Origin of the sequence: Variovorax brevis (assembly GCF_030317105.1) — a bacterium.
Lineage (GTDB): Bacteria > Pseudomonadota > Gammaproteobacteria > Burkholderiales > Burkholderiaceae_C > Variovorax > Variovorax brevis.
The window spans coordinates 788,292-834,789 of the sequence record NZ_JASZYG010000003.1; the positions used below are offsets into that span (position 1 = coordinate 788,292).

The window sequence follows — 46,498 nt, forward strand, 5'->3', positions numbered from 1 at the left end:
TTGACCAGCGACACGGCGTTGATCGGTTCGACGGATGCGGATTCTGATGCGGGTACGGACGGAGTGCTCAATGAGAAATCTTGTTTATGTTCGCGCGTGTGCGCATTTGAAAGGATCAGGGAGACTCTGATCAAGTCCTCGCGAGGCCGCGCGCCTCGGCTCGGGATCGGATGCAAGGCGCAAACCACAGCCATAGCCTACGCTATGGCGAGGATTTGCAACGCCGCAGACGGCCCGAGCAGAGGATGCGCGGTCCGCGGGGGGCTTGATCGGAGTCTCCTTGGCGCAGAAAAGCAAAAAGCCGCCATGACGGCGGCTTTTTCCAGGAAGGCCAGAAGCGAATTACTTCGCTGCTGCAGCCTTGCCTGGCAGCTTTTCCTTGATACGTGCCGAACGTCCGCTGCGGTCACGCAGGTAGTAAAGCTTGGCGCGGCGCACATCGCCACGACGCTTGACTTCGATGCCGGCGATCAGGGGGCTGTAGGTTTGGAAGGTACGTTCCACGCCTTCGCCGCTGGAGATCTTGCGAACCGTGAAGCCGCTGTTGAGGCCGCGATTGCGCTTGGCGATCACGACGCCTTCGTAGGCCTGCACGCGCTTGCGGGTGCCTTCGACGACGCTGACGCTGACGATGACGGTGTCGCCGGGGGCGAATTCAGGAATGGTCTTGCCCAGACGAGCAATTTCTTCCTGTTCGAGAGTTTGGATGAGGTTCATGTTTTCCTGCCAGTCGATCATGTCCGCGCTGCACTAAAGGCGATGACAAAGGCATCGCGGCCGGCCAGAGGATCGGGGAGCCAAAGATTATAGCTTTTTTTTGAGACTTGCCTCATCGGCCTTGCCAAGCTTGCCTGCGGCGCGGGCGGCGTCGACCAGTTCGGGGCGCTTTTGCTGCGAAATCGACAGGCGCTGGTCGCGGCGCCAGCGGTCGATCAGGGCGTGGTTGCCGGACATCAGCGGCGCCGGCACCCCCATGCCGTTCCACGATTCGGGACGGGTGTAGTGCGGGCAATCGAGCAGCCCATCGAGCGCCGGATTGAAGCTGTCCTGCACATGGCTCGCCTCATCGCCGAGCACGCCCGGTTGCAAGCGCGCGACGGCATCCAGCAAGGCCATCGCCGGGATCTCACCACCGGACAGGACGAAGTCGCCAAGGCTCATTTGGTGCGTGACACGCGTGTCGATGAAGCGCTGGTCAATGCCTTCGTAGCGGCCGCATACGAGCACCGCGCCCTGACTGGCGGACCAGTGTTCGACCGTCTCATGGCGCAGTGCCTCGCCTGTCGGCGAAAACAGGATGACCGGCGCGGATTCGCCGCGCGCCGCGAGAGCGGCATCAAGACAGGCCGACAGCGGCTCCGCCATCATCACCATGCCGGGACCGCCGCCGAAGGGGCGATCGTCCACGCGCCGGTAGTTGCCTTCGGCGTAGTCGCGCGGACTCCACAGCACCACCTCGACCTGTTTGGACTCGTAGGCGCGCCGCGTCACGCCGCTCGCAAGGAAGGGCGTAAAGAGTTCAGGAAAGAGCGTGATGACGTCGAAGCGCATGGCACGAGGCCGGGCCTGCGCCCGCGTCAGTAGTCGGCCTGCCAGTCGACCGTGATGGTGCGGCCGGCCAGATCCACCTTGTCGACGAAGGCCGAGACGAAGGGAATCATGCGTTCGACGGGCTTGCCCTCTTGCATGTCATCGAGCACCAGCGTGGTTTGCGGGCCGGTGGCCAGCAGTTCGCGCACGGTGCCGAGCGTCACCCCTTCGCGGTTGACGACCGCCAAGCCGATGAGGTCGACCCAGTAGTACTCGTCTTCGGCGGCGGAGGGAAAGCTCGAGCGGGGCACGAACACGCGCGCACCGCGCAGCAACTCGGCCGCGTTGCGGTCGGGCACGTCGGGGGAGTTCGCCACGATGCAGTCGGAATGCTCCTTGGCTTCCGTGATCTTCAGGCGAAAAGCGCTCGTTGCCGTCGAACCGGGAGGCCGAAGGAACCAGCGTTTGGAAGAAAAAAGCGCCTCGGGCTGGGCGCTGTGGGGCAGGACCTTGAACCAGCCCTTGATGCCCCAGGCATCCGCAATGCGCCCCACTTCAATCGCGTCCGCCGGCAATTCGGCGGCTTCGAGGGCAGGCAGCATCGCGTGTGCAGGGCTTGCTCAGGCGGCAGCCTTGGGGGCGGCAGCAGCGGCTTGCTTGATGAGGCGGGTGACCGTGGGCGAGGCTTGCGCGCCAACGCTCTTCCAGTACGTCAGACGGTCCTGGGCGATACGGATGCTTTCTTCGTTTTCCTTGGCGGTCGGGTTGTAGAAGCCCAGGCGTTCGATGAAACGGCCATCGCGGCGAACGCGCTTGTCCGACACGACGATGTTGAAAAACGGACGGCCCTTGGAGCCGCCGCGGGAGAGTCGAATGACGACCATGATTTATCCTTCGGGTGGTGCTGATGGACCTTGTTGCCACGCCAAAGTGCGCACCAACCCATTCAGCATTTTCTTTCAGCGTTGAGACACGCGACATGGCCACCCGGCCAGCGACACGCTGAATAGCCCACGATTATAGCCCGACGGCTCGATTTCATGACCAAGTTCACCATTCGCCCCAGCCGCGACGACGATGTCGACGCCATTTCGGCCATCTACGCCCACCACGTTTTGCACGGCACGGGCACCTTCGAAACCGAGCCGCCCACGGCGGCGGACATGGCCACGCGCCGTGCCGACGTGCTCTCCAAGAACCTCCCCTACCTCGTGGCCGAGCGCGAGGGGCAGTTGCTGGGCTTTGCCTATTGCAACTGGTTCAAGCCGCGTCCGGCTTACCGTTTCTCGGCCGAAGACTCGATCTACATGGACGAGGCCGCGCGTGGCCAAGGCCTTGGCGTGCAATTGCTGGCCGCCCTCGAGCAGGCGGCGGAAGCCGTCGGCGTGCGCAAGCTGATCGCCGTGATCGGCGATTCGGCCAACCTGGGTTCCGTCGGCGTGCATCGCAAACAGGGCTTCAGCCACGTCGGCGTCATCAAGGACTGCGGCTGGAAGTTCGGCGAATGGCGCGACATCGTGCTGATGGAGAAGGTGCTCGGCGAAGGCAGCACGACGCGCCCCGAATGAAAAACAAGACACTCGCAGCCTGGCTCGCTTTCTTGGGTGGCCCGTTGGGGCTGCATCGCTTCTACCTGCGCGGGCCCCGAGACCTCCTGGGCTGGCTCCTTCCCATCCCGACACTGCTCGGCCTCTACGGCGTGCACCGCGCGCGCACCTATGGCCTGGACGACGGCCTGAGCTGGGTGCTGATTCCCTTCGTCGGATTCACCATTGCTGGCTGTGCATTGATGGCCATCATCTACGGCCTGACGACGCCGGAAAAATGGAACGCGCGCTTCAACCCGCGAGCGCCAGCAGATTCGGCTGCCGGCAAGACGGGCTGGCTCACCATCGGCGCTGTGGTCGTCTCGCTGCTGATCGGCAGCACCGTGCTGATGGCCAGCATCGCGTTCAGTTTCCAGCGCTACTTCGAACACCAGATCGAAGAAGGCCGGAAGATTTCTCAATAACCGCGCGGGCGCGGCTCAGAAAATCTGGAGACTCACCCAGTAGGCGATGGCCGCGACAAACGCCGACGCTGGAATCGTGAAGATCCAGGCCCAGACGATGTTGCCCGCCACGCCCCAGCGCACCGCGCTGGCGCGCTGCGCAGCACCCACGCCCACGATAGCGCCAGTGATGGTGTGGGTCGTCGACACCGGGATGCCCAGTCCTGTTGCAAGGAACAGCGTCAAGGCGCCACCCGTTTCAGCGCAGAACCCGCCCACGGGCTTGAGCTTGGTGATCTTCTGGCCCATGGTCTTGACGATCCGCCATCCGCCGAACATGGTCCCCAGGGCGATGGCCGTGTAGCAACTCACGATGGTCCACGTCGGCGGTGCTTCGGCGGTGGCCGATGCGTAGCCGGTCGCGATCAGCAGCATCCAGATGATGCCGATGGTCTTTTGCGCATCGTTGCCGCCGTGGCCCAGGCTGTAGGCGCCGGCCGAGACCAACTGCAAGCGTCGAAACCAGCGGTCGACCCGGGAAGGCGTCGCGCGCCGGAAAATCCACGCCACCGCGACCATCATCAGCGCGCCGAGCAGAAAGCCAAGCAGGGGCGACACGAAAATGAATGCCACGGTCTTCAAGATGCCCGAAGCCAGCAGCGCGCTCGAGCCCGCCTTGGCCATCACGGAACCCACGATGCCGCCAATGAGCGCGTGCGACGAACTGCTGGGAATGCCGTAGTACCACGTCACCAGGTTCCACGTGATGGCGCCGATGAGCGCGCCGAACACCACGTGCACGTCAACCACGCCCGGTTGGACGATGCCCTTGCCGACGGTCGCCGCCACGCTGAGGTGGAACACCCCGATGGCGATCAGGTTGAAAAAAGCTGCAAACAAAACGGCGTGCGCCGGCTTGAGCACGCCCGTTGAAACGACTGTGGCAATGGAATTTGCCGCATCGTGGAAGCCGTTCATGAAGTCGAACGCTATCGCCAAGGCGACAAGCAAGACCACCACCCACAGGCTGACCTGAACCGTATCCATGGGGCGAGGCTCAGGAGTTTTCGAGGACGATGCCCTCGATCACGTTTGCCACGTCCTCGCACTTGTCCGTGATGGTTTCGAGCAGTTCGTAGATCGCCTTGAGCTTGATGACTTCGCGCACGTCCGGCTCCTCGCGAAACAGCTTGCTCATGGCGCTTCGCATGACGCGGTCGGCGTCGGATTCCAGCCGGTCAATTTCCTCGCAAGCCTTGAGCGTCGCTTCGGCGATGGCCGGATCGGTGATCTTGCTCAGGTACTTGACCGCGTCTTTCACGCGCTCGCAGCACTTGACGCTCAGCATCGTCAGTCGCGTGATCTCGTCGGTCATGTGGCGCACGTCATAGAGCGCCATGGTTTCGGCCGAGTCCTGGATCAGGTCGGCCACGTCGTCCATCGTGTTGATGAGCTTGTGGATCTGCTCGCGGTCGATCGGCGTGATGAAGGTCTTGTGCAGCACGCGGTTGACTTCATGCGTCACGCGGTCGGCCGCGCGCTCGGCGTTGTCGACGTCGCGGTTGTATTGCTCACGCAAATGCAGGTCGTTGTAGTTGGCGACCAGTTGTTCAAATGCACGCGCCGCCTCGACGATGCGCTCGGCGTGCTGGTTGAACATTTCGAAAAAATTGCCCTCGCGGGGCAGCAGCTTGCCGAACATGGCGGTGTTCCCTTAGTCGGTATTCTTGACGCCGTGATGACGCCTTTCTGAACCCGTAAGTGTAATTGGCCGGGTTCAGAAGGTGTCCGAAACGCCTTCAGAGGCGTTCGATGGCCTGTCCGGCGACGCCGGCAAGTTGCTCTGGCGGCACCAGGTGAGGCGCAATTTCCGCCAGTGGCACCAGCACGAATGCGCGTTGATGCATGCGTGGATGCGGCAGGGTCAGCGTGGGCGTATCCATCACTTCGTTGCCATGGATGAGCAGATCCAGATCGAGCGTGCGCGGCGCGTTCTTGTAGGAGCGCTCACGGCCGGCGCGAAGCTCCAGCGCCTGCAACAGGGCCAGGAGGTCCAACGGTGCCAGCCCGGTTTCGATCGCGACCACGGCGTTGATGAAATCAGGCCCCGTCGCGTCCACGGGCGCCGTCCGGTAAAGCGACGAATTCGCCAGCACGCGGCTTTGGGGCAATTCGGCGAGCGCGGCCATCGCGTCTTCGACGGTCCTGCGCGCATCGCCCAGGTTGCCGCCGATCGCGACGTAGGCCGTAGCGGTCATTCGCCGCTGGCCGCTGCGCCGCCTTCTCCGCCGCCACCCGCGCCGCGGGGCTTGCGGCGGCGACGGCGCTTGCGGGGCGCGGTGTCTGCGCCGCCGCCCCCATGATCGGCATTGCCTTCGTTCGCGGGTTCGGCGCCTTCAACGGCCGTTTCGCGCGGCGTGGACCGGGGCGTCGGTGCGCGGCTGTGCACGCGCTTGCCCTTTTCACGCTGCTCGTCGCGCACCTGGTCCATCAGGTCCTGGCGGCGGGCGTCGTCGGCGGTGGAAAACTCCTGCCACCACTCGGCAATCGCCTCGTTCACCTCGCCCACATCGGCGCGAAGGCGCATGAAGTCGAAGGCGGCGCGAAAGCGCGCCTGCTCCACCAGGCTGTAGGGCGTCGCACCGCTGCGCTTGTCGAAGCGCGGCTGCATCATCCAGATCTCGCGCATGTCAGCGGCCAGCTTGCCGCGGCCCGACACGTCGCCGATGCGCGCGTTGAACACGTCGTCAATGGCGTCCTGCAAGGCCGGGAACGGCGGCTGTCCGCGCTGTCCGTGGCGCCCTTCGATGCGCTGCGCCCAACCTTCGCGCACGTCGCTCCAGAGCACACAGGCCAAAAGGAAACTCGGCGCCACCGGCTTGCCTTCGCCGACGCGGCGGTCGGTGTCCTGCAACGCGGCCTTCACGAAAGGCAGTTCGGCGCGGTCGACGACGACGTCCAGCAGAGGGTAAATGCCCTTGGAAAGGCCCAGGAAACGCAACTGCTCGACCGTGGCAATGGAATGGCCCGTCTGCAGCAGCTTGAGCATTTCGTCGAACAAGCGGCTTTGCGGCACATCCGCCAACAGCTTGCTCGAATCCACGAGCGGCGAAGCCGTCTTGGGTTCGAGCTTGAAGCCCAGCCCCGCGAGCTTCGCGGAAAAGCGGATGGCGCGAATGATGCGCACCGGGTCCTCGCGATAACGCGTCGCCGGGTCGCCGATCATGCGCAGGGTGAGCTTCTTCGCGTCCTTGATGCCATTGTGATAGTCGACCACGATCTGGTTCGCCGGGTCGTAGTACATGGCGTTGACGGTGAAGTCGCGCCGCGCGGCGTCTTCGTCCTGCGGGCCCCACACGTTGTCGCGCAGCACACGCCCGCTGGCGTCCACCGCATGCTTCATGGCCGCGAGTTCGCCCTTGCTGGTGCGCTCGTTGCCCGACACCTGCTCGGCGGCGGTGTTGTCCATGTAGGCGCGGAAGGTCGAGACCTCGATCACCTCATGCTCGCGGCCACGCCCATACACCACGTGGACGATGCGAAAGCGCCGCCCAATGATGAAAGCGCGGCGAAACAGCGACTTGACCTGTTCCGGCGTCGCGTTGGTGGCCACGTCGAAGTCCTTGGGACGCAGGCCCAGCAGCAGGTCACGAACCGCACCGCCGACCACGTAGGCCTCGAAGCCGGCCCCCTGAAGCGTCGTCACGACATTGCGGGCCCGCTCGTCCACCAGCGCCGGATCGATGCCATGCTCGCTGGCCGGCACCTCACGGCGCTTGCCGAAGCGCGACTTGCCACTGGCGGCGCCGGAGGTCTTGCCCAGCAGTTTGTCGATGAATTTCTTGATCATTGGATTTGTTCGGCGAGCCAGGCCCGCTCATTCATTTTCGAGCATCGAGCGGATCAGCGGGATGGTGATCGCCCTTTGCGTCTGCAACGCGTAGCCGTCGAGCTGCACGAGCAGTTCCATCAGGCTTCCAAGGTCCCGGCTGAAGCGGTGGAGCATGTAGTCCAGCACGTCATCGGAGAGCATGAGGCCGCGCGCATCGGCGGCCTGGCGCAGCACGGAACGCCGCTGCGCCTCGGTGAGAACCTGCAAGTGGAACACATGGCCCCAGCCGAGGCGCGTTCGAAGGTCTTCGCGCAGGGTCAGGTCGGCAGGCGGCAGCGCGCCGGCCGCGACGACGCCACGCTGCAGGCTCTGAGCATTGACGAACCAGGTGAACGCCGCGTGCTGCTGCACGGCGGTGTAGGTTTCCACGTCGTCCAGCAGGATGGCTGCCCATGCATCGTCGAACTCGGGTGGCTCCTGCAGGCCGGCATGCAGCCAGCCCACCTGCGCGCCCTGCTCGCGCAGGGCGGTGCGCACGGATTCGAGCAGATGCGTCTTGCCGCTGCCGCTTTCACCCCAAAGATAGGTGGGCACAGGCGAATGCAGGCTGGCACCGCGGGTGCCGCCGATCCAGAGCTGGAGGTGTCGGAGGGCCGCCTCGTTGGGGCCTGCAAAGAAGCCATCGAGCGTCGGACCCGTGGTCAAGCCGATGTCGAGCGCGAGCTGCTTCATGCGAAAGGGGTTCCTGAGTGGGCCTTCCCGGCCCTTAAAATCGTGAAGAATTCTATCGGCCCGGCCACACGGCCCCCGGCGCACCTGTTGCGCACACACCGAATCCCTCCTCTTACTCCCCTATTGGACGCCATGACTTCCGCTTCTTCCACCCCGCTCAGCTACAAGGATGCAGGCGTCGACATCGACGCGGGAGACGCGCTCGTCGACCGCATCAAGCCCCTGGCCAAGAAGACGATGCGCGAAGGCGTGCTTGCCGGCATCGGCGGCTTCGGCGCCTTGTTCGAAGTGCCCAAGCGCTACAAGGAACCCGTGCTCGTGTCGGGCACCGACGGCGTGGGCACCAAGCTCAAGCTCGCTTTCGAATGGAGCATGCACGACACCGTCGGCATCGACCTGGTCGCCATGAGCGTGAACGACGTGCTGGTGCAAGGCGCCGAGCCGCTGTTCTTCCTGGACTACTTCGCATGCGGCAAGCTCGATGTCGACACGGCCGCTGCGGTGGTCGGCGGCATTGCCCGCGGCTGCGAACTCAGCGGTTGCGCATTGATCGGCGGCGAAACGGCGGAGATGCCCGGCATGTACCCGGCCGGCGAATACGACCTGGCCGGCTTTGCGGTCGGCGCTGTCGAGAAGTCGAAGATCCTCACCGGTCAGAACGTCAAGCCCGGCGATGTGGTGCTCGGCCTGGCGTCGAGCGGCGTGCATTCCAATGGCTTCAGCCTCGTGCGCAAGGTGATCGAGCGCGCCGGCAGCGACCTGCCCGCCACGCTCGACGGCAAGCCTTTCCGCGAAGCGGTGATGGCGCCCACGCGCCTTTATGTGAAGCCGGTGCTCGAAGCCCTGGCCGCGCATCCGATCAAGGCGCTGGCGCACATCACCGGCGGCGGCCTGCTCGAAAACATTCCGCGCGTGCTGCCCGAAGGCACGGCCGCCCATCTGCGCAAGGGCAGCTGGCCGCAAACCGAACTCTTTGCGTGGCTGCAAAAGGTGGCAGGCATCGACGACATCGAGATGAACCGCACTTTCAACAACGGCATCGGGATGGTGGTGGTGATTGATCCTGCCGGCGCCAGGGCCTGCGCCGACACCCTGCGTGCCGCCGGCGAGAGCGTCTTTGAAATCGGGACGATCGGCGAGCGCGGCAACGGTGCCGCAGTCGTCGTCGGCTGATCCGGAAGTCCGCACACTCGATGGAGAACCCGCCAAAGCTCCCGACCTACACACGCTCGAGCAACGTGGTGCTGGCCAGCTATGCGCTGATGGCCATCGGACTGGTCACGGTGCTGCTGGCGCATCTGCTGACAGGGCTGCTCGCGGCCTGCGTCGCGTTTCTTCTGGTGCGCTGGTTTGCCCGCCGCCTCGCGGGTTGGCTGGGCGGCTTGGGTGGCACGCCGGAGCGATGGCGCATGGTCGCCAATGTCGTGGCAGTGACCATCGTCGTGCTGTCGCCGATTGCCATCCTGACCGGCACCCTGTCCCAGTCGCGCGAGGTCATGCTCGACGCGCCGGCGCAATACCGCGAACTGCTCAACTACACGGCGCGCACTGTGCTCGAACTGCGCTCCAAGCTGTCGCCGGAGATCGCCGCCTATCTGCCCGATGGCGCCGCGGACCTGCAGCGTATCGTTGCCAGGTACCTGACCGGGCAGGCGGGTTCGCTGGCGCAGGCCGGCCGCGCGTGGCTCAACGCCCTGCTCTTTGCCTATGTGGGCCTGATCGTGGGCGCGCTGGCTGCCGCCACGCATCGCCAGCAGTCGTCGCGCCCACTGGCGCAGGCGCTGCACGCGCGCATCGTGCTGTTCGGCGACGCGTTCCGCCAGATCGTCGCGGCCCAGTTCTGGATCGCGGCTTTCAACACCGCGCTCACCGCCGTCTTCCTGCTGTTCGTGCTGCCGATCTGGAAGACGGAACTGCCCTACACGCCTGCCTTGATCACGCTCACCTTTCTCGCCGGACTCGTTCCGATCGTGGGCAACCTCGTGTGCAACGGCGTGATCACCGTGGTGGGTGTTTCGGTGTCGCCCGTGGTTGGCGTGGCCTGCCTGGCGTTCCTGATCGCCATCCACAAGGCCGAATACCTCATCAATGCGAAGGTCGTCGGCGCCCGCACGCAGATGGCCGTGTGGGAACTGCTGGCCGTCATGTTCGTGGCCGAGGCGGTGTTCGGGCCGGCAGGGCTGGTGGCCGCGCCGCTGTTCTATGCCTACCTCAAGAAAGAACTGCAAGCTGTCGGGCTGGTGTAGGCCCTGAATGTCCTGATCTGACCGGTTCTGGTCTCAAGACGCGCGGATCCATCGCGTGCGGCCCAAGGAAAATTGACGTATGGTCAAGAACTTCCAGAAGGAGCCCCACGAATGAAAAGCTGTCTGATTGTGATCGATGCGCAGGAGTCTTTTCGCCATCGCCCGTATTTCACTCCCCGCGACCTGCCCGCTTACGTCGAGGCACAAAACGCCCTGATCGCGGGCTGCGCCGCGGCCGGCGTGCCGATCGTGCGGGTCTTTCACGTGGATGGTCCGGCGGTCGCAAGCAATTCCTTCGCGGTCGAATCCGGGCATGTGCGCCCGCTCAGCGAGTTGACGCCCTTCGAAGCGGTTGCCACCTTCCAGAAGCGGCGCCACAGCGCATTGGTGGGCACGGGGCTGGACGTGTGGCTCACGCAACACGGCATCGGGCGACTCATCGTGAGCGGCATCCGCACCGAACAATGCTGCGAGACCACCACGCGCCACGCCAGCGACCTGGGCTGGGCCATCGACTTCGTCACCGAAGCAACCCTGACCTTCGACATGACGCAACCGGACGGCACGCCGCTCGCGGCCAACGACATCAAGGCGCGGACGGCGACCGTCCTGAGCGGGCGCTTTGCAACCATTTCGAGCGTGGACGAAGCCCTCGCGCGCATCGTCCCTCCGGTGGCGGCATGACATCGCCGGCGCGTCCACTGCGGGTGCTGATCCTCGCGTTCGACGGGGTGGAAGCGCTGGACTTTGCAGGCCCCTTCGAAGTCTTCACGACGGCGAGCCGGGTGCATGCGCGCCGTCACCCTGGCGAAGCGCCACTGTTCGACGTGAAGCGGTGGCTGACGTAGCGGCAACCGGCGCTCCGGTGATGGCTCGCGCCGGCCTGAGACTGCTGCCGGACCACACGCTCGCCGACGCGCCGCAAGCCGATGTTTTGATCGTGCCCGGCGGCGTGGTGGACGCGCCGATGCAAAGCGCCGCCGTCCTCTCATGGATCGCAGCGCAGGCGCGGTCGGCGCAGATCACGGCGTCGGTCTGCACGGGCGCTTTCCTTCTGGCAGCGAGCCGTGTGCTGCGCGATCAACGTGTGACGACGCACTGGGAAGACGTGGCCGACCTGAGATCACAGTTTCCCGAACTCGACGTCGTCGACGACGTGCGGTGGGTCGACAACGGCCGCACCGTCACGTCCGCCGGCATCAGCGCAGGCATCGACATGAGCCTGCATCTGGTGTCGCGCCTTGCAGGCCACGAATTGGCGCAGCGCACCGCGCGCCAGATGGACTTCACATGGACGATGAATCCCGTCGCCCTGTCCGCGTAGTCTTCGCGCTGCTCGACGACAGCCTCGTGCTCGATTGGGCCGGGCCGGCGGAGGCCTTGCGCATCGCCAACCAACTGTTGCTCGCAGGCGGACAGCCCGAGCGCTTCGTGCTGGAGTTCTGCAGCCCGCGCGCCGCGTCCGTCACCTCGGTCGGCGTCAAGCTCAGCGGTTTGGCGCCTTTGCCTGCTGACTTGGCCATGGGACCTGCCTGGATCGTGCTCGTCGGACAGCCGGGTCGCACGATCCGCGTCGACAGCGCCGAGGCCCGGGAACTCATTCATTGGCTTCGCGGCCTTCGCTTCAGCCGTGGACAGCTGGAACTGGTCACCATTTGCGCTGGCGCCCTGCTTGCAGCGCATGCCGGCGCGCTGGCCGGCCGTCGCGCGACGACGCATCACCATCATCTGCAAGAGTTGCGACAGGTCGAGCCGCGTTGCGACGTGGTGGCCAATCGCGTGTTCGTGCCCGATGCGCCGGTCTACAGCAGTGCCGGGGTCACCACGGGCATCGACCTGGTGCTGCATCGCATTGCCCAGACCTGCGATGAAGCACTCGCAGCGAAGGTCGCGCAAACGATGGTGGTGGCGCAGCGACGCGGCCCGAACGACCCCGAACTGTCGCCCTTCCTGGCCTATCGCAATCACCTGCACGCCGCCCTGCATCGCGTGCAGGACGCCGTCAGCGAGCAACCGCAAGCCGAGTGGAGCGTGCCGCGCATGGCCGACGTGGGCCACACCTCGCCGCGCCACCTGACGCGCCTGTTCGTCGAACACGCCGGTGTCGCGCCATTGACCTATCTGCGGCGCCTGCGGCTGGCCAGTGCACAGGTGGCACTTCAATCCGGCGCCAGCGTCACCCGCGCTGCCGAGCTTTCCGGCTTTGGTTCCGACATGCAACTGCGCCGCGCTTGGCGCACCTTCGGACTGCCCGGCTCGCCTTCCGGCGAGAAGGCCACGCGTCAATAGGGACGCATAGAGCTATAGGTATCCGCAGAAACGCAAGACGTGCCCGTCCGGTTCGCGGATGGCGAACTCGCGCAAGCCCCAAGGCTGCGACACCAAGGGCTCGATGACCTTCACGCCGCGCTTCACATACGCTGCATAGAGCCCGTCCACGTCGTTCCCGACGTGAATCACGATCTCGCCCTTCCACGCGCGGCTGCCGCTGGTCGCCATGTCGGTACCGCATTGCCACAAGCGGATGTAGACCGGATCGCCATGACTGCGGTCGTCGCCCTTCTTCACGCGCGCATAGCTTGGCGGCTCGCCGGCGATGAAGTCGATCTCGAAGCCCAGCACGTCCCGAAAATAACGCGCGGCACGCGCGGCGTCCGCCACCGGCAGCACCGGCTGCACCCCGTGAAACTGGTGCAGCGTGCCCAGATCGGGTGCTTTGGGCGCGGTGGTGGGATCCATCGCGCGCGACGCTAGTTGGAGGCGCGGCGCAAGGCGACGCAGCGTTCGGCAATGGCGTCGATGTCCAGCGCATCTTCGGCGCGCGCGAGATAGGTTTCCAGGTCGCGCACGGCGTAGGCCAGATTGCCCTGTTCCGCATGCGCCAGCCCACGGTCGCGGTATTCGTTCCAGGCGTCCGGCAGCAAGGCAATGAGCCGGTCTTGCACGGCAATCGCGCGCTGCCAGTCTTCTTGCGTCTGGTGGATTTCCTTCAGGTTGCGCAGCATGCGCGAAATGATTTCGCGCGGCGTCGCAGGCTGGAGGTACAGGCCCAGCGGCACATCAAACTCGCCGACCAGCCCGTTGCCGCGCTTGTAGGGCTCCAGCCGCTCGCTGAGTTCTTCGCGCGACAAAGAACGTCCCGTGAAAGGATCGATCACGACCTGCCCTTTGGGCAAGGTCACCTTCAGCATGAAGTGCCCCGGAAAACCGACGCCGCGCGCGTGCAGGTTCAGCCCGTGGGCCAGTTCCAGCCACAGCACCGCCAGCGAAATGGGAATGCCGCGGCGCGTGCGCAGCACCGCATTCAGATAGCTGTTGTCAGGATCGTAGTAATCGTTGACGTTGCCGCCGAAACTCAGGTCATGAAAGAAGAACTGGTTGAGCGCGCGAAGTCGCTGCAAGGGCGCCGCATCGGCCGGAAGCCGGCGCTTGAGTCGCGCAAGAAGCTGATCGACATCGCCCAGCACCTGCTGCACGTCCAATTCAGGGTATTCGTCCTGCGCAATGCTCGCAGCCGCCTCGAGCAGCGGAAAGTGTTCGTCGCTGCTGACGAGTGTTCGGAAGTATTCGAGGGCCGTGGGGGCCGAAATGCTCAGGGACATGTGTCTTTGTAGTGGACGCTTCAGGGAGCGTCAAGACGCGAAGCGATTCACCGCCGAACAAAGGCACGCAACTTGAGTCCCGTGGCAAGAAGCACCACAAAATACAACACCCCCGCGCCCACGATCATGCCCGCCATGAGCCCGATGCGCACCATGGGTTCGGCCCGTAGCGCGACCCAGTTGAAGTGCTGCGCACCCCAATAGAGAAAGCCCCCCATCACCAGCGCGGCAGCGACAATCCGCGCGCCGAACAGGAGCCAGCCCGGCTCCGGCTTGAAGGTGCCCATGCGGATCAGGCCCACGAGCAGCCACAGCGAATTGACGAGCGCGCCGATGCCAATCGACAGCGTCAGCGCCGCGTGCTGCAGGTGCGGCACCAGGAAGAAGTTCAAGACCTGCGTGAAGATCAGCACCCCGATGGCGATGCGCATGGGCGTTCGCATGTCGTGGCGCGCGTAATACCCGGGCGCAAGCACCTTGATGGCCACGATGCCGAACAAGCCGACGCCGTAGCCCACGAGCGCAGAGGTGGTGCGCTGGACATCCACGTCCTGGTAGTGGCCATAGTGAAACAGCACGGCGACGAGCGGCCCGGAGAACACCAGCAGGGCCACGGCGCAAGGCACGGAAAGAAGCGACACGATGCGCAGACCCCAATCCAGCATCGCCGAATAGCGTGCTTCGTCCCCGGAGGCGCGCGCGCCGGCCAGTTGCGGCATGAGCACGACGCCCAGCGCCACGCCCAGCATGGCCGTCGGAAACTCCATCAGGCGATCGGCATTGGTCACCCACGTCACGCTGCCGGGCGCCAGGTGCGAGGCGATTTGCGTGTTGATGAGCAGCGAGATCTGCGCCACGCTCACCCCCAGCAGCGCCGGGAGCATCAGCCGCATGACCTTGCGCGTCGTCGGGTCGTTCCACGCCGCGCGAATCGCGCCGAAGCTCGCGCCGATGCGCGGCAACAGCCCGATGCGGCGCAACGATGGCAATTGCAGCGCCAATTGCAGGACACCGCCCACCATCACCCCGATGCATTGCGCATAAATCGGCTCGATGCCGTGCGCGCGAAACCAGGGCGCGCCGATGACGATCGAGGAAATCAGGCAGATGTTGAGCAGCACCGGCGAAGCCGCCGGAATCGCGAACTGGCGCCAGGTGTTGAGAATGCCGCCCGCCAGCGCCACCAGCGACATGAAGCCGATGTAGGGAAACATCCAGCGCGTCATGACCACGGCCGCGTCGAAGCCGTGGGTCGTCTGCTTGAGGCCGCTGGCCATGGCCAGCACCATCAGCGGCGCGGCGACGACCCCGGCGATGCACAGCACCACCAGCGCCCAGGTGAGCAGCGTGGCGACATGGTCGACCAGTTCCTTGGCGCCGGCGTCACCCTGCTCGGCCTTGCGCGCCGCCAGCACCGGCACGAAGGCCTGGCTGAAGGCACCCTCGCCGAAAACCCGACGGAAAAGGTTGGGAATGCGAAAAGCGACGTTGAACGCGTCGGTCAACGCGCTGACGCCGAATACCGACGCCATCAGCACGTCACGAATGAGGCCGGTGATGCGCGAAGCGAGCGTCAGCAGGGAAACGGTGGAGGCGGATTTGAACAGGGACACAGCGCGGGAAGTGTAGGTGCTGCCCGCCCCACCCCTTTTTCCGAGCGATCCAGCAGTGCAGAACATTCGACGCGTTCTCCAGCCCTTCGGCGTGTTTTCGCACGGCAAGCGCAGCGAAGCCCGTTCGTGAAACACCGCGGAACCGGCTTCGCCGGGCCGCTGGTGTTGCCCCCGGCAGGGGGTTGGAGGAGCGGCACGAAGTGCCGCGGAGCCTGGGGGCGAGCCCGTTTTCCCGGGGCGGGCTATAATCTTTGGCTTTGCTGCATCATCCCCAGACACAAGGAAACCTTAAGTCATGGCATCTACCAAGCCCAAGAAAAAGAACCCGCGCCTCGCGTCGGGCCGCAAGCGCGTCCGTCAGGACGTCAAGCTCAACGCTGCGAACACCTCGCTGCGTTCCAAATACCGTACCGCTGTCAAGAACGTCGAAAAGGCTGTTCTGGCTGGCGACAAGACCAAGGCTGCCGAACTCTTCGCCAAGGCGCAGAGCATCGTCGACACCGTCGCCGACAAGGGCATCTTCCACAAGAACAAGGCAGCTCGCGACAAGAGCCGCCTGTCTGCCAAGGTCAAGGCCCTGGCAACCGCCGCCGCCTGAGGCCTATCAGGCAAACAGCCCGGACCGCCCGTCGGTCCGCCGTTTGATCGGGGTGCGCTGCAGCAAAAAAAGAAAAACCGCCTTCGGGCGGTTTTTTCTTGGGCGATCGAAAAGTCTCCGATCGCATTTTCCTGAAAGCGATCAGCTTGGATCGAACTTGACCTTGTCCAGCGCCGTCTGGGCGCACTGCTCGTCCAGGTGTCCGCCCGGCGCGCCGCCCACGCCCACGGCGCCGATGACTTCATTGCCAGACTTGATCGGCAAGCCGCCGCCCAGCAGCAGGAAGCCCGGCAGGTTGACCAGGTTCGCGGCGCCGGGGTTCTTTTGGGCGCCTTCCATCATGGCCTTCGTGGGGCTCTTGGCCGAAGCCGAGGTCCACGCCTTGCGCTCGCTGGACGCCAGCGTGTGCGGGCCGGCGTTGTCGGCGCGCTGCACGGCCAGCACGACGCCGGCGCGATCGACGACGGTCGCGGCAACGGCGTAGCCATTGGCGGCACAAGCGGCCACGGCACCGGCGGCGACCTGGTTGGCTGCTTCGAGCGACAGGCTCTTCTGGGTGTTGACGGTTGCGGCTTGGGCATGGACGCCGACGGCGGCAAGGGCGAGCGAGGCGGCAACGAAACGGGGGCTGAAACGCATTGGGATCTCCAGAGTGTCTGAGTAGTGATGCGGGGCCTGATCGCCACCGCTGCACGCACTGTAGAAACGGCGAGCCGCCGGGTAAATTCGTACGGCTACGCGCGGCGCTCCGTAGTTCTACGAGGTCAGCCGCTTACGCAGCCGCGTCGACGAGATCGGCGTAGTGCCGGATCATCTGCGCCAGCGAATCGCATTCGAGCTTGGCGAAGACGTTGGCGCGATGGCTTTCAACGGTGCGCGGTGACAGCTGCAGCGACTTCGCAATCTCCTTGTTGGTCAAGCCCTGCACGATGAGGGCCAGCACTTCGCGTTCACGTTCAGACAACTGGGCGAATCGCGCACGCGCCACCTGATCCGTCTTGCCGCGCTCACGCGACCTCACGTGGTTCTGCACGGCCAGCCGCAGGGCTTCGAGAAGGTCCTCATCGTTCACCGGCTTCTCGAGGAATTCGGCTGCGCCCGCCTTGAAGGCACGACGGCACATCTCGACCGTTGCGTGCCCCGTCAGCATCAGGATGGGCTGGTCCACGCCCTGGGCGATGAGCGTGTCGAGCAGGCTGAGCCCGCTCACGCCCGGCATGCGCACGTCCAGTACGATCGCGCCGATGCCGCTGCGGTCGAAACCCGTTACGAACTCCAGCGGGTCGCTCCACGTCTGCACACGCAAGCCGATGGTGCCGATGAGCAGCGCCAGGCTTTCGCGAACGGCCGCGTCGTCGTCGATCAGGTGAATCAGCGGTGATTGCGGAGCGTTCATCGTCATGCCGAATGCACGGGTTGAGGAAGGGTCAGGGTGAAGCAGGCGCCGCCCGCCTGCGCGGGCGCCACGGTGAGTGTGCCGCTCATTTCCTGCGCGAGGGTTTCGCACAAGCTCAGGCCCAAGCCCAGTCCGTGCTCGCGCGTGCTGAAGAACGGCTCGAAGATGCGCGACATCGTCTCGGGCGGAATGCCGGGGCCGTTGTCGCACACCTGGACCTGGCAGCGGCCCTCGCCCGCGGCCCCATACAGCACGGAAATGCGCCGCCCGCCCGCGCCGTGTTGCGCCAGGGCCTGCATCGCATTGACCAGCAGGTTGTGAACGATCTGCTCCACAGCCACTGGGTCGCCCTGGGCCCGCAGGCTCTGGGCGCTGTGCGCACTGCCCAAGGGACTCAGCGTCGCTGCAATGCCATGCCGGGCGAATTCGGGTTCCAGCAGATGCAGCGCGCGCTGCAGGACGTCGGCGAGCACCAAGGCCTGGCTCCGTCCCTCGGCCGTCGGTCGCTCGATCACCCGCCGCAAGCGGCCCACGACGTCGGCCGCACGGCGCGCCTGGTCGACGGCATTGCCCATGGCGGTGCGCGCCGTTGCCAAGTCTTCCGCGGAGGCATCGTCGAGCAGCCGACGCGCCGCCTGCGTGTTGGCGAGCACCGCCGTCAGCGGCTGGTTCAGTTCGTGCGCCATGCCGGCGGCGAGTTCGCCCAGGGCGTTGAGGCGCGCGACCTGGCCGAATCGCACCATCTCCTCCGCACGGCGCCGTTCGGTGCGCTGGCGCTGCCATGCGCGCAATCCGGCCAGCACGACGGCCACGCCCACGATCCAGGCCGTCATCGGGCCCCAGGGCAATTCACGCAGGCGCACGTCGCGGTCGGCGGCCACGTCGAAATCCTGGCTTGCCGAGGCCAGATGCTTGCGGAATGCAAAGTGCCACCAGCCGCCTGCAGCGCTGCCGGGTTGCACCAGGTATTCGCGCTCGCCCAGGTGCAGCGCCAGTCGCACCGGGCTGGTCTTGGGGTCCATCGGCCAGTCGCTCCACGGCACGGTGCTGGCCAGATCGACTTCGAGCGCGTAGCTCACCGGCTGCGCGGCCATCACCAGCCAGTAGCGACCTTTTGTCAGGTCGATCGGCCCCAACTGCGCCCGGCGGGCAGCAAGCGATTGCGCCTCCGCCGACGCCAGCCGGGCATCCGGCCACGCCTGCGAGGCGTCACGCCGCACGACGGCCAGGATGGAGGGGTAGACGCTGCTCAGGCGCGATTCCGCTTCGCGCCGGTCTTCGCTGCTGCCCAAAAGCGCCAGCGTCGCCAGCACGGCGTCGTACTGCACGACCTGCTGGCTGAGCAGCCGGTGCGCGATGCGCGCCTGCGTGTCGAAGTCGTCTTGCAACTGGCGCAGGCCGTCGCGCGCGAGCCAGAAGGCGCCGCCTGCGCTGAGCAGCAACCATGCGAGAAGCCAGGCGCCAATCGAGCGCAACCGATGTTTCATATCGGCGGGGATTGTGCGGTGTTTGCGGCGCAGTTCGCGGCGCCGGCGCCAGGGATCAGCGCTTGGGCGCCTGCGCGGCGGCTTTTTCCAGCGCGTCGGGCACCAAGCAGGCTTCGGCGAACTGAAGGTCGTTGTCGCGCGCAAAGTGAACGACGAAATCCCAGGCCATCGGCTCGTAGTTGCGCAATTCGTGGTTCACGACGACGCATTTGATGCCGTTGATGACCGTCGGCACGCACCAGGGCGAATAGCTCAGGTGGCTGCCCGGGGTCGCGCCACCCGGGCGGAACGAGCACATGACGCCCGCCAGTCGCTCGGCCCAGTCGCTTGGCCGGAAGGTGCGGCCGTCGCTCGTGATGCCCTGGATGAAGATTTCTTTGGCGTTGGGGGAGACCATGGATGGGAGACGTCCGCTGCAATTGCTGCGGCGCACAAGGATTCTACCTTTGGGCCGCGTTTTGCCGCCCGGCAGGGGGCATTGCAGTGATGCGCAATCCTCAATGAACGCGGTCACACACGGCGCCTAGAATTCGCTTCCTTTCCAAATCGCTCCCCTACCCGGAGAAACGCATGAGCTCCAACGCCCAGCCCACGTCGCCCCACGTCATGAACACCTACGGCCGCCTGCCGATCGCGCTGTCGCACGGCCAAGGGTGCCGAGTGTGGGACACCAACGGCAAGGCGTACCTGGACGGCCTCGGCGGAATCGCCGTCAACACGCTCGGCCACAACCACCCCGAACTGGTGCCGGCGCTGCAGGACCAGATCACCAAGCTGATCCACAGCTCCAACTACTACCACGTGACAGGGCAGGAACAGCTCGCGACCAAGCTCACCGAGCTGTCGGGCCTGACGAACGCGTTTTTCTGCTGCACCGGCCTGGAAGCCAACGAAGCGGCGCTGAAGCTGGCGCGCAAGTTCGGCCACGACAAGGGCATCGAGCGTCCTGAAATCGTGGTCTACGAAGCCGCTTTTCATGGCCGCAGCATTGCCACGCTGTCCGCCACCGGCAACCCGAAGGTGCAAAAGGGCTTCGAGCCGCTGGTGGAAGGTTTTATTCGCGTGCCGCTCAACGACATCGATGCGCTCAAGAAGGCCACCGAAGGCAACCCCAACGTGGTCGCCGTGTTCTTCGAGACCATCCAGGGCGAAGGCGGCATCAACCCGATGCGTTGGGACTACCTGCGGCAAGTGCGCGCGCTGTGCGACGAGCGCGACTGGCTGATGATGATCGACGAAGTGCAATGCGGCATGGGCCGCACCGGCAAGTGGTTTGCGCACCAGTGGGCCGGCATCAAGCCGGACGTGATGCCGCTGGCCAAGGGCCTGGGCTCGGGCGTGCCGGTAGGCGCGGTGGTCGCTGGCCCTCGCGCCGCGAACATCTTCGGGCCGGGCAACCACGGCACGACCTTCGGCGGCAATCCGCTTGCGATGCGCGCCGGCATCGAGACGATCCGCATCATGGAAGAGCACAAGCTGCTGGACAACGCGGCCACGATCGGCGCGCACCTCAAGGAATCGCTGGAGCGCGAATTTGCTGGCCTGTCGGGCGTCAAGGAAGTGCGGGGTCAGGGCCTGATGCTGGGCATCGAACTCGACCGTCCCTGCGGCATCATCCTCAACCAGGCCTGCGATGCCGGCCTGCTGCTGAGCGTGACGGCCGACAGCGTGATCCGCCTGGTGCCGCCGCTGATCCTCAACAAGGCCGAGGCCGACGAGATTGTTTCGATCCTCGTGCCGATCGTGAAGGCCTTTCTTGCAGAATCGAAGACATGAGCAACGCACCCGCCCTCCAGCATTACCTGCAATTCGCCGATTTTTCGGCTGACGAGTACGCGCACCTGTTTGCCCGCGCGGCACTCATCAAGAAGAAGTTCAAGGCCTACGAGCGACACCAGCCTTTGGTTGACCGTACGCTGGCCATGATCTTCGAGAAGGCCTCGACCCGCACGCGCGTGAGCTTCGAGGCCGGCATGTATCAGCTGGGCGGCAGCGTGGTGCACCTCACCACCGGCGACAGCCAGTTGGGCCGCGCCGAGCCCATCCAGGACAGCGCCAAGGTCATCAGCCGCATGGTCGACCTGGTGATGATCCGCACTTTCGAGCAAACCAAGATCGAAGCCTTCGCGGCGCATTCGCGCGTGCCGGTCATCAACGGCCTGACGAACGAGTTCCACCCCTGCCAGATCTTGGCGGACATCTTCACCTACATCGAGCACCGCGGCTCGATCAAGGGCAAGACGGTGGCGTGGGTGGGCGACGGCAACAACATGGCCAACACCTGGCTGCAGGCCAGCGAGATCCTGGGCTTCAAGGTGCATGTGAGCACGCCCAGCGGGTACGAGGTCGACCAGTCGGTGGCGGGCATCCGGTCTGGTGAAAGCTACAAGGTCTTCAAGGACCCGATGGAGGCCTGCCGCGACGCTGATCTGGTGACCACGGACGTGTGGACCAGCATGGGCTACGAGGCCGAGAACGAGGCGCGCCGCAAGGCTTTTGCGGACTGGTGCGTGGATGAAGAGATGATGCGTGCCGCGCAGCCTGATGCGCTGTTCATGCATTGCCTGCCTGCGCATCGCGGTGAGGAGGTTCAGGCGGAAGTCATTGACGGGCCGCAGTCGGTGGTTTGGGACGAGGCGGAGAACCGGATGCATGTGCAGAAGGCGCTGATGGAGTACCTGTTACTGGGGCGGGTGGAGTAGTCGGGTCCGCTTTCAGGCGAACACGATCGGGCTTTCTGGCTTGGACTCCCGGGCCGCTCAGATCATTGACGAAGCGCTCGCGCTGACGCCTGACGAGTGCGCGGCGGTCGTCGCGCTGCTTGACACCTTGGGCGGTGAAGATGACGCCACCATCGCAAGGGCTTGGGCGGACGAGATTCGGCAGCGCAAGGAAGCGTTGCGGTCCGGAGCGGCGAAGCCCGTTCCCTGGTCCGAAGTGCGGGCTCGCTTGATTTCCCTGTGATGCTTTTCTCTGGCATGGAAATCGTTTTGATTGCCCACCCAGTCCCGCCGCTCAAAAGCGCGTCCCGATGGTCACATACAGCCGTGGCGTCAACGTCATGTCCGACGTGGTTTGCGTGAGTCCGGCCTGCGGGTCGGCATAGCTCTTCTCGCGAACGAAATGCACGTTGCCGATGTTGTAGACGCCGATTCGCCAATACCCCAGCTTCGTGATCACGGAGCCCACATACAGGTCCAGCATCGCTCGCGCCTTGTCCCGCCCTGTGATGCCGGGCGAGGTGTTGAAGTCGGCCGGGCCGGTCAAGGTCAGCGTTCCGCCACCGAACAGGCCGCCCGTGTTGCGAATGGGCCTCGCCACATTGATCGTCGCCAGATAGCGCGCCTGCCCCGGAATGCGCTGCCCGACGTTGATCCCGCTGGTCATGCGCGACTGCAGCAGGCTGGCATTGGCCGCCAGCGTCCAGTCGTCAGCAAGACCCAGCCAGGTGAGCCCGCTCTTGACGTCGGCTTCCAGCCCCCAGACGAGCGCATCGCCGACGTTTTGCCGCTGGTCCACCCAGCGGTTGCCAACAAGCGCCGTGGTGGTCGCAATCGCGTCCGACACTTGCCGCACAAAGAGGTTCAGGCCACCCATGCCCTGCGAACCCAGCTTGGTGTCCATGCCCGTGTCCAGCGTCCAACTGGTTTCAGGCTGCAGGAAGGGATTGCCGACCACGTCCGGATTGGTGATGCTGTTGCTGCCCTGGCTGGGAATGCGCCGGTCGATGAGGTCCCAGATGCTCGGGTTGCGCGTGATGCGCGCCAGGTTGACGCGCATCTGCGTGTCTTCGCCCAGGGGCGTTCGAACGTGCAGCGAGGGTTGCAGCCAGCGCTGGCGCTGGTCGGTCAAGAGCGTGGCGTCGCTGCTTTCAATGTGGCTTTCCTCGCCGCGAAGTCCCGCGGTGAGCGTGGTGTTGCCCGGCAACTCCCATTCGTTCTGCCCCCACAGCACCTGCCGCGTGATGCGGGCCCCCAGATCGAGCACGGTGTCCGGCGCGCGGCTCACGTTGGACAGGCTGTTGACGCTCAGGCTTCGGCGGTCGACCAGGGCGCCGACGCTCCACAGCAGTGGACTTTTCGTGCCCGTCAGCTTGGTGCTGAGCGACCCGTAGGTTTCGTCGCGCTTGTCCAGCAGCCCGTAGACGCTGTTCACCGGCCCGAAGCCATAGTCCTGGCGCACGTCGCCCAAGCGATCCACGGTGTCCCGGGCATTGCTGTCCGACAAGGTCGTCTCCAGCTTGGCGCCCTCGAAACGATGCGTCCAGTCGATGGCGCCCTGCAGGTAGCGACGATCGTAGCGGTGGGCTTCCCCACTTTGAAGGGCGTAAGACCCCAGGCTGTCGTGCCCGCTTCCCACGCTGCGGTAGTTGCCCGAAAAGTCGGCTTGGCTCAGGTTGGCGCGCAATGTCAACTGGTCCGACGCGCCCACGTGCCCGCTGATGCGAGGTATGAGGGTGTCATCCCTGCGTCGATAGCGGCCCGACGCATCGACCTCGGAGGTCACGCCACTGGGGTCCGAGCTTGTTCGATGCGTGTCCGCGCCCAGGATGTAGCCAATGCTCGACGCGGCAACGAAGTAGGCCCAGGGTTGCGATGCAAGCGACGCATCGGCATCGGCAGGCTTGCTGCCAATGGGACCGCTTCTGGAGAAGAAGGCCTGCGCCGCATCGCTGCCCCACACATGGTTGTCGGTGAGGCGGATGTTGGTCTCACGCTGCACAGTCGCCTGCCGCAGCACGATGTTGATCGTGCCGCCGGTGGCGCCAGAGAACTCGGCCGACGGCGCACGCACGACCTCGATGCGTTCGATCAACTCCGAAGGAAGCTGATCCATCGGCAGTTGCGACTTGGCACTCGCCACCCGCTGGCCGTCGATCAGCAACTGCGTTGCGCCGCGGTCCATGCCGCGCATGCGGATCTCCACGCTCCCGTCCGCCGTCGGCGTGACCTGCACGCCCGGCAATGCACGCAGCACGTCGGCCACGGAAAAGGCACCGAGTTGCTCGATGTCCTTGCGATCGACGACGACCATCGAGCCTGCCGCGAAAAAGCGTTGCTCGATGGAACGCCGAGCCGTGACGTTGATGGTTTCGAGTTGCGGCGCATCGCTGGCCGCCGCGCCGGGGTTGTCCGGCATCGACTGGGCATGAAGCGTCAATGCATGGGTCAGAATTGCTGTTACCGCTGCACGTCTGGCAGGACCGCGGGCACGCGCGACGGCGTGGGTGGTGAGCGCAAGGCGCATGAAATCGATCTCCCTTATCTTTGCGCCGATTCTGTTGGGTCGATCCTTAAGGCAAGCCAAAGACGCGCGCCGCCGTGGCTTTTGCGCACGTCGCAGCGTTCAAAATCCCCCAATGCACATCCTCCTGATCGAAGACGACCTGGACCTCGGCCGCGCCTTGCAAGCCGCGCTCAAGGTCGAAGGGCTGACAAGTGAATGGCGTCGCCGCGCGGCCGATGCGCCCACGAGCATCGACGCCGCGATGGTGGACTGCGTGCTCCTCGACCTCACCCTGCCTGACGGCAGCGGCTTCGACCTGCTGGCCCGCTGGCGCCGCAACGGCGTGCAGGTGCCGATCATCGTGATCACCGCGCGCGCCGCCGTGGAAGACCGCTTGGCGGGGCTCGATGGCGGCGCGGACGACTTCGTCATCAAGCCTTTTGCGACCGCAGAGTTGATGTCGCGCATCCGCGCCGTGCTGCGACGCAGCGCGCGGCAGGCGAGCGACTGCTGGACGCTGGGCGACTTGCTGATCGAGCCGCGCCGGCACGCGGCGCAACTCGACGGGCAGCCTCTGGCGCTGTCGCAACGCGAGTTCCAACTCCTGCTGGAGCTGGCGCGCGAGCCCGGCGCCGTGGTCGCCAAGGGCCTGATATCGCAACGCCTCGATCCGCTGGGCGATCCTGTGGACTTCGCGTCAATCGAAGTGCACGTGTCCAACCTGCGCCGCAAGATCGGCGCGGAACGCATCCGCACCGTTCGCGGCGTGGGCTATTTGCTGGTGGCATGAGCGACAAGTCGATCCTGCGCGGCTGGTTCGAGCGCGCCACACAGCCTTCGCTCGTCCAGCGCAGCGTCGTGTCGATCCTCGTCGGCTTCTTGCTGATCTGGGCCGTCCTGCTGGCGTACCTCCTTTTCGAAGTGAAAAGCATCAACGTGCGTGAAGGCGGATTGCAGAAGTTCGCGCAAGCGTTGGAGGCGTCGCTCGCCGACGTGCACACCGATGCCGAAGGCGCGGCCTTCACCGCGGCGACGGCAACCTGGGTCAACATTCGCCGCCGCGAAATCAATCGTCTGCCCGGCGTGATCGAATTCGAACTGCTCGATGCCGACGGCAGGCGCATCTACGCCACGGCAGCCTTGCAAGATAGTGGGCCACTACCCAAGCCCGACAACCCAGCGCAGGCTATCCAGGTCAACGCCGCGCCCTACCGCCTCGTGGAAGCCGTGACGCCGCGATGGACCTTGCGCATTGCCGAACCCACGCGAACCGACCAGGCCTTCCTGGCCTACAACGCGCGCTTTCTCCTGCCCTACCTGCTGTTGGCGTTGCCCATCGTGCTGCTGGCCATCTGGCTGCCGATCCGGCGCGGGCTGCGGCCCTTGCAGACGTTGGCCTCGCGAATCGCCGCACGCGACGCGAACGACCTGAGCCCCGTGGGTGTCGAGGCGCGCTATCGCGAACTCAAGCCGCTCGTGGGTGCGCTCGACGACTTGCTGCAGCGCCTGCGACTGAAAGTCGAACGAGAACGCGCCTTCGTTCAGGATGCGGCACACGAGATCCGCACGCCCCTGGCCGTGATCAATGCGCAGGCGCACGTGCTCGCGCACGCCGCCAATGAAGCTGAGCGCACGCAGGCCGAGGCGCAGTTGAATCTCGCCATTGCGCGCACCTCGCACATGGCGCAACAGTTGCTCGAACTGGCGGCGCTCGACGAAGCGTCGCCGCCCACCACGCGCACCACCGATGTGGCCGGCTGGCTGCGCGACGCGCTGGCGCATCCCGCGCAAGAAGCGATGGACAAAGGCATGGAGCTCTCGCTCGACGCAGCGGACAGCCTGACGCGCAGCATCGACATCACGGCCATGACGTCCATTGTGCACAACTTGGTCGATAACGCCGTTCGCTATGGGTCACGCGGCAACACGGTCGCCGTGGCACTGCATGAACAGGGGCACGATCTCGTGCTCTCGGTGCAAGACGACGGCGCCGGCATTGCACCGTCGCAGCACGCGCGCGTGTTCGAACGCTTCTACCGTGGCACGGACCATGAGGCCAGCGGATCGGGCCTCGGCCTGGCAATCGTCCGGCAGGCCGCGTTGCGCATGGGCGGGCACGTCGACATCGTGGAAGGGCTGAACGGGCGCGGTGTAGGCTTCCGCGTTCGAATTCCGCCTGCCCGTTGATCTCTTGCCATGTCTTCTTCCCTTTCGCCCTGCCAGCAATGCGGCGCCTGCTGCGCCAGCTATCGCGTTGACTTCAGCATCCACGAGTCCGAAGAAATGGGCGGGCGGGTGCCCGCCGGCCTCGCGGTGGAAGTGACCAACACGATCTGCCGCATGCGGGGCACGGACCATGCGCAGCCGCGCTGCGCTGCGCTCGGCGGCAAGATCGGCGTCTCGGTTTCCTGCGGCATTTACGAGTGGCGCCCCAACCCCTGCCACGAACTGGAAGCAGGCAGCTTCGGCTGCGAGCGCGCCCGGGTCCGGCACGGATTGCCCCCGCTGGACGACGGCGTGTTTCGCTCTCCCTCTCCCGCCGGGAGAGGGTCGGGGTGAGGGCACCGGGCGGTTGATTGCCCGGCAGGGTCTCCATCGTCATGCGCCCCCTTCCCCACCTCACCCCCCAAGCGAGAAGCGCCAACCGCCAGACATTTTTCGATTCGTTTCCGTTGGAAATAACCGACACCACGACGCCCCGCACGGCGCTACCTTTGCGCCATGGATTCACTTCGTCTTTGGGACATCTCCCCGCCGGTGCATGAAGGGGCGCCCGTCTTTCCGGGCGACACGCACTACAGCCAGCGCTGGGCCGCCACGATCGGGCCGGGATGCCCGGTCAACGTCAGCGAGATCACGCTTTCGCCACACGTCGGCGCGCATGCCGATGCACCGCTGCACTACGACGCGGAAGGCGCCACCATCGGCGCCGTCAGCCTCGTGCCTTTCCTGGGCCGCTGCCGCGTCATCCACGCCATCGAGTGCGGGCCGCTCGTGGAATGGCGGCACATCGAACACGCCCTGGATGACCTGCCGCCGCGCGTGCTGGTCCGCACCTACCGGACGGCGCCGGTCGATCGCTGGGATCCGCAACTCGCCGCCTATGCGCCGCAAACAATTGAAAAGCTCGCCGAGCGCGGCGTGCAACTCGTTGGCATCGACACCGCGAGCATCGACCCGGCCGACAGCAAGTCGCTCGAAAGCCACCAGGTCATTCGCCGCCTGGGCCTGCGCGTGCTCGAAAACCTCGTGCTCGACGACGTGCCCGAAGGCGACTACGAACTCATTGCCCTGCCGCTGAAGCTGACAACTGCCGACGCCTCCCCCGTTCGCGCCGTCCTCCGAGAACTATGACCTCCCCCAGGCGGCGCGCACTTCGTGTCGCTCCGCCAACCCCCTCGCCGGGGGCAACACCAGCGGTCCGGCAAAGCCGGTCCCACGGTGTTTCACTGAAGTAGAACTGGCCTCGTTCGCCATGACCGTTGAAGTAAAGCTTGATATGAACCTCGAAGACTGCAAGCGCCTCGATGCGCAAGACCCGCTGCGCACGTTGCGCGACCAATTCACCATCCCCGCCGGCGTCATCTACCTGGACGGCAATTCGCTGGGCGTGATGCCCAAGGCCGCGCCCGCCCGCGTCGCCGAAGTGGTGACCGGCGAATGGGGCGAAGGGCTCATCCGCTCCTGGAACACTGCCGGCTGGTTCGACTTGCCGCAGCGCCTGGGCGACAAGGTGGCGCGCCTCATCGGCGCCGCGCCGGGCGAAGTGGTGTGCACCGACAGCACCTCGATCAACCTCTACAAGGTGCTGTTCGCCGCACTCTCTCAAGCCAAGGCCGACCCGAAGCGCCGCGTCGTCATCAGCGAGCGCAGCAACTTTCCGACCGACCTTTACATCGCCGAATCGCTGTGCAAGGAACACGGCATGACGCTGCAACTCATCGAAGAGAGCGAACTGCCGGCGGTGCTCACGCCGGAAGTCGCGGTGCTGATGCTCACACACGTCAACTACCGCACCGGCGCAATGCACGACATGGCGGCCATCACTGATGCCGCGCATGCGGCCGGCGTGCTCACCGTGTGGGATCTGGCGCACAGCGCTGGCGCGGTGCCCGTGTCGCTCAACGAAGCCAACGCGGATTTCGCCATCGGGTGCGGGTACAAGTACCTCAACGGCGGCCCCGGCGCGCCGGCTTTCGCGTGGGTCCACACGCGCCACGCCGGCCAGTTTCAACAGCCGCTGTCGGGTTGGTGGGGCCACGCCGCGCCCTTCGAATTCACGCCGCATTACCGCCCTGCCCCCGGCATCGCGCGCTATCTCTGCGGCACCCAACCCATCGTGAGCCTGGCCGCGCTCGAATGCGGCCTCGACACGGTGCTCGCCGCCGATCCGCATGGCGGCATGGACGCATTGCGCACCAAGTCGCTCGCCCTCACCGACGCCTTCATCGACCTGACCGAGGCGCGCTGCCCCGGCCGCTTCAAGCTTGTCACGCCGCGCGACCACGCACGTCGCGGCTCGCAGGTGTGCCTGGCGATGACGAAGCAGGAAACGCCCACGCAGGCCTATGCCATCGTGCAGGCGCTCATCGCGCGCGGCGTCATCGGCGACTACCGCGCCGGCGATTCGCAGATGCCCGACATCCTGCGCTTCGGCTTCACGCCGCTCTATCTCGGCTTTGAAGACGTCTGGAATTCCGTCGAGCACATCGTGCAGGTGCTCGAAAGCGAGGAATGGAAGCGCCCCGAGTTCAACCAGAAAAATGCCGTGACCTGAGAGCGCAGGAAATGAGCACCGAAAAAATCGTCCACGAAGAAAAGGCCCAGCTGGACTTCAGCGAGTCCATGAGCTACGGCGACTACCTGCACCTTGACGAAATCCTGAGCGCACAGCATCCGCTGTCGCCGGCGCATGACGAGATGCTTTTCATCGTGCAGCACCAGACCAGTGAGCTGTGGATGAAGCTCATGCTGCACGAGTTGACCGCCGCCACGCGCTGCGTCGCGCAGGAGCAGTTGCCCGACGCCTTCAAGATGCTGGCCCGCGTCACGCGGATCATGGAGCAGTTGGTCGGCGCCTGGACCGTCCTGTCGACCATGACGCCGCCCGAATACAGCGCAATGCGGCCGTACCTGGCGAGCTCCAGCGGATTCCAGAGCGCGCAATACCGCTGCATCGAGTTCGCGCTGGGCAACAAGAACGCCGCCATGCTCAAGCCCCACGAGCATCGCCCGGACCTGCTGGCGCGCGTTGACGCAGCCTACCGCTCGCGCTCGCTCTACGACGAATCGCTGCGCCTGCTGGCGCGCCGCGGCTTGCCCGTGCCCGCCAGCCACCTGGAGCGGGACTGGAGCTTGCCCTACGTCGCCAGCGACGAGGTCGAAGCCGCATGGCTCGTCGCTTACCGCGACCCGCACAAGTACTGGGACGTCTACCAGCTCGGCGAAAAGCTCACCGACATCGAGGACGCTTTTCGCCTCTGGCGCTTTCGCCACGTGACGACCGTCGAGCGCATCATCGGGTTCAAACGTGGCACAGGCGGCACGGGCGGCGTAAGCTATCTTCGCAAGATGCTCGACGTGGTGCTGTTTCCGGAAATCTGGAAACTGCGCACCGACCTGTAGTTCCACTGTCGGGCACAAGAAGGAGGAGACTTGCATGGCTGATTTCTTTTCGCCCGACGAACTCGCCCAGCTGCGCGAGCACGGCATCGTGATCTTTGCCGATCGCGTGATCTTCGACGCCAGGCCGCCCATGTCCCCCGGGGCACTGGCCGAGGTGGAGGCGGCCTGCGCCGGCCCCGTGCCGCCGCAGCTTGTCGCGCTGTGGCAGCAGACCGCCGGCGGCGCCCTGGACTACGACCTCACGCTGCGCATGAACGGCAGCGAGGAAGCCGTCAACTGGAGCGAGCTCTTCAGCGACAGCAGCGATGGTTTCTACGACCTGACGGGCTGGATCAACTTCGAACGATCGAGTGCCGCCAAGGCCAATGGCGAAGACACTCCGCCCCAACTGATGACGCTGCCCTTTGGCGGCTTCGAGGACAGCGACCGCATCTACACCGTCACCAAGCCCGGCACGCAGTTCGGCAGCATCCTTGCGTGGAAGCGAGGCATGCCCGCCACGTGGCCGCACGCCATGCACGAGGACGGCCTGGCCACCATCGCCACCGACCTGAAAGGCGCCCTCGCCGCGCTGCACCTGAGCGAAGACCCGCTGGAGCCCGCTGGCGACTATTTCACCGGACAGGCGCTCATGGACTACGTGGACGAACGCCACGGCGACCACGGGCTGGACCTGGACCTGTGCGACAAGCTGATCGCCTTCTATCGCCGCGCGCTGATCGACTGGCGAACGCCGCTGGCCAATGGCGAGCTTGCGCGAGCACCGCTCACGGCGCAGATTGCGTTGCGCCATGCCATTGCCACCGACGACCCTGCGCTGGTCGACGAGCTGGCTGCCGCGGGCGTGAGCTTCGACGCACCCTTGCACGGGACGGCCATTGCGACGGATCTGGCGCTGGCGCATGGTGCCTATGCGGCGGCAGCGGCGCTGGTCGATGCCGGCGCGCCCGTCAGTGCCGATGCCATGGATTGCATCGAAGGCGCCATATCGCCCGAACTCACGCTGCAGTTGCTCGCCAAGGGCGCCCAGCCGACGGCGCACGCCGTGGCGCAATGCGTGGCCTGCGGCGCGCCGGATGCCGCCCGGCTCATCGCGCAGGCCTACGCCAAGATGCACGACGACCTGCCAGCCGCCTTCGAAGACGCGCGCAACGAACTACTGGAAGACCTGGAAAGCTCACTGGCCGCCGTGCGCACCGACGAGATCAGCCATCACCTCGGCGCCGAGGGCCTGGCCGAGCGCATCGAGCACCTGAAGAGCTTCGAGCTTTAGGGAGACCTGGAAAGAGCCCCGAGGATCCGGGGGCTTGCCCGGAGACGCCTCAGCCCTCGTACAACCAGGGCGCATCGAGCAGATGCGACCCCAGCACGCGCAGCGCAGCGTCCCGCGCGATGCGTATCGTTCCGCTCGAATGGAAGACTTCCCCATTGCGCTTGGCGCGCGCCTGCACGCGGGCGTTGCGTTGCCAGCGTGTGGCCGCGTACCGCGCGAAGGCGGCCGGCAAGCTGGCCGGCCCGCCGTTGCCGACGCGCTCAGCCAGCGCCACCGCGTCCTCGATCGCCATGCCCGCGCCTTGCGCGAGGTAAGGCACCATCGGATGGGCCGCGTCGCCGATCAGCGCAATGCGTTCGTTCGCCATGTCCTCGGGGCCCACGAGCGGCGGCCGGTCGTTCACCGTCCATGCGCGCCAGGCGGGCATGGCCTCGATCAGGGGCCTCACGCCGTCACAACGGTCGCCAATCGCCTGCAGCAAGGCGACGACGCTGGCGTCCTGGTCCCAATCGCCGGGGTCGTGCGCGGTTTTTTCGGACTCGGCAATGACCACCAGGTTGAGGCAGTCACCCCCACGCACCGGATAGGCCACGACATGCAGGCGCTCACCGAGCCAGGCCTGCACGTCGGCGCTGCGCAGCGACTCCGGAAGGCTGTCCTGCTGCACAAGCGCGCGCCAGGCGGTGTGGCCCGTGGGCCGGGGTGGCAGCGTGCTTTCCACCACGCGCTCGCGCACGATGCTCCACAGGCCGTCCGCACCGATGAGCCCGTCGCCATCCCACGCGCGCGCGCCAAGGGCCGCCACGCAGACCCCTTCGTCGCGGGTGGCCACCTCGGAGATGCGGGCATCGGTCGTGAGCGTGACGCCGGCCATGCTGCGTGCGCTGGCGAGCAGCACGCCGTGCAGGTCGGCGCGGTGCGCGCAAAGGTATGGCGCGCCGTATTTGCGCTCCATCGCGTCCGCCAGCGGCATGCTGGCCAGCAGGTGGCCATCGACGGCATTGCGGATCGACAGCGCCTTGGGCCGCGCCGCGATGCGGGCCAGCGATTCCTCCAGGCCCAGCGATTTCAGGCGACGGGTGACGTTGGGCCCCAACTGGACGCCCGCCCCGATTTCGCCGAATGCCGGCGCCTGCTCGAGCACGTCGACCACTTGACCGGCACGCGCAAGCGCCACGGCGGCACAGAGCCCGCCAATGCCGCCACCGGCAATGAGTAGGTGAGCTGGCATGGGCGCTCAGCGTTGACGGAGGAGGGGCGCTTCGTTGGGGGTCGCGGGCTTGGCCAGAGACGACTTGTCTCCCGCCGTGCCGCAACTGCCGCAGCTGTCGCACGAGCCGCATCCCGAGCTTTTGGCCAGCGACGCTGCCAGCTGCTGCGCGCGGGACTCATCCACCAGCCCGGCGCGATGCGTTCCTGCCGCCACCTTGCCAGCCGCCGCCTTGCGCCATTTCGATGGCATCCAGCGCCAGACAGCGTAGATCGCCGCCAATGCGACGATGACCGCGACGATGATTTGTTGCGTCATAACTTTATTGCTCTCAGCCCGCACCCAGCGCCACGGCGACGCGGTAGGTCACGAAGCACGCAGCATAGGCCAACGCGAAGAGATAGCCCGCCATGATCCACACATAGCGCCAGGAATTGGTCTCGCGCTTGACGGTCGCCAGCGTGGAGATGCACTGCGGCGCAAACACGTACCAGACCAGCAGCGACAGCGCCGTGGCGAGCGACCAGCTGCTCGCGATCAGCGGCTGCAGTTGCCCTGCCACCTCGTCGCCCGTGGCCGACAGCGCGTACACGGTGCCAAGCGCGCCCACTGCGACTTCGCGCGCCGCCATGCCGGGCACCAAGGCAATCGAGATCTGCCAGTTGAAGCCGATGGGCGCAAAGATGTGCTCCAGCCCACGGCCGAGCATGCCGGCCAGGCTGTACTGGATGGCCGGCCCGGTCGCGCCTTCAGGCGGCGACGGAAAGGTCGACAGGAACCACAGCAGGATCGTCAGCGTGAGGATGATGGTGCCCACGCGCTGCAGGAAGATCCATGCGCGCTCGTACAGGCCCAGGGCCAGGTTGCGCAGGTTGGGCCAGCGGTAGGCGGGCAGTTCCATCAGCAGCGGCGAGTGCGACTGGTTGTCCCGGAAGCGCTTCATCACCCAGGCCACCGCCATCGCCGACACGATGCCGAAGACGTACAGCGCGAACAGCACGAAGCCCTGCAGGTTGAAGACGCCACCGATGGTCTTTTCAGGAATGAAGGCCGCGATCAGCAGCGCGTAGACCGGCAGCCGCGCCGAGCAGGTCATGAGTGGCGCGATCATGATGGTCGTGAGCCGGTCGCGCCAGTTGCTGATGGTGCGGGTGGCCATCACGCCGGGAATGGCGCAGGCAAAGCTCGACAGCAGCGGAATGAAGGAGCGGCCCGACAGGCCCACCGTGCCCATCACGCGGTCGAGCAGGAAGGCCGCGCGCGGCAGGTAGCCAGAATCTTCCAGCGCCAGGATGAACAGGAACAGGATCAGGATCTGCGGCAGGAAGACGATCACGCCGCCCACCCCCGCCACGATGCCGTCGACCAGCAGGCTCTGCAGCATGCCCTCGGGCACCACCTGCTTGACCAGGTTGCCCAGCGCCTCGGTGCCGGCCTTGATGGCGTCCATGGGCACCGTGGCCCAGCTGAACACCGCCTGGAACATCAGGAACAGCGCCAGCGCCAGCACCAGCATGCCCCACAGCGGATGCAGCACCACGCGGTCGATCTTGTCGCTGGTGTCCAGGCTACCCGCCGGCTCGCGCACGGCCACGGCGAGGATGCGGCGCACTTCGCGCTGCGTGGTCAGGACGTCTTCCAGCTCGGGCGCTTTCCAGGCGCTTGCCTTGGCGGGCGGCACGGGAACGTCGATCGCCGCCAGCAAGCCCTGCGCCCCGTCGGCGCTCACGCCCACGGTTTCGACCACCGGCACGCCGAGTTCGCGCGACAGCGCCGCGGCATCGACGGTGATGCCCTGGCGCTTGGCCATGTCGGTCATGTTGAGCGCCACGACCATCGGCAGGCCGAGGGCGCGTGCTTCGAGCACCAAGCGCAGGTTCAGGCGCAGGTTGGTCGCGTCCGTCACGCAGACCAGCAGGTCGGGCAGCGCCTCGCTGCTCTTGCCGGTGACCACGTCACGGGTGACCGCTTCGTCCGCGCTCAGGGCGTTCAGGCTGTAGGCGCCGGGCAGGTCGAGCACGAACACGCGTCGGCCCGACGGGGTGCGCAACAGGCCTTCCTTGCGCTCGACGGTGACGCCGGCGTAGTTGGCCACCTTCTGGCGGCTGCCGGTCAGCAGGTTGAACAGGGCCGTCTTGCCGCAATTCGGGTTGCCCAGCAAGGCCACGCGGCCGGGGAGCAGCGCTTCAGCCATGCTTCAAGGCTCCGGGGGTGACGCGGATCATGGCGGCCTCGTGGCGGCGCAGGGCAAAAGTCGTGTGGCCCAGGCGCACCGCCAGCGGCTCCCGGCCGGGAACGCCATTGGCCATGATGCGCACGGCTTCTCCCGGCACGAAGCCGATTTCGGTCAGCCGAAGCACCAGTTCGCGATCGTCCGCGCTTTCCGGCCGCGCCACGTCGAGAACGGTCGCCCACTGGTGGCTGGGAAGTTGGTCCAGGCTCAAGGTGGCCGCAGCCGCGCCGTTTTTTGTCATCACCCCAAGGTATCCAAGCAATCAAAGTGAGAATTATTCTCGAAAACTTGGGCCTTCGGCAGTTTCCGGTGAAAGTAGCCCTTTGCGGGAGGCTGAATCGGCCGCCCGGAGCCTTCACTTCGCTGAAATATGCCTTTCTGGCATGTGCGGCGAGGGCATGCCGCCGCGGCAGCCATAAGCCATAGCGAACAGGGCCTGCCTTTGCACCCTCCGGCCAGTTCCGGTGAGGGGAGTCGCTGCCTACACTTTCAGCGACTCAAGGAGGAACACCATGGCGAGAAACATCCTTGCATCCGTCGGGCTCGGCGGCGCCAATCGCAATGACGACGTGGTCACGATCCAGTCCATGCTCAATTGCGTGCCGACCGGCAACGGCGGCCCCATCCCGGCCCTGGACACGGACGGCAAATGCGGCCCCAAAACGGTCGGCGCCATCCGCAACTTCCAGAACAGGCAGTTCAACAGCGCCGACGGGCGGGTGGACGTGGGGCAGCGCACCATCGAGCGCCTGCAGACCTTCGACACGGGCGGCGGACAGGGCGCGACGCCCGTGCCGGGCGGTGTTCCGTCGCCGCAGGTCGTGACGCCGCCGGGCTTCATTCCTGCGAAGTTCGATCCGGCGACGTCCACGTCGGGCGGCGCGAACATCCCGCCGGGGCTGTCGCCGTTGCGGCGAAAGATCATCGAGTTGGCATTCGCCGAGGCCCAGCCGGAGCCGGCCGTCACCGATCTCAAGACGATGATGGATGGCGGTCAGGTCGTGCGCGCGGGGTGGAAGCGGCTCAAGCAGTACTTCGACGAAGGCGTCGACGGCTGGACGGAGCAGAAGTGGAAGGACAAGGCCACTTTCGACGGCGTGCGGATTCCGGGGCGACGGATCCCGCAGCCGCCGACGTCCGGCGTGAGTTGGTGTGGCATCTTCGCCACCTGGGTCGCGCGCCAGGCGGGGGTGCAGACCAAGTGGAAAATGGGCATCGGCCCCAGCGGGCTCAAGCCGACGTTCTCGCGCAACTGCCAGCCGGGCGACATCGCGGTGATGGCGGAGCAGGTGCATCACTTCATCGTCGCGGGGCCGATTGGGGACACGATCATCACGGTCAACGGGAATTCGGACAACCAGGCGATTCTGGTGAAGCCGCGGCCGCTGAGCAGCGTCATCTACTTCTACAGCGTGGAGTGACTTGTCGCAGCCTTGCGCTGCGTGGCACCTGCGGGGCATCAAGCAGGGGCAAATGGGGGCAACCAGGGTCAAACGGGGGCGCGGTCCGAGGACACCGGGTATTCCCCTCCGCGAATGTCCCCCGCCTTCGCCCCTCCTTGATTTCGCTGCGGGGAACACCCGATGCCCTCGGCCCTGTACACGCCGCGTTGTGCGGGTAGATCAACCACTGCGCGTCCGGATCAGGTCGGCGGTGTGCTCTGCGCAGCGAAATCAAGGAGGAGCCGGCAGCCGCAGGCTGTCGGCGGGGGACATTCGCGGAGCAGAGCACACCGTCGGCGTGATCCCCGCCCCTGTCCACAAAGCCTTTCGAGGAACCAGCACCGCAAGCGAGCGGCGCAGTTTCAGCTCATGCAGCCAGAAGCTGCCGCAGCACGAACGGCAAGATGCCACCGTGCTTGTAGTACTCGACCTCAATAGGCGTGTCGATACGCAGACGCACCGTCACTTCCTGATGCGCGCCGTCGAATCGACGGATCACCAGCTTGACGTCCATCTGCGGCTTGAGTTCACCGCCGATAACCACGTCCACCTCTTCATCACCCGTGAGTTGCAGCGTCTGCCATGAATCGGCGCCGCGGAACTGCAGCGGCAACACGCCCATGCCGACCAGGTTGGCGCGGTGGATGCGCTCGAAGCTGCGCGCGATCACCGCCTTGATGCCCAACAGTTGCGTGCCCTTGGCGGCCCAGTCGCGCGAGGAGCCGGTGCCGTATTCCTCGCCGCCGAAGATCACCGTGGGCACGCCCTTGGCCATGTACTTCTGCGCGGCGTCGTAGATGAACATCTTCTCGTTGCCGGGCTGGAAGCGCGTGATGCCGCCCTCTTCCTGCGTGCCGCTGTCGTCGGGCGGAATCATCAGGTTCTTGATGCGCACGTTGGCGAAAGTGCCGCGCATCATCACCTCGTGGTGGCCGCGGCGCGAGCCGTAGCTGTTGAAGTCGGCCTTGGCCACGCCGTGCGCCTTGAGCCAGATGCCGGCGGGCGAGCTTTCCTTGATGGCGCCAGCCGGCGAGATGTGGTCGGTGGTGATCGAGTCGCCAAAGAGCGCCATCACCCGCGCGTTCCTGAAACCCGCATCGGAGGCATGCGGCTGCATCTTGAAGCCCTCGAAGAAGGGCGGCTCGGCGATGTAGGTCGACTTGGGCCAGTCGTAGACGTCGCCCTGGGTGCCCTTGATGCTCGTCCAGAACTTGCCGGGGTCGGTCTTGACCTTCTCGTAGTTCTCGCGGAAGGCCTTGGCGTTCATCGCGAAACGCAGGTTCTCGTCGATTTCCTTGGGCGTGGGCCAGATGTCGCCAAGGTACACGTCCTTGCCGCCCTTGCCCTTGCCGACGGGCTGCGTCATCAGGTCGACCATCACGTTGCCCGCGATGGCAAAAGCGACCACCAGCGGCGGCGAGGCCAGGAAGTTGGCCTTCAGGTTCGGGTGGATGCGCGCTTCGAAGTTGCGGTTGCCCGACAGCACGGCGGCGCCGATCAGCTCGTTCTTCGTGATCGATTCATTGATCTCCGCCGTCAGGTCGCCGGCATTGCCGATGCAGGTCGTGCAGCCGTAGCCGGCCAGGTAGAAGCCGAGCTTTTCGAGGTACGGCAGCAGCCCCGCGTTCGTGAGGTATTCGGTGACGATGCGCGAGCCCGGCGCCAGCGATGTCTTGACGTGCGGCTTGACCTTGAGCCCCGCCTCAACCGCTTTCTTCGCGAGCAGCCCCGCGGCCAGCATCACGCTCGGATTCGAGGTGTTGGTGCAGGAGGTGATGGCCGCGATCAGCACATCGCCGTTGCCGATGGTGGTTTCGGCTTCCTTCAGCGGAAAGCGTGAGTTGAGCTTTTCGGCCGGCTGGTTGAAGCCGTTGGCCTCCTGCGGCTTGCTGTAGAGCTCGGAGAACTTGGTCGACAGGTGGCCCAGGTCGATGCGGTCTTGCGGGCGCTTCGGGCCGGCCAGGCTCGGCGTGACGGTGCCGAGGTCGAGCTTGACGATCTTGGTGTAGTTGAGCTCGCCCACGGCCGGCATGCCGAACAGGCCCTGCGCCTTGTAGTAGGCCTCGAAAAGCTCGATTTCCTTGTCGGTGCGGCCCGTGCCCTTGAAGTAGGCGACGGTCATTTCGTCGACCGGGAAGAAGCCCATGGTCGCGCCGTATTCGGGCGCCATGTTGCCGATGGTCGCGCGGTCGGGCACGGCAATGGATGCGGCGCCCGGGCCGAAGAACTCGACGAACTTGCCCACCACCTTCTCGCCGCGCAGGATGGCGGTGACGTACAGCACCAGATCGGTTGCCGTGACGCCTTCGCGCAGTTGCCCGGTGAGCTCAAAACCCACCACGTCCGGCGTCAGCATGTAGACCGGCTGGCCGAGCATTGCGGCCTCGGCCTCGATGCCGCCCACGCCCCAGCCCACCACCCCGATGCCGTTGATCATGGTCGTGTGGCTGTCGGTGCCCACGAGCGAATCGGGGTAGTAGACAGGTGGGTCACCCTTGTCGTACGGGCTCTTGTAGACGCCGCGCGCGAAGAATTCGAGGTTGACTTGGTGCACGATGCCGAAGCCCGGCGGCACCACGCCGAAGGTGTCGAAGGCCTGCATGCCCCACTTCATGAACTGGTAGCGCTCGTTGTTGCGCTGGAACTCCAGTTTCATGTTCAGGTCGAGCGCCTTGGACGTGCCGTAGTAGTCGACCATCACGGAGTGATCGACCACCAAGTCAACCGGCACCAGCGGCTCGATGGCCTTGGGCGACTTGCCCAGCGACGCCGCCACACTGCGCATCGCGGCCAGGTCGGCCAGCAGCGGCACGCCGGTGAAGTCCTGCAACACCACGCGCGTGACCACGAAGGGAATTTCGTCCACGCGCTCGGTGTTGGGCGCCCAGTTGGCCAGTTCCTCGACGTGCTGCGGCGTCACCTTTTGCCCGTCGCAATTGCGCAGCACCGACTCCAGCACGATACGCAGCGACACAGGCAGGTTGTTGACGTTCGGATATTGCTTTGCCAACTCGCGCAGCGAATAGAACTTTCCCGACTTGCCGGATGCCGTCTTGAAGGTCTTGAGCGTGGAGGCAAATGCGTGCGCCGAATCCTGGGCCATGAAGAACTCCTTGGATGGAAATCGTGAGGGGCTCAGCAAGATAGCAGGGATCGATGAAATCTGGCAGTCAGTCAAGCACTTCAAGCATGACCTGTGAGGTCATGTCGCGGATGACGTGCACGCAATAGCATCGGCAATATGAACTCGCGCATTGCCTCTCCGACCGCCGCCGACCCCTTTGGCACGCACCTGCGCCATTGGCGGCAGCACCGCCGCCTGAGCCAGCTCGACCTGGCGCAGGAAGCCGACATCTCCACCCGCCACTTGAGTTATGTGGAAACCGGTCGCGCGGCGCCGAGCCGCGAAATGGTGCTGCGCCTGGCCGAAAGGCTGGACGTGCCGCTGCGCGAGCGCAATGCGCTGCTGGTGGCGGCCGGCTATGCGCCGATGTACCGCCAGCGCTCGCTCGACGATCCCGCCTTGCAGCCCGCACGCCGGGCCGTCGACCTGGTGCTCAAGGGACACGAACCCTTTCCCGCCCTCGCGGTGGACCGCCACTGGAACCTTGTCGCGCACAACGCGGTTGTGCCCTTGCTCATGGCGGGCGCCTCCGCTGAACTGATGAAGCCACCCATCAACGTCTTGCGGCTGAGCCTGCACCCCGATGGTCTCGCGCCGCGCATTGCCAACCTCGCGCAATGGCGTGCGCATCTGCTGGAGCGCCTTCAGCAACAGATCGCCGCAACAGGCGACGCGGCGCTCGCGGCGCTGCACGACGAGTTGGCTGCCTATCCGGTCGGCCAGGCGGGCCACGACGCACCGGCAGCGGGCGGTGAACTGGCCGGCGTGGTCGTGCCTTTTCAGCTGGTCACGGACCGGGGCTTGCTGAGCTTCATCAGCACGACGACGATTTTCGGAACGCCGGTGGACGTGACGCTGCAGGAGTTGGCGGTGGAATCGTTCTTTCCCGCAGATGCGCAGACGGCGGCGGCGCTTTCCGGTTTGGTGCCCTCTTCCCATGGGAGAGGGGTGGGGTGAGGGCGCGCCTCTCGGACAAAGCACGGCTATGGCAGCCGCCGATGCCCTCACCCTGCCCTCTCCCGGAGGGAGAGGGAAAAGAGAGCGATCAACGTCGGGCCGGCGCAGCAGGAGCAGCCGCCGCAGGGTCCTTCCACGAGTACTCGACAAAGCGCCGAATGACGAGGCACCCCGGCGGCGAGTCGATGAGCGACACCGACGAGTTCGGCTCCTTCGGGTCGACGTACACCACATAAATCGGCAGCAGCCGCGTCATCTGGTAGCCCGTCAGCTCCTGCTGCGCGATGCTGGCGCAGGTGAACGGCGCCACGGAGATCCGCTCCGCCGCCACCGTGCAGCTTCCGTCGGCTTCCGGAAATGCGTTGATCGCCGCCGCCACGCCCGCGTTGGGGTACTCGATGCCGAGAAAGGCGAACACGGCCCCGTTGTCGGGCCGCTTCCGGTCCCAGTCCAGCAACAGGTCATGGTTGCGGCTGCCTTGCAAGCTCAGCGCCGACAGGCGCGCCATGGCAGGCTGGCAACGCTTGATGCCTACGCTGGGCAACGCCACGCTGAGCTTGTCGCGCGGCGCGCCGGCTGGAGCCGCCTGCTGAGCCGGTGCGCCTTGCCCGAATGCCAGGCTGGCGACAAGTCCCGTGGCAGCAGCAAGCACAGCCCAATGCAGCTTCATGTTCGTGTGTAAAGCGCCTCGATGGCGCCGGTGTAGGTACGCACGTTGGCTTCGCTTTCCGGGTCGAGCGTGGCGAGGAAGGCGTTCGCGCGTTCCCGGTACAACGGCAGGTTGGCGTCGTGCTCCGCAAAGGCGCGCAGCAGCGCCTGCCCGCCCTCCTCGCAGTCGAAGCCGTGGTATCGATAGCCGCAGTCCGCCAACAGATGCGAGTTGTGAATAAGCGGAAAGCCCCCGTGCAGCGCCTCGTAATACAGGTAGTTCTGGCTGTTCTCCCAATGGTGGGCAAACACCGCGTCGACTTGCGACGGCATCACCTGGAACAGCGGAAAGCGCCCTTCGAAAGATGCCAGTCCGTGCTTCACCACATCCAGGCTTTGCGCGAAGCCGATGAAGGCCGGCTTGTCCTTCAGATGGAAGCTGTTGTAGACCCACAGGTGCTCCATCAACCGGGGTTGCGCGCGGTGCGCCACGTCGCAGGCGAGCATGGGCGTGAAGCAGGTCTTCACCATGCAGATGTTGGGTTCGAAGATGCCGACCCGCCACTGCGGCCGCCCAGGCCGGTAGTCGAAGGCGTCTCCTTGCCCCGCACGCCCTCGCGCGCGGTCGAGCACCATCGGGCTCCACAGGTGCGGCATCAGGCGCACCGGTGCACGAAAGGCGCTCGCAAAGTACGGCGCGCAGATGCTCTCGTATTCGGGCAGCGTCCAGATCTCGTGGTACGGCGCTCCGGTGATGAGCAAGCCATGCGGCTTGCCGAACACCATGCGCTCGACGTCGATCACGTAGTCGTTGCCCACGCGCATCGACACGATGCGCCCGCCCTTCGCGCGAAAGTCGATGACCCATTCGCGCGCCAGCTGCGCGCTCATCTCGACCATCAGGTCGAGCGTTTGCGCAGCCGTCGGCATGTCGATGATCGGCACGGGCGAATCGACGAGAAAGGTCGATGCGTCCTGCGGACCGCCATCGCCTCCGCCGGCCACCAGCACCACGTCCTGCACGCGCGGCGAACGAAGCAACAGTTGCACGAGGAACAGGCAGTTCTGGAAGATGCCGTTCTCCCACAGGCTCTGCTCGCCCTTGCGAATGAAGATCGAGACGCCGACTCTCAGCCGACGCGAAAGGATGTCCACGTCGCTCAAGCGAAGGCCCCTCTCCTGCTGCCGGCCTCGCTCGCCCGAAAGTCGGGATTGCCGCCCACGAGGTGCAGCAGCCGCTGCGCATAGCCCTCGATATTGGATTGCGAATCCGGATCGACCGCCTCAAACACGCGTTGCGACCGTGCGCGGTAGTCATCCACCTGCCGATCGTGCTCGTGCACGGCATGCAGCAACTGCGCGGCGCCGGCCGCGATGTCGAAGTCGGGGTAGTAGTAGCCCGCGTCGCGCAGCCACGGCGAGTTGTGGATGAGCGGGTAGCCGCCATAAAGCGCATCCAGGTAGCTGTAGTTCTGCGCGTTCTGCCACTGGTGCGCCACCACCGCGTCGGCATGCTGCACCATGAAGCCCGCGAAGTCGTGGCGGCCGTGGAACACCGCCTTGTGCTGGCGCACGAGCTCGAGCGAATTGGCCAGGTAGAGCATCGTCGGATGGTCTTTCAGGTGCAGCGTGTTGAGCACCTGCATCGACGCGAACTGATGCGGTTGCGCCCGATAAGCTTCGTCGCACACCAGCATCGGCACCAGGCAATTCTTGACCAGCGATATGTTGGGCTCGAAGATCGCCAGCCGCCAGGCCTGCTGGCGCCCAGCCTCGTAGCCAAAGCGAAAGTTCGACTTCGCCAGTTCCTCGACACGCTGCGCCAGGAACTGCGGCGACCAGATGTAGGGCACCACATGCACCGGGCAGCGATGCAGGGTGCGCATCATCGGCACGAACACGTCGTCCTTGGGCAGCAGCCATACCTCGTCGCAGCGATCGTGCCGCGCGAAGGTCGCCTTGTCCGTGAAGATGATCGGCTCGGCGAGTCCCACTTGAGGTTGGCCGACACACATGTACGCCGCCTTGCCGCCGCAAGCCCGGAAGTACAGCAGCCATTCGGGCGACAAGGCGCCCGCCATTTCGATGACGACGTCGAGCGTGTGCGTGACCGCTTGCGCCCGCACCAGCTCCAGCCCCAGGGCCTGGATGTCCACTTGCGGCGGCAGCGCATTCTGGTCGCCGACATCAATGAGTTGCACGCGCTCCACGAAGGGAATGCGTTGCAACAGTTGCGCCAGGAACAGCACGTTCTGGCCCATGCCGTTTTCCCAGATGTTCTGTCCCGTATGAGTGATGACAGAGATGCCAATGCGCATGCGGCGAGTGTCACTCAAAATCGTTCAACGTGAAACGCTTCGCGCGATGGCCATCAGTCAGGACGCCAGCCACGCGAGGCGCGGTACAAGAAGACTTCTTCAGCGCAGGCCTTACCTCCACTTCCAGCCGATGCCCGCGTTGATGCCCCACTGCGATCCGGTGGACGACACGCCCGCCCCCCATCCCATCTTTCCGTCCGGGGACACGGCCTTGAACAACAGCGCCACCGCCCCATAACCCTGGTAGCCGCCAACGCCGACACCCACGGCCTTTTCGCCGGGCTCCATTGCCGGCATGTAGGCGCCCGACATCGCGAATGCCATGGCGATGCCCGAATAGGCGACGTGCGAGACCTCCGCAATGTTGCGCTGCAAGACGTTCACCTGGTTCGAGAGGTTGTTGAACTGGTTGGTGATCTGCGACACATCGGCGTTGGTCGCTTTCAACTGCGAGACGTTGACTGCATCGCTGTCGGCCGCCCCGGCAGCGACGCCCGTCACCTGCCGGTATTGACCGCTTGCCGGGTCGCCCACCGCCACCGCGCCTTGCGTGCTGGTCGTCGCAGCGACGGCCGCGGCCTGTGCGGGTGTCGCGCCCGCGCCCACGAAGCCTGCCACGCCCGGACCCGTGCTGGACACGGACCCGGAGCCCAGCGCCACGCCGCCGTTCGTCTGCACCAGCGCCCCGAAGCCCACCGCGGTGCCCTGCGCCACCGCCGGCGCCTTGCTCAATGGCGTGCCGCCCGCATCGGCGTTGTCGCCGATGGCGGTGCCGCCGCCGCCCGCGCGGCTGTTCACACCCACGGCCACCGAGCCCGTTGCCAGGGCACCGGTTCCCACCGCAATCGCGTTGGTGCCGGTGGCTTGCGCGCCCGATCCCAGGGCCACGGCGCTTGCCCCGCTGGCCACGGCTTGCGGGCCGATGGCGACTGAATCGCTGCCCGTGGCCTGCGAGCCGCCAAGCGTCGAATTGGTGTGGGCGTACTTGGTCCCTTGCGCGTTGATGGCATCGATTGCGGAGGCCACGCTGGGGGCAGCGTCCGTGGTGCCGTCGGTCTTGTAGACCGTGTACGAGGGCGCGGAGACGGTGCCCGTTGCCGCATCGTAGGCAGCGCCACCACCCAGCGCCGCTGCCACGCCCGCGCCCGCGTTGGCCACGGTGCTGTTGATCGTGCTCAAGCCGGTGGACAGCGACCCGACGTTGCCAATCAGGCTGCTCACGCCCGTCGAGAGACTGCTGGTCGAAATGATGATGCCTCCCACGCCGCTCGACAAGCTGCCGAAGCTGGTCGAGAGCGAACTCGCGCTGGTCGACAACGAGCTCGCGTTGGTGGACAGGCTGCTGAAATTCGTGGACAGCGAACTCGCCCCCGTGGACAGGCTGCTGTAGCTGGTGGACAGCGAACTCGCCGCGCTCGACAGCGAAGCCGTGCTGCCGAGTATGTCGCTCACACTGGTGGACAAGCTGCTGAAGCCGGTCGACAGCGAACCGATGCCCGTGGACGTCGAGGTCGACAGCGAATTGAGCCCCGTCGACGTCGAGGTCGACAGGCTGCTGACCCCGGTTGACAGCGAGATCGCACTGCTCGATGTCGACGTCGACAAGCTGCTCACGCCCGTGGACAGCGAGCCCACACCGGTCGAGAGCGAGCCGACGCTGGCCGCTGTGGAGGTCGACAGGCTGCTCACGCCCGTCGACAAGCTGCCGACGCCGGTGGACAGCGAACTGATGCCGGTCGACGCGGAGGTGGAAATACTGGCGACGCCTGTCGACAGCGAACTCACGCCGGTCGACAGGCTGCTCACGCCGCTCGACAGGGACGTCATGCCGGTGGACGTCGAGGTCGACAACGAACTGATGCCCGTGGACGTCGTCGTCGACAAGCTCGACAGGCCCGTCGAGGTCGACGTCGACAGGCTCGTGATGCCAGTGGACAGTGAACCCACGGAGGTTGACAGGCTGCTCACGCCGGTGGACAAACTGCCGACGCCGGTGGACAGCGAACTGATGCCGGTCGATGCGGAGGTCGACACGCTGGTGATGCCGGTGGACAGCGACGCAACGCCCGTCGAAGTGGAGGTCGACAAATTGGTGAAGCCCGTCGACAAGGAACTCACGCCGGTTGAAAGACTGCCAACGCCCGTTGAAAGCGAAGTGACGCTGGTCGATGTCGAGGTCGACAGCGAACTGACGCCGGTGGACAAGCTGCCGACGCCGGTGGAGAGCGATCCGAGCCCGGTCGATGTGGACGTGGACAGGCTGGTGATGCCCGTCGAGAGCGAGGTGACACCGGTTGAGAGCGAAGCGACGCCCGTCGAAAGCGAACTCACACCCGTCGAAAGCGAACTCACGCCAGTCGACAGCGAAGTGACACCCGTCGACAGGCTGCCGACGCCCGATGACAGCGAGCCGATGCCTGTCGATGTCGAGGTTGACAGCAAGTCCAGGCCCGTCGACAAGCTGCTCACGCCCGTCGACACCGAAACAAAGCCCGTCGACGTGGAGGTCGACAGGCTGGCAATGTTCGTCGACAGCGAGCTCTGGCCCGTGGAGATGCCGGCCACGACGGTCGACAACGAACTCACGCCGGTCGACACGCTGCCAATGCCGACGGAAGTCGAGGTCGACAGCGAGACAAAGCCCGTTGAAAGGCTGCCGATGCCGGTCGACGTCGAGGTCGACAGGGTGTCGATGCCGGTGGACAGGGAGATGAAGCCCGTCGAGGTCACCGTCGACAAGGAGCCCAAGCCCGTGGACAGGGAATCAACCCCCGTCGACAACGAAGTCACGCCACTCGTGACGGTGCTCAACCCGGTGGAGGTTGAAGTCGATAACGAGGTCACGCCCGTCGACAAGCTGCCGATGCCCGTCGACGTGGAGGTCGACAGATCGACGATGCCGGTGGACAGCGACCCGATACCGGTCGATGTCGAGGTCGACAAGCTGACGACGGAAGTCGACAAGGAACCCGCGCCCGTCGAGAGGCTGCCGATGCTGGTGGAGGTCGAAGTGGACAAGCTGCCCACGCCCGTGGACAGCGACACGACGCTGGTCGATGTGGACGTCGACAACGACGTCACACCCGTGGACAGGCTGCCGATGCCGGTCGATGTCGAAGTCGACAAATCAACGATGCCGGTGGACAGGGATCCGATGCCTGTGGACGTCGAAGTCGACAAGCTCCCGATACCCGTGGAAGTGGAAGTCGACAAGGACGTCACGCCCGTCGAAAGCGAATCCACGCCGGTCGACAACGACGTGACATTGCTCGTCACCGTGCTCAGGCCCGTCGACGTCGAAGAGGAGTAAGCGGGCAATAAACCACGCCCTTCCTTCGAGCGCGACGAAGTGTGAGGCTACGTACCCATGTACAAGAACGTGGACACGTAATGTCAGAGTGGATTTCGGATTTGGC

General features: G+C 65.6%; 48 protein-coding genes and 1 pseudogene (1 of these 49 running past the window's edge). 22 read left to right on the forward strand and 27 right to left on the reverse strand.

What is annotated here, in order from left to right; all coding sequences use genetic code 11:
* The 5 genes from QTI66_RS12540 to rpsP form a co-directional block, all read right to left on the reverse strand.
* Positions 1-71, reverse strand: the beginning of a protein-coding gene (locus QTI66_RS12540; RefSeq protein WP_286559876.1) for a CoA pyrophosphatase. It extends 661 nt beyond the left edge of the window; only the first 71 of its 732 coding nucleotides appear in the window; it begins with the start codon at positions 69-71; its stop codon lies beyond the left edge, outside the window.
* Between the two features lie 271 nt (positions 72-342).
* Positions 343-717 (reverse strand): 50S ribosomal protein L19, encoded by a 375-nt coding sequence (gene rplS / locus QTI66_RS12545; protein ID WP_286559993.1) that lies wholly within the window; start codon positions 715-717, stop codon positions 343-345.
* 87 nt (positions 718-804) lie between these two features.
* A complete protein-coding gene (gene trmD / locus QTI66_RS12550) occupies positions 805-1,551 on the reverse strand; it encodes a tRNA (guanosine(37)-N1)-methyltransferase TrmD (protein WP_286559878.1) in 747 nt (248 codons plus the stop codon).
* A gap of 26 nt (positions 1,552-1,577) precedes the next feature.
* Positions 1,578-2,132, reverse strand: coding sequence for a ribosome maturation factor RimM (rimM, locus tag QTI66_RS12555; RefSeq protein WP_286559879.1), 555 nt, complete (start codon positions 2,130-2,132; stop codon positions 1,578-1,580).
* An 18-nt stretch (positions 2,133-2,150) separates the two neighbouring features.
* Positions 2,151-2,414 carry a 30S ribosomal protein S16 gene (gene rpsP, locus QTI66_RS12560; RefSeq protein ID WP_028248676.1) on the reverse strand — a complete coding sequence of 88 codons (264 nt, stop codon included), beginning with the start codon at positions 2,412-2,414 and terminating at the stop codon, positions 2,151-2,153.
* A gap of 156 nt (positions 2,415-2,570) precedes the next feature.
* Here rpsP and QTI66_RS12565 point away from each other — a divergent pair, with 156 nt between their 5' ends.
* On the forward strand, positions 2,571-3,098 hold the full coding sequence (locus QTI66_RS12565; RefSeq protein WP_286559881.1) for a GNAT family N-acetyltransferase: 528 nt from the start codon (positions 2,571-2,573) through the stop codon (positions 3,096-3,098).
* Positions 3,095-3,541: a TM2 domain-containing protein gene (locus tag QTI66_RS12570; protein WP_286559882.1), complete on the forward strand. Its 447-nt coding sequence runs from the start codon at positions 3,095-3,097 to the stop codon at positions 3,539-3,541. The genes QTI66_RS12565 and QTI66_RS12570 overlap by 4 nt, the downstream gene beginning before the upstream one ends.
* Positions 3,542-3,556: 15 nt before the next feature.
* On the opposite strand, the gene QTI66_RS12575 is transcribed toward QTI66_RS12570, so the two are convergent.
* The 5 genes from QTI66_RS12575 to hda form a co-directional block, all read right to left on the reverse strand.
* Entirely contained in the window at positions 3,557-4,567 is a 1,011-nt protein-coding gene (locus QTI66_RS12575; RefSeq protein ID WP_286559883.1) for an inorganic phosphate transporter, read from the reverse strand.
* A 10-nt stretch (positions 4,568-4,577) separates the two neighbouring features.
* Complete coding sequence (locus tag QTI66_RS12580) at positions 4,578-5,222, reverse strand: DUF47 domain-containing protein (protein ID WP_286559884.1); 645 nt, start codon at positions 5,220-5,222, stop codon at positions 4,578-4,580.
* Between the two features lie 97 nt (positions 5,223-5,319).
* Entirely contained in the window at positions 5,320-5,778 is a 459-nt protein-coding gene (gene folK / locus QTI66_RS12585) for a 2-amino-4-hydroxy-6-hydroxymethyldihydropteridine diphosphokinase (protein WP_286559885.1), read from the reverse strand.
* On the reverse strand, positions 5,775-7,370 hold the full coding sequence (pcnB, locus tag QTI66_RS12590) for a polynucleotide adenylyltransferase PcnB (protein WP_286559887.1): 1,596 nt from the start codon (positions 7,368-7,370) through the stop codon (positions 5,775-5,777). Before pcnB ends, folK begins: the two co-directional genes overlap by 4 nt.
* A gap of 27 nt (positions 7,371-7,397) precedes the next feature.
* Positions 7,398-8,084, reverse strand: a complete 687-nt coding sequence (hda, locus tag QTI66_RS12595; protein WP_286559889.1) for a DnaA regulatory inactivator Hda — start codon at positions 8,082-8,084, stop codon at positions 7,398-7,400.
* Positions 8,085-8,216: 132 nt separating this feature from the next.
* On the opposite strand from hda, the gene purM reads away from it, so the two are divergent.
* The 5 genes and pseudogenes from purM (at position 8,217) to QTI66_RS12620 (ending at position 12,619) form a co-directional block, all read left to right on the forward strand.
* The gene (gene purM / locus QTI66_RS12600) at positions 8,217-9,257 is read left to right on the forward strand and encodes a phosphoribosylformylglycinamidine cyclo-ligase (protein WP_286559890.1); all 1,041 of its coding nucleotides are present in this window, start codon (positions 8,217-8,219) and stop codon (positions 9,255-9,257) included.
* Between the two features lie 20 nt (positions 9,258-9,277).
* Positions 9,278-10,330 carry an AI-2E family transporter gene (locus tag QTI66_RS12605; protein ID WP_286559891.1) on the forward strand — a complete coding sequence of 351 codons (1,053 nt, stop codon included), beginning with the start codon at positions 9,278-9,280 and terminating at the stop codon, positions 10,328-10,330.
* 111 nt (positions 10,331-10,441) lie between these two features.
* Positions 10,442-11,014, forward strand: a complete 573-nt coding sequence (locus QTI66_RS12610) for a cysteine hydrolase family protein (protein WP_286559892.1) — start codon at positions 10,442-10,444, stop codon at positions 11,012-11,014.
* Positions 11,011-11,654 (forward strand): annotated as a pseudogene (locus QTI66_RS12615) (DJ-1/PfpI family protein). The gene QTI66_RS12610 and the pseudogene QTI66_RS12615 overlap by 4 nt, the downstream one beginning before the upstream one ends.
* Positions 11,621-12,619, forward strand: a complete 999-nt coding sequence (locus QTI66_RS12620; protein WP_286559893.1) for a GlxA family transcriptional regulator — start codon at positions 11,621-11,623, stop codon at positions 12,617-12,619. Before QTI66_RS12615 ends, QTI66_RS12620 begins: the two are co-directional and overlap by 34 nt.
* A gap of 12 nt (positions 12,620-12,631) precedes the next feature.
* Here the strand turns inward: QTI66_RS12620 and QTI66_RS12625 are convergent, their stop codons facing one another.
* From QTI66_RS12625 to murJ, 3 genes are read right to left on the reverse strand one after another with little or no spacing between them, the layout of a single operon-like run.
* Complete coding sequence (locus QTI66_RS12625) at positions 12,632-13,069, reverse strand: bleomycin resistance protein (RefSeq protein ID WP_286559894.1); 438 nt, start codon at positions 13,067-13,069, stop codon at positions 12,632-12,634.
* An 11-nt stretch (positions 13,070-13,080) separates the two neighbouring features.
* Positions 13,081-13,932 (reverse strand): SirB1 family protein, encoded by an 852-nt coding sequence (locus QTI66_RS12630; RefSeq protein WP_286559895.1) that lies wholly within the window; start codon positions 13,930-13,932, stop codon positions 13,081-13,083.
* A 47-nt stretch (positions 13,933-13,979) separates the two neighbouring features.
* Positions 13,980-15,545 (reverse strand): murein biosynthesis integral membrane protein MurJ, encoded by a 1,566-nt coding sequence (murJ, locus tag QTI66_RS12635; protein WP_286559896.1) that lies wholly within the window; start codon positions 15,543-15,545, stop codon positions 13,980-13,982.
* A 295-nt stretch (positions 15,546-15,840) separates the two neighbouring features.
* Here murJ and rpsT point away from each other — a divergent pair, with 295 nt between their 5' ends.
* Positions 15,841-16,143: a 30S ribosomal protein S20 gene (gene rpsT, locus QTI66_RS12640; RefSeq protein WP_286559898.1), complete on the forward strand. Its 303-nt coding sequence runs from the start codon at positions 15,841-15,843 to the stop codon at positions 16,141-16,143.
* A 141-nt stretch (positions 16,144-16,284) separates the two neighbouring features.
* Here rpsT and QTI66_RS12645 read toward each other — a convergent pair whose 3' ends face one another.
* From QTI66_RS12645 to QTI66_RS12660, 4 genes are all read right to left on the reverse strand, one after another.
* Positions 16,285-16,782, reverse strand: coding sequence for a GlcG/HbpS family heme-binding protein (locus QTI66_RS12645; protein WP_286559899.1), 498 nt, complete (start codon positions 16,780-16,782; stop codon positions 16,285-16,287).
* A 133-nt stretch (positions 16,783-16,915) separates the two neighbouring features.
* A complete protein-coding gene (locus tag QTI66_RS12650) occupies positions 16,916-17,545 on the reverse strand; it encodes a response regulator transcription factor (RefSeq protein WP_286559900.1) in 630 nt (209 codons plus the stop codon).
* Positions 17,542-19,026 (reverse strand): sensor histidine kinase, encoded by a 1,485-nt coding sequence (locus QTI66_RS12655; protein WP_286559901.1) that lies wholly within the window; start codon positions 19,024-19,026, stop codon positions 17,542-17,544. The genes QTI66_RS12650 and QTI66_RS12655 overlap by 4 nt, the downstream gene beginning before the upstream one ends.
* 55 nt (positions 19,027-19,081) lie before the next feature.
* Entirely contained in the window at positions 19,082-19,423 is a 342-nt protein-coding gene (locus tag QTI66_RS12660) for a DUF3579 domain-containing protein (protein ID WP_286559902.1), read from the reverse strand.
* A 173-nt stretch (positions 19,424-19,596) separates the two neighbouring features.
* On the opposite strand from QTI66_RS12660, the gene QTI66_RS12665 reads away from it, so the two are divergent.
* Genes QTI66_RS12665 through QTI66_RS12675 form a run of 3 tightly spaced genes read left to right on the forward strand, consistent with a single transcriptional unit; the run spans position 19,597 to position 21,990 of the window.
* Complete coding sequence (locus tag QTI66_RS12665; RefSeq protein WP_286559904.1) at positions 19,597-20,802, forward strand: aspartate aminotransferase family protein; 1,206 nt, start codon at positions 19,597-19,599, stop codon at positions 20,800-20,802.
* Positions 20,799-21,728: an ornithine carbamoyltransferase gene (argF, locus tag QTI66_RS12670; RefSeq protein ID WP_286559906.1), complete on the forward strand. Its 930-nt coding sequence runs from the start codon at positions 20,799-20,801 to the stop codon at positions 21,726-21,728. Before QTI66_RS12665 ends, argF begins: the two co-directional genes overlap by 4 nt.
* Positions 21,729-21,768: 40 nt before the next feature.
* Positions 21,769-21,990, forward strand: coding sequence for an addiction module protein (locus tag QTI66_RS12675; RefSeq protein ID WP_286559907.1), 222 nt, complete (start codon positions 21,769-21,771; stop codon positions 21,988-21,990).
* Positions 21,991-22,041: 51 nt separating this feature from the next.
* On the opposite strand, the gene QTI66_RS12680 is transcribed toward QTI66_RS12675, so the two are convergent.
* Positions 22,042-24,186 (reverse strand): TonB-dependent receptor plug domain-containing protein, encoded by a 2,145-nt coding sequence (locus tag QTI66_RS12680; RefSeq protein WP_286559909.1) that lies wholly within the window; start codon positions 24,184-24,186, stop codon positions 22,042-22,044.
* Positions 24,187-24,385: 199 nt separating this feature from the next.
* Here QTI66_RS12680 and QTI66_RS12685 point away from each other — a divergent pair, with 199 nt between their 5' ends.
* The 7 genes from QTI66_RS12685 to QTI66_RS12715 all read left to right on the forward strand — a co-directional run bounded on the left by QTI66_RS12685 (position 24,386) and on the right by QTI66_RS12715 (position 31,150).
* Positions 24,386-25,042, forward strand: a complete 657-nt coding sequence (locus tag QTI66_RS12685) for a response regulator (protein ID WP_286559910.1) — start codon at positions 24,386-24,388, stop codon at positions 25,040-25,042.
* Positions 25,039-26,439 (forward strand): sensor histidine kinase, encoded by a 1,401-nt coding sequence (locus QTI66_RS12690; protein WP_286559912.1) that lies wholly within the window; start codon positions 25,039-25,041, stop codon positions 26,437-26,439. Before QTI66_RS12685 ends, QTI66_RS12690 begins: the two co-directional genes overlap by 4 nt.
* Before the next feature lie 9 nt (positions 26,440-26,448).
* On the forward strand, positions 26,449-26,811 hold the full coding sequence (locus QTI66_RS12695) for a YkgJ family cysteine cluster protein (protein WP_286559914.1): 363 nt from the start codon (positions 26,449-26,451) through the stop codon (positions 26,809-26,811).
* Positions 26,812-26,973: 162 nt separating this feature from the next.
* Entirely contained in the window at positions 26,974-27,606 is a 633-nt protein-coding gene (kynB, locus tag QTI66_RS12700) for an arylformamidase (RefSeq protein WP_286559915.1), read from the forward strand.
* A 145-nt stretch (positions 27,607-27,751) separates the two neighbouring features.
* Complete coding sequence (gene kynU, locus QTI66_RS12705; protein ID WP_286559917.1) at positions 27,752-29,029, forward strand: kynureninase; 1,278 nt, start codon at positions 27,752-27,754, stop codon at positions 29,027-29,029.
* Between the two features lie 11 nt (positions 29,030-29,040).
* A complete protein-coding gene (gene kynA / locus QTI66_RS12710; protein ID WP_286559918.1) occupies positions 29,041-29,877 on the forward strand; it encodes a tryptophan 2,3-dioxygenase in 837 nt (278 codons plus the stop codon).
* A gap of 34 nt (positions 29,878-29,911) precedes the next feature.
* A complete protein-coding gene (locus QTI66_RS12715) occupies positions 29,912-31,150 on the forward strand; it encodes an SMI1/KNR4 family protein (protein WP_286559920.1) in 1,239 nt (412 codons plus the stop codon).
* A 49-nt stretch (positions 31,151-31,199) separates the two neighbouring features.
* On the opposite strand, the gene QTI66_RS12720 is transcribed toward QTI66_RS12715, so the two are convergent.
* From QTI66_RS12720 to QTI66_RS12735, 4 genes are read right to left on the reverse strand one after another with little or no spacing between them, the layout of a single operon-like run.
* Positions 31,200-32,381, reverse strand: a complete 1,182-nt coding sequence (locus tag QTI66_RS12720) for an FAD-dependent monooxygenase (protein WP_286559921.1) — start codon at positions 32,379-32,381, stop codon at positions 31,200-31,202.
* Positions 32,382-32,387: 6 nt separating this feature from the next.
* Positions 32,388-32,678, reverse strand: a complete 291-nt coding sequence (locus QTI66_RS12725) for a DUF6587 family protein (protein ID WP_286559922.1) — start codon at positions 32,676-32,678, stop codon at positions 32,388-32,390.
* A gap of 13 nt (positions 32,679-32,691) precedes the next feature.
* Positions 32,692-34,554: a ferrous iron transport protein B gene (gene feoB / locus QTI66_RS12730; RefSeq protein WP_286559924.1), complete on the reverse strand. Its 1,863-nt coding sequence runs from the start codon at positions 34,552-34,554 to the stop codon at positions 32,692-32,694.
* Positions 34,547-34,834 carry a FeoA family protein gene (locus QTI66_RS12735; protein WP_286559925.1) on the reverse strand — a complete coding sequence of 96 codons (288 nt, stop codon included), beginning with the start codon at positions 34,832-34,834 and terminating at the stop codon, positions 34,547-34,549. Before QTI66_RS12735 ends, feoB begins: the two co-directional genes overlap by 8 nt.
* A 271-nt stretch (positions 34,835-35,105) precedes the next feature.
* On the opposite strand from QTI66_RS12735, the gene QTI66_RS12740 reads away from it, so the two are divergent.
* The gene (locus QTI66_RS12740) at positions 35,106-36,014 is read left to right on the forward strand and encodes a peptidoglycan-binding domain-containing protein (RefSeq protein WP_286559926.1); all 909 of its coding nucleotides are present in this window, start codon (positions 35,106-35,108) and stop codon (positions 36,012-36,014) included.
* Positions 36,015-36,402: 388 nt separating this feature from the next.
* Here the strand turns inward: QTI66_RS12740 and acnA are convergent, their stop codons facing one another.
* Positions 36,403-39,138, reverse strand: coding sequence for an aconitate hydratase AcnA (gene acnA, locus QTI66_RS12745; protein ID WP_286559927.1), 2,736 nt, complete (start codon positions 39,136-39,138; stop codon positions 36,403-36,405).
* 138 nt (positions 39,139-39,276) lie between these two features.
* Between acnA and QTI66_RS12750 the strand changes: the two genes are divergently transcribed.
* Positions 39,277-40,116 carry a helix-turn-helix domain-containing protein gene (locus QTI66_RS12750; RefSeq protein ID WP_286559928.1) on the forward strand — a complete coding sequence of 280 codons (840 nt, stop codon included), beginning with the start codon at positions 39,277-39,279 and terminating at the stop codon, positions 40,114-40,116.
* 88 nt (positions 40,117-40,204) lie between these two features.
* Here the strand turns inward: QTI66_RS12750 and QTI66_RS12755 are convergent, their stop codons facing one another.
* From QTI66_RS12755 to QTI66_RS12770, 4 genes are all read right to left on the reverse strand, one after another.
* Positions 40,205-40,786, reverse strand: coding sequence for a hypothetical protein (locus tag QTI66_RS12755; protein WP_286559929.1), 582 nt, complete (start codon positions 40,784-40,786; stop codon positions 40,205-40,207).
* Positions 40,783-41,928, reverse strand: coding sequence for a DUF2827 domain-containing protein (locus tag QTI66_RS12760; protein ID WP_286559930.1), 1,146 nt, complete (start codon positions 41,926-41,928; stop codon positions 40,783-40,785). The genes QTI66_RS12755 and QTI66_RS12760 overlap by 4 nt, the downstream gene beginning before the upstream one ends.
* Complete coding sequence (locus QTI66_RS12765; protein ID WP_286559931.1) at positions 41,925-43,082, reverse strand: DUF2827 domain-containing protein; 1,158 nt, start codon at positions 43,080-43,082, stop codon at positions 41,925-41,927. Before QTI66_RS12765 ends, QTI66_RS12760 begins: the two co-directional genes overlap by 4 nt.
* Positions 43,083-43,193: 111 nt before the next feature.
* On the reverse strand, positions 43,194-44,303 hold the full coding sequence (locus tag QTI66_RS12770) for a YadA-like family protein (protein ID WP_286559932.1): 1,110 nt from the start codon (positions 44,301-44,303) through the stop codon (positions 43,194-43,196).
* A gap of 25 nt (positions 44,304-44,328) precedes the next feature.
* On the opposite strand from QTI66_RS12770, the gene QTI66_RS12775 reads away from it, so the two are divergent.
* The gene (locus QTI66_RS12775; RefSeq protein ID WP_286559933.1) at positions 44,329-44,472 is read left to right on the forward strand and encodes a hypothetical protein; all 144 of its coding nucleotides are present in this window, start codon (positions 44,329-44,331) and stop codon (positions 44,470-44,472) included.
* Positions 44,473-44,475: 3 nt separating this feature from the next.
* A complete protein-coding gene (locus QTI66_RS12780) occupies positions 44,476-46,392 on the forward strand; it encodes a hypothetical protein (protein ID WP_286559934.1) in 1,917 nt (638 codons plus the stop codon).
* Positions 46,393-46,498: the final 106 nt, after the last annotated feature.

Bases quoted from the DNA above. Each gene is read 5' to 3' on its own strand.
- QTI66_RS12610 (WP_286559892.1), top strand. From the start codon at position 10,442: ATGAAAAGCTGTCTGATTGTGATCGATGCGCAGGAGTCTTTTCGCCAT.
- rpsT (WP_286559898.1), top strand. From the start codon at position 15,841: ATGGCATCTACCAAGCCCAAGAAAAAGAACCCGCGCCTCGCGTCGGGC.
- rimM (WP_286559879.1), bottom strand. From the start codon at position 2,132: ATGCTGCCTGCCCTCGAAGCCGCCGAATTGCCGGCGGACGCGATTGAA.
- QTI66_RS12725 (WP_286559922.1), bottom strand. From the start codon at position 32,678: ATGACGCAACAAATCATCGTCGCGGTCATCGTCGCATTGGCGGCGATC.
- QTI66_RS12720 (WP_286559921.1), bottom strand. From the start codon at position 32,381: ATGCCAGCTCACCTACTCATTGCCGGTGGCGGCATTGGCGGGCTCTGT.
- purM (WP_286559890.1), top strand. From the start codon at position 8,217: ATGACTTCCGCTTCTTCCACCCCGCTCAGCTACAAGGATGCAGGCGTC.
- QTI66_RS12690 (WP_286559912.1), top strand. From the start codon at position 25,039: ATGAGCGACAAGTCGATCCTGCGCGGCTGGTTCGAGCGCGCCACACAG.
- QTI66_RS12660 (WP_286559902.1), bottom strand. From the start codon at position 19,423: ATGGTCTCCCCCAACGCCAAAGAAATCTTCATCCAGGGCATCACGAGC.
- QTI66_RS12565 (WP_286559881.1), top strand. From the start codon at position 2,571: ATGACCAAGTTCACCATTCGCCCCAGCCGCGACGACGATGTCGACGCC.
- kynA (WP_286559918.1), top strand. From the start codon at position 29,041: ATGAGCACCGAAAAAATCGTCCACGAAGAAAAGGCCCAGCTGGACTTC.
- rpsP (WP_028248676.1), bottom strand. From the start codon at position 2,414: ATGGTCGTCATTCGACTCTCCCGCGGCGGCTCCAAGGGCCGTCCGTTT.
- pcnB (WP_286559887.1), bottom strand. From the start codon at position 7,370: ATGATCAAGAAATTCATCGACAAACTGCTGGGCAAGACCTCCGGCGCC.
- QTI66_RS12715 (WP_286559920.1), top strand. From the start codon at position 29,912: ATGGCTGATTTCTTTTCGCCCGACGAACTCGCCCAGCTGCGCGAGCAC.
- QTI66_RS12625 (WP_286559894.1), bottom strand. From the start codon at position 13,069: ATGGATCCCACCACCGCGCCCAAAGCACCCGATCTGGGCACGCTGCAC.
- kynU (WP_286559917.1), top strand. From the start codon at position 27,752: ATGAACCTCGAAGACTGCAAGCGCCTCGATGCGCAAGACCCGCTGCGC.
- QTI66_RS12775 (WP_286559933.1), top strand. From the start codon at position 44,329: ATGATGATGCCTCCCACGCCGCTCGACAAGCTGCCGAAGCTGGTCGAG.
- kynB (WP_286559915.1), top strand. From the start codon at position 26,974: ATGGATTCACTTCGTCTTTGGGACATCTCCCCGCCGGTGCATGAAGGG.
- QTI66_RS12645 (WP_286559899.1), bottom strand. From the start codon at position 16,782: ATGCGTTTCAGCCCCCGTTTCGTTGCCGCCTCGCTCGCCCTTGCCGCC.
- QTI66_RS12620 (WP_286559893.1), top strand. From the start codon at position 11,621: ATGGACGATGAATCCCGTCGCCCTGTCCGCGTAGTCTTCGCGCTGCTC.
- acnA (WP_286559927.1), bottom strand. From the start codon at position 39,138: ATGGCCCAGGATTCGGCGCACGCATTTGCCTCCACGCTCAAGACCTTC.
- argF (WP_286559906.1), top strand. From the start codon at position 20,799: ATGAGCAACGCACCCGCCCTCCAGCATTACCTGCAATTCGCCGATTTT.
- QTI66_RS12740 (WP_286559926.1), top strand. From the start codon at position 35,106: ATGGCGAGAAACATCCTTGCATCCGTCGGGCTCGGCGGCGCCAATCGC.
- folK (WP_286559885.1), bottom strand. From the start codon at position 5,778: ATGACCGCTACGGCCTACGTCGCGATCGGCGGCAACCTGGGCGATGCG.
- QTI66_RS12750 (WP_286559928.1), top strand. From the start codon at position 39,277: ATGAACTCGCGCATTGCCTCTCCGACCGCCGCCGACCCCTTTGGCACG.
- QTI66_RS12580 (WP_286559884.1), bottom strand. From the start codon at position 5,222: ATGTTCGGCAAGCTGCTGCCCCGCGAGGGCAATTTTTTCGAAATGTTC.
- QTI66_RS12665 (WP_286559904.1), top strand. From the start codon at position 19,597: ATGAGCTCCAACGCCCAGCCCACGTCGCCCCACGTCATGAACACCTAC.
- trmD (WP_286559878.1), bottom strand. From the start codon at position 1,551: ATGCGCTTCGACGTCATCACGCTCTTTCCTGAACTCTTTACGCCCTTC.
- QTI66_RS12735 (WP_286559925.1), bottom strand. From the start codon at position 34,834: ATGACAAAAAACGGCGCGGCTGCGGCCACCTTGAGCCTGGACCAACTT.
- QTI66_RS12650 (WP_286559900.1), bottom strand. From the start codon at position 17,545: ATGACGATGAACGCTCCGCAATCACCGCTGATTCACCTGATCGACGAC.
- hda (WP_286559889.1), bottom strand. From the start codon at position 8,084: ATGAAGCAGCTCGCGCTCGACATCGGCTTGACCACGGGTCCGACGCTC.
- QTI66_RS12655 (WP_286559901.1), bottom strand. From the start codon at position 19,026: ATGAAACATCGGTTGCGCTCGATTGGCGCCTGGCTTCTCGCATGGTTG.
- QTI66_RS12695 (WP_286559914.1), top strand. From the start codon at position 26,449: ATGTCTTCTTCCCTTTCGCCCTGCCAGCAATGCGGCGCCTGCTGCGCC.
- QTI66_RS12685 (WP_286559910.1), top strand. From the start codon at position 24,386: ATGCACATCCTCCTGATCGAAGACGACCTGGACCTCGGCCGCGCCTTG.
- QTI66_RS12765 (WP_286559931.1), bottom strand. From the start codon at position 43,082: ATGCGCATTGGCATCTCTGTCATCACTCATACGGGACAGAACATCTGG.
- QTI66_RS12575 (WP_286559883.1), bottom strand. From the start codon at position 4,567: ATGGATACGGTTCAGGTCAGCCTGTGGGTGGTGGTCTTGCTTGTCGCC.
- QTI66_RS12570 (WP_286559882.1), top strand. From the start codon at position 3,095: ATGAAAAACAAGACACTCGCAGCCTGGCTCGCTTTCTTGGGTGGCCCG.
- rplS (WP_286559993.1), bottom strand. From the start codon at position 717: ATGAACCTCATCCAAACTCTCGAACAGGAAGAAATTGCTCGTCTGGGC.
- feoB (WP_286559924.1), bottom strand. From the start codon at position 34,554: ATGGCTGAAGCGCTGCTCCCCGGCCGCGTGGCCTTGCTGGGCAACCCG.
- QTI66_RS12605 (WP_286559891.1), top strand. From the start codon at position 9,278: ATGGAGAACCCGCCAAAGCTCCCGACCTACACACGCTCGAGCAACGTG.
- QTI66_RS12755 (WP_286559929.1), bottom strand. From the start codon at position 40,786: ATGAAGCTGCATTGGGCTGTGCTTGCTGCTGCCACGGGACTTGTCGCC.
- QTI66_RS12630 (WP_286559895.1), bottom strand. From the start codon at position 13,932: ATGTCCCTGAGCATTTCGGCCCCCACGGCCCTCGAATACTTCCGAACA.